Source organism: Rhizobium sp. P38BS-XIX, assembly GCF_012641435.1.
GTDB lineage: Bacteria > Pseudomonadota > Alphaproteobacteria > Rhizobiales > Rhizobiaceae > Rhizobium.
In genome coordinates this window covers 279,767-336,087 of sequence record NZ_JABAIJ010000005.1, presented here as the reverse complement: position 1 = coordinate 336,087, position 56,321 = coordinate 279,767, and the positions used below count along the sequence as shown (strand labels likewise).

Annotated in this window: 56 protein-coding genes (2 of these 56 running past the window's edge); 16 read left to right on the top strand and 40 right to left on the bottom strand. The window is 60.6% G+C overall.

Annotated elements, in window-relative coordinates; translation table 11 throughout:
- Positions 1–1,376 carry the 3' portion of a membrane protein insertase YidC gene (yidC, locus tag HGP17_RS18460; RefSeq protein WP_168811619.1) on the top strand. The gene continues 436 nt to the left of window position 1, outside the view, so only the last 1,376 of its 1,812 coding nucleotides appear in the window; the start codon falls outside the window, past its left edge; its stop codon occupies positions 1,374–1,376.
- Between the two features lie 71 nt (positions 1,377–1,447).
- Here yidC and HGP17_RS18455 read toward each other — a convergent pair whose 3' ends face one another.
- The gene (locus tag HGP17_RS18455) at positions 1,448–2,422 is read right to left on the bottom strand and encodes an alpha/beta fold hydrolase (protein ID WP_168811617.1); all 975 of its coding nucleotides are present in this window, start codon (positions 2,420–2,422) and stop codon (positions 1,448–1,450) included.
- 100 nt (positions 2,423–2,522) lie between these two features.
- Complete coding sequence (locus tag HGP17_RS18450) at positions 2,523–3,350, bottom strand: GyrI-like domain-containing protein (protein ID WP_168811615.1); 828 nt, start codon at positions 3,348–3,350, stop codon at positions 2,523–2,525.
- Between the two features lie 221 nt (positions 3,351–3,571).
- Between HGP17_RS18450 and yihA the strand changes: the two genes are divergently transcribed.
- The gene (yihA, locus tag HGP17_RS18445; RefSeq protein ID WP_168811613.1) at positions 3,572–4,231 is read left to right on the top strand and encodes a ribosome biogenesis GTP-binding protein YihA/YsxC; all 660 of its coding nucleotides are present in this window, start codon (positions 3,572–3,574) and stop codon (positions 4,229–4,231) included.
- A gap of 180 nt (positions 4,232–4,411) precedes the next feature.
- On the opposite strand, the gene HGP17_RS18440 is transcribed toward yihA, so the two are convergent.
- The 3 genes from HGP17_RS18440 to HGP17_RS18430 all read right to left on the bottom strand — a co-directional run bounded on the left by HGP17_RS18440 (position 4,412) and on the right by HGP17_RS18430 (position 6,317).
- The gene (locus HGP17_RS18440; protein WP_168811611.1) at positions 4,412–4,969 is read right to left on the bottom strand and encodes a fasciclin domain-containing protein; all 558 of its coding nucleotides are present in this window, start codon (positions 4,967–4,969) and stop codon (positions 4,412–4,414) included.
- A 98-nt stretch (positions 4,970–5,067) separates the two neighbouring features.
- A complete protein-coding gene (locus tag HGP17_RS18435) occupies positions 5,068–5,781 on the bottom strand; it encodes an anti-sigma factor (protein WP_168811609.1) in 714 nt (237 codons plus the stop codon).
- Positions 5,778–6,317: a sigma-70 family RNA polymerase sigma factor gene (locus HGP17_RS18430; RefSeq protein ID WP_168811607.1), complete on the bottom strand. Its 540-nt coding sequence runs from the start codon at positions 6,315–6,317 to the stop codon at positions 5,778–5,780. Before HGP17_RS18430 ends, HGP17_RS18435 begins: the two co-directional genes overlap by 4 nt.
- A gap of 180 nt (positions 6,318–6,497) precedes the next feature.
- Here HGP17_RS18430 and argB point away from each other — a divergent pair, with 180 nt between their 5' ends.
- A complete protein-coding gene (gene argB / locus HGP17_RS18425; protein WP_069611182.1) occupies positions 6,498–7,385 on the top strand; it encodes an acetylglutamate kinase in 888 nt (295 codons plus the stop codon).
- Positions 7,386–7,411: 26 nt separating this feature from the next.
- Here the strand turns inward: argB and HGP17_RS18420 are convergent, their stop codons facing one another.
- The gene (locus HGP17_RS18420; RefSeq protein WP_168811605.1) at positions 7,412–8,194 is read right to left on the bottom strand and encodes an isocitrate lyase/phosphoenolpyruvate mutase family protein; all 783 of its coding nucleotides are present in this window, start codon (positions 8,192–8,194) and stop codon (positions 7,412–7,414) included.
- 208 nt (positions 8,195–8,402) lie between these two features.
- Between HGP17_RS18420 and HGP17_RS18415 the strand changes: the two genes are divergently transcribed.
- The gene (locus HGP17_RS18415) at positions 8,403–9,107 is read left to right on the top strand and encodes a pyrimidine 5'-nucleotidase (RefSeq protein WP_168811603.1); all 705 of its coding nucleotides are present in this window, start codon (positions 8,403–8,405) and stop codon (positions 9,105–9,107) included.
- Between the two features lie 113 nt (positions 9,108–9,220).
- Positions 9,221–9,868, top strand: coding sequence for an EF-hand domain-containing protein (locus HGP17_RS18410; protein WP_168811601.1), 648 nt, complete (start codon positions 9,221–9,223; stop codon positions 9,866–9,868).
- 62 nt (positions 9,869–9,930) lie between these two features.
- On the opposite strand, the gene HGP17_RS18405 is transcribed toward HGP17_RS18410, so the two are convergent.
- Entirely contained in the window at positions 9,931–10,818 is an 888-nt protein-coding gene (locus tag HGP17_RS18405) for an LOG family protein (RefSeq protein ID WP_168811599.1), read from the bottom strand.
- Between the two features lie 213 nt (positions 10,819–11,031).
- Here HGP17_RS18405 and dapD point away from each other — a divergent pair, with 213 nt between their 5' ends.
- The 3 genes from dapD (at position 11,032) to HGP17_RS18390 (ending at position 13,828) form a co-directional block, all read left to right on the top strand.
- Positions 11,032–11,889: a 2,3,4,5-tetrahydropyridine-2,6-dicarboxylate N-succinyltransferase gene (dapD, locus tag HGP17_RS18400; RefSeq protein ID WP_168811597.1), complete on the top strand. Its 858-nt coding sequence runs from the start codon at positions 11,032–11,034 to the stop codon at positions 11,887–11,889.
- 159 nt (positions 11,890–12,048) lie between these two features.
- A complete protein-coding gene (gene dapE / locus HGP17_RS18395) occupies positions 12,049–13,242 on the top strand; it encodes a succinyl-diaminopimelate desuccinylase (protein ID WP_168811595.1) in 1,194 nt (397 codons plus the stop codon).
- Positions 13,229–13,828, top strand: coding sequence for a hypothetical protein (locus HGP17_RS18390; RefSeq protein WP_168811593.1), 600 nt, complete (start codon positions 13,229–13,231; stop codon positions 13,826–13,828). The genes dapE and HGP17_RS18390 overlap by 14 nt, the downstream gene beginning before the upstream one ends.
- Before the next feature lie 66 nt (positions 13,829–13,894).
- Here HGP17_RS18390 and arsC read toward each other — a convergent pair whose 3' ends face one another.
- The 4 genes from arsC to def all read right to left on the bottom strand — a co-directional run bounded on the left by arsC (position 13,895) and on the right by def (position 16,723).
- Positions 13,895–14,296 (bottom strand): arsenate reductase (glutaredoxin), encoded by a 402-nt coding sequence (gene arsC / locus HGP17_RS18385; protein ID WP_168811591.1) that lies wholly within the window; start codon positions 14,294–14,296, stop codon positions 13,895–13,897.
- Positions 14,274–15,080 carry a tRNA pseudouridine(38-40) synthase TruA gene (gene truA, locus HGP17_RS18380; RefSeq protein WP_168811589.1) on the bottom strand — a complete coding sequence of 269 codons (807 nt, stop codon included), beginning with the start codon at positions 15,078–15,080 and terminating at the stop codon, positions 14,274–14,276. The genes arsC and truA overlap by 23 nt, the downstream gene beginning before the upstream one ends.
- Positions 15,080–16,027 carry a methionyl-tRNA formyltransferase gene (fmt, locus tag HGP17_RS18375; protein ID WP_168811587.1) on the bottom strand — a complete coding sequence of 316 codons (948 nt, stop codon included), beginning with the start codon at positions 16,025–16,027 and terminating at the stop codon, positions 15,080–15,082. The genes truA and fmt overlap by 1 nt, the downstream gene beginning before the upstream one ends.
- Positions 16,028–16,207: 180 nt before the next feature.
- Positions 16,208–16,723 carry a peptide deformylase gene (gene def / locus HGP17_RS18370; RefSeq protein WP_168811585.1) on the bottom strand — a complete coding sequence of 172 codons (516 nt, stop codon included), beginning with the start codon at positions 16,721–16,723 and terminating at the stop codon, positions 16,208–16,210.
- A 185-nt stretch (positions 16,724–16,908) separates the two neighbouring features.
- Between def and HGP17_RS18365 the strand changes: the two genes are divergently transcribed.
- The 3 genes from HGP17_RS18365 to HGP17_RS18355 all read left to right on the top strand — a co-directional run bounded on the left by HGP17_RS18365 (position 16,909) and on the right by HGP17_RS18355 (position 21,629).
- Complete coding sequence (locus HGP17_RS18365) at positions 16,909–18,087, top strand: DNA recombination protein RmuC (protein ID WP_168811583.1); 1,179 nt, start codon at positions 16,909–16,911, stop codon at positions 18,085–18,087.
- Positions 18,088–18,188: 101 nt separating this feature from the next.
- Positions 18,189–19,088: a ribokinase gene (locus HGP17_RS18360; RefSeq protein ID WP_168811581.1), complete on the top strand. Its 900-nt coding sequence runs from the start codon at positions 18,189–18,191 to the stop codon at positions 19,086–19,088.
- Positions 19,089–19,283: 195 nt separating this feature from the next.
- The gene (locus HGP17_RS18355; protein ID WP_168811579.1) at positions 19,284–21,629 is read left to right on the top strand and encodes a methyl-accepting chemotaxis protein; all 2,346 of its coding nucleotides are present in this window, start codon (positions 19,284–19,286) and stop codon (positions 21,627–21,629) included.
- A 68-nt stretch (positions 21,630–21,697) separates the two neighbouring features.
- On the opposite strand, the gene HGP17_RS18350 is transcribed toward HGP17_RS18355, so the two are convergent.
- On the bottom strand, positions 21,698–22,642 hold the full coding sequence (locus HGP17_RS18350; protein WP_168811577.1) for a nucleoside hydrolase: 945 nt from the start codon (positions 22,640–22,642) through the stop codon (positions 21,698–21,700).
- Positions 22,643–22,871: 229 nt separating this feature from the next.
- Here HGP17_RS18350 and HGP17_RS18345 point away from each other — a divergent pair, with 229 nt between their 5' ends.
- Positions 22,872–23,303 (top strand): Hsp20 family protein, encoded by a 432-nt coding sequence (locus HGP17_RS18345; RefSeq protein WP_168811574.1) that lies wholly within the window; start codon positions 22,872–22,874, stop codon positions 23,301–23,303.
- 45 nt (positions 23,304–23,348) lie between these two features.
- On the top strand, positions 23,349–23,606 hold the full coding sequence (locus tag HGP17_RS18340; RefSeq protein ID WP_168811572.1) for a DUF1150 family protein: 258 nt from the start codon (positions 23,349–23,351) through the stop codon (positions 23,604–23,606).
- A 159-nt stretch (positions 23,607–23,765) separates the two neighbouring features.
- Here the strand turns inward: HGP17_RS18340 and HGP17_RS18335 are convergent, their stop codons facing one another.
- The 20 genes from HGP17_RS18335 to mutS form a co-directional block, all read right to left on the bottom strand.
- Positions 23,766–24,467 carry a tRNA (guanosine(46)-N(7))-methyltransferase TrmB gene (locus tag HGP17_RS18335; protein WP_168811570.1) on the bottom strand — a complete coding sequence of 234 codons (702 nt, stop codon included), beginning with the start codon at positions 24,465–24,467 and terminating at the stop codon, positions 23,766–23,768.
- Positions 24,464–25,717 (bottom strand): methionine adenosyltransferase, encoded by a 1,254-nt coding sequence (gene metK, locus HGP17_RS18330; protein ID WP_168811568.1) that lies wholly within the window; start codon positions 25,715–25,717, stop codon positions 24,464–24,466. Before metK ends, HGP17_RS18335 begins: the two co-directional genes overlap by 4 nt.
- 189 nt (positions 25,718–25,906) lie before the next feature.
- Positions 25,907–26,326 (bottom strand): helix-turn-helix domain-containing protein, encoded by a 420-nt coding sequence (locus HGP17_RS18325; protein ID WP_004120823.1) that lies wholly within the window; start codon positions 26,324–26,326, stop codon positions 25,907–25,909.
- 150 nt (positions 26,327–26,476) lie between these two features.
- On the bottom strand, positions 26,477–28,078 hold the full coding sequence (gene lnt, locus HGP17_RS18320; protein ID WP_168811566.1) for an apolipoprotein N-acyltransferase: 1,602 nt from the start codon (positions 28,076–28,078) through the stop codon (positions 26,477–26,479).
- Between the two features lie 78 nt (positions 28,079–28,156).
- Positions 28,157–29,332 carry a hemolysin family protein gene (locus HGP17_RS18315; RefSeq protein ID WP_168811564.1) on the bottom strand — a complete coding sequence of 392 codons (1,176 nt, stop codon included), beginning with the start codon at positions 29,330–29,332 and terminating at the stop codon, positions 28,157–28,159.
- A gap of 25 nt (positions 29,333–29,357) precedes the next feature.
- Positions 29,358–29,864 carry an rRNA maturation RNase YbeY gene (gene ybeY, locus HGP17_RS18310; RefSeq protein ID WP_168811562.1) on the bottom strand — a complete coding sequence of 169 codons (507 nt, stop codon included), beginning with the start codon at positions 29,862–29,864 and terminating at the stop codon, positions 29,358–29,360.
- Between the two features lie 18 nt (positions 29,865–29,882).
- On the bottom strand, positions 29,883–30,935 hold the full coding sequence (locus tag HGP17_RS18305) for a PhoH family protein (protein ID WP_168811553.1): 1,053 nt from the start codon (positions 30,933–30,935) through the stop codon (positions 29,883–29,885).
- A gap of 30 nt (positions 30,936–30,965) precedes the next feature.
- Positions 30,966–32,378 carry a tRNA (N6-isopentenyl adenosine(37)-C2)-methylthiotransferase MiaB gene (gene miaB / locus HGP17_RS18300; protein ID WP_168811551.1) on the bottom strand — a complete coding sequence of 471 codons (1,413 nt, stop codon included), beginning with the start codon at positions 32,376–32,378 and terminating at the stop codon, positions 30,966–30,968.
- A 60-nt stretch (positions 32,379–32,438) separates the two neighbouring features.
- Positions 32,439–33,236 (bottom strand): lysophospholipid acyltransferase family protein, encoded by a 798-nt coding sequence (locus HGP17_RS18295; protein ID WP_168811550.1) that lies wholly within the window; start codon positions 33,234–33,236, stop codon positions 32,439–32,441.
- A 30-nt stretch (positions 33,237–33,266) separates the two neighbouring features.
- Positions 33,267–33,695, bottom strand: coding sequence for a Fur family transcriptional regulator (locus HGP17_RS18290; protein WP_168811548.1), 429 nt, complete (start codon positions 33,693–33,695; stop codon positions 33,267–33,269).
- A 115-nt stretch (positions 33,696–33,810) separates the two neighbouring features.
- Positions 33,811–34,305 (bottom strand): N-acetyltransferase, encoded by a 495-nt coding sequence (locus tag HGP17_RS18285; protein WP_168811546.1) that lies wholly within the window; start codon positions 34,303–34,305, stop codon positions 33,811–33,813.
- A 2-nt stretch (positions 34,306–34,307) separates the two neighbouring features.
- On the bottom strand, positions 34,308–34,964 hold the full coding sequence (gene tsaB, locus HGP17_RS18280) for a tRNA (adenosine(37)-N6)-threonylcarbamoyltransferase complex dimerization subunit type 1 TsaB (RefSeq protein ID WP_168811544.1): 657 nt from the start codon (positions 34,962–34,964) through the stop codon (positions 34,308–34,310).
- 123 nt (positions 34,965–35,087) lie between these two features.
- Positions 35,088–35,654 carry a NifU family protein gene (locus tag HGP17_RS18275; RefSeq protein WP_168811542.1) on the bottom strand — a complete coding sequence of 189 codons (567 nt, stop codon included), beginning with the start codon at positions 35,652–35,654 and terminating at the stop codon, positions 35,088–35,090.
- 116 nt (positions 35,655–35,770) lie between these two features.
- On the bottom strand, positions 35,771–36,262 hold the full coding sequence (locus HGP17_RS18270) for a universal stress protein (RefSeq protein ID WP_168811540.1): 492 nt from the start codon (positions 36,260–36,262) through the stop codon (positions 35,771–35,773).
- A gap of 75 nt (positions 36,263–36,337) precedes the next feature.
- The gene (gene trpS, locus HGP17_RS18265) at positions 36,338–37,402 is read right to left on the bottom strand and encodes a tryptophan--tRNA ligase (protein WP_168811537.1); all 1,065 of its coding nucleotides are present in this window, start codon (positions 37,400–37,402) and stop codon (positions 36,338–36,340) included.
- Between the two features lie 111 nt (positions 37,403–37,513).
- Positions 37,514–37,906, bottom strand: coding sequence for a VOC family protein (locus tag HGP17_RS18260; RefSeq protein WP_168811535.1), 393 nt, complete (start codon positions 37,904–37,906; stop codon positions 37,514–37,516).
- 156 nt (positions 37,907–38,062) lie between these two features.
- Entirely contained in the window at positions 38,063–39,664 is a 1,602-nt protein-coding gene (murJ, locus tag HGP17_RS18255; protein ID WP_168811533.1) for a murein biosynthesis integral membrane protein MurJ, read from the bottom strand.
- Positions 39,661–42,576, bottom strand: a complete 2,916-nt coding sequence (locus HGP17_RS18250) for a [protein-PII] uridylyltransferase (RefSeq protein ID WP_168811530.1) — start codon at positions 42,574–42,576, stop codon at positions 39,661–39,663. The genes murJ and HGP17_RS18250 overlap by 4 nt, the downstream gene beginning before the upstream one ends.
- 150 nt (positions 42,577–42,726) lie before the next feature.
- Complete coding sequence (locus tag HGP17_RS18245) at positions 42,727–43,023, bottom strand: hypothetical protein (protein ID WP_246704140.1); 297 nt, start codon at positions 43,021–43,023, stop codon at positions 42,727–42,729.
- A gap of 24 nt (positions 43,024–43,047) precedes the next feature.
- The gene (mutS, locus tag HGP17_RS18240) at positions 43,048–45,789 is read right to left on the bottom strand and encodes a DNA mismatch repair protein MutS (protein WP_168811526.1); all 2,742 of its coding nucleotides are present in this window, start codon (positions 45,787–45,789) and stop codon (positions 43,048–43,050) included.
- Positions 45,790–45,901: 112 nt separating this feature from the next.
- On the opposite strand from mutS, the gene HGP17_RS18235 reads away from it, so the two are divergent.
- On the top strand, positions 45,902–48,190 hold the full coding sequence (locus tag HGP17_RS18235) for an NADP-dependent malic enzyme (RefSeq protein ID WP_168811524.1): 2,289 nt from the start codon (positions 45,902–45,904) through the stop codon (positions 48,188–48,190).
- A gap of 108 nt (positions 48,191–48,298) precedes the next feature.
- Here the strand turns inward: HGP17_RS18235 and HGP17_RS18230 are convergent, their stop codons facing one another.
- The 5 genes from HGP17_RS18230 to HGP17_RS18210 form a co-directional block, all read right to left on the bottom strand.
- The gene (locus HGP17_RS18230) at positions 48,299–49,177 is read right to left on the bottom strand and encodes a GNAT family N-acetyltransferase (RefSeq protein WP_168811522.1); all 879 of its coding nucleotides are present in this window, start codon (positions 49,175–49,177) and stop codon (positions 48,299–48,301) included.
- A 217-nt stretch (positions 49,178–49,394) separates the two neighbouring features.
- Positions 49,395–51,683 carry an ATP-binding protein gene (locus HGP17_RS18225; RefSeq protein WP_168811520.1) on the bottom strand — a complete coding sequence of 763 codons (2,289 nt, stop codon included), beginning with the start codon at positions 51,681–51,683 and terminating at the stop codon, positions 49,395–49,397.
- A gap of 55 nt (positions 51,684–51,738) precedes the next feature.
- Positions 51,739–52,257 (bottom strand): signal peptidase II, encoded by a 519-nt coding sequence (gene lspA, locus HGP17_RS18220; protein ID WP_168811518.1) that lies wholly within the window; start codon positions 52,255–52,257, stop codon positions 51,739–51,741.
- Positions 52,254–53,114, bottom strand: a complete 861-nt coding sequence (locus HGP17_RS18215; RefSeq protein WP_168811516.1) for an RNA methyltransferase — start codon at positions 53,112–53,114, stop codon at positions 52,254–52,256. Before HGP17_RS18215 ends, lspA begins: the two co-directional genes overlap by 4 nt.
- Complete coding sequence (locus tag HGP17_RS18210) at positions 53,111–54,241, bottom strand: class I SAM-dependent methyltransferase (RefSeq protein WP_168811514.1); 1,131 nt, start codon at positions 54,239–54,241, stop codon at positions 53,111–53,113. The genes HGP17_RS18215 and HGP17_RS18210 overlap by 4 nt, the downstream gene beginning before the upstream one ends.
- Positions 54,242–54,353: 112 nt before the next feature.
- On the opposite strand from HGP17_RS18210, the gene HGP17_RS18205 reads away from it, so the two are divergent.
- Both HGP17_RS18205 and HGP17_RS18200 read left to right on the top strand, forming a co-directional pair.
- Positions 54,354–54,806: a carbon monoxide dehydrogenase subunit G gene (locus HGP17_RS18205; RefSeq protein ID WP_168811512.1), complete on the top strand. Its 453-nt coding sequence runs from the start codon at positions 54,354–54,356 to the stop codon at positions 54,804–54,806.
- A 35-nt stretch (positions 54,807–54,841) separates the two neighbouring features.
- The gene (locus tag HGP17_RS18200) at positions 54,842–55,300 is read left to right on the top strand and encodes a GNAT family N-acetyltransferase (RefSeq protein ID WP_168811510.1); all 459 of its coding nucleotides are present in this window, start codon (positions 54,842–54,844) and stop codon (positions 55,298–55,300) included.
- On the opposite strand, the gene HGP17_RS18195 is transcribed toward HGP17_RS18200, so the two are convergent.
- From HGP17_RS18195 to sppA, 3 genes are all read right to left on the bottom strand, one after another.
- Complete coding sequence (locus HGP17_RS18195) at positions 55,292–55,636, bottom strand: LapA family protein (protein WP_168811508.1); 345 nt, start codon at positions 55,634–55,636, stop codon at positions 55,292–55,294. The two genes, HGP17_RS18200 and HGP17_RS18195, sit on opposite strands and share 9 nt — an antisense overlap.
- A gap of 155 nt (positions 55,637–55,791) precedes the next feature.
- A complete protein-coding gene (locus tag HGP17_RS18190) occupies positions 55,792–56,100 on the bottom strand; it encodes an integration host factor subunit beta (protein ID WP_168811506.1) in 309 nt (102 codons plus the stop codon).
- Positions 56,101–56,126: 26 nt separating this feature from the next.
- A protein-coding gene (gene sppA, locus HGP17_RS18185) for a signal peptide peptidase SppA (protein WP_168811504.1) crosses the window boundary here: on the bottom strand, positions 56,127–56,321 show its 3' portion. The gene runs 762 nt beyond the window's last position; 195 of the gene's 957 nt are visible here — the last part of the coding sequence; the start codon falls outside the window, past its right edge; it ends in the stop codon at positions 56,127–56,129.

Genomic DNA, 56,321 nt, shown 5'->3' with positions numbered 1-56,321 from the left:
GCTATGTCGGCAGCGACGCAACCGGTACGGTTCCCAATCCCTCGACCCTGTGGACGCTGGCAAGCGGCGACAAGCTGACCGACAAAACGCCGGTGACGCTGTCCTACACCAATGACAAGGGCATCACTTTCTCGCGCACCATTTCCGTCGACGATCGCTACATGTTCACGATCACCGACAAGATTGCCAACGGCAGCCAGGCCCCGGTCGCGCTGTCCAGCTATGGCCGCGTTACTCGCTATAACAAGCCGGTCACGCCCTCTGCCTACGTTCTCCATGAAGGCTTCATCGGCGTCATCGGCGAGGATGGCCTGATCGAAACCAAGTACACGGCAGCGGAAAAGGAAGCCGTCAACCCGGCAAAGGCGACCGGCGGCTGGCTCGGCATCACCGACAAATACTGGGCCGCAACGATCGTTCCGCCGCAGGCGACGGCCTACGACGCCCATTTCTCGCACTTCACCGATGGCGCTCAGCCGCGCTATCAGGCCGATTACAAGCAGGACGCTATCACGGTTGCTCCCGGCCAGTCGGCGGAGCTGAAGAACCTCGTCTTCGCGGGCGCCAAGGAAGTTCCGGTCATCGATCGTTATGAAACCAGCTACTCGATCCCGCGCTTCGACCGCCTGATCGATTGGGGCTGGTTCTATTTCATCACCAAGCCGATGTTCAAGCTGATGGACTTCTTCTTCCGCTTCTTTGGCAATTTCGGCGTCGCTATCCTCTGCACGACGATCGTCGTCAAGGCGCTCTTCTTCCCGCTCGCGAGCCGGCAGTATGCCTCGATGGCGAACATGAAGCGCATGCAGCCGAAAATGGAAGAGCTGAAGGCCAAGTTCGGCGACGATCGCATGGGCCTGCAGCAGGCGACCATGCAACTCTACAAGGAAGAGAAGATCAATCCGATCGCGGGTTGCTGGCCCGTGCTCCTGCAGATCCCGATCTTCTTCTCGCTCTACAAGGTGATCTACATCACCATCGAGATGCGCCATGCGCCGTTCTTCGGCTGGATCCAGGACCTTTCCGCTCCCGATCCGACGTCCATCGTCAATCTCTTCGGCCTGCTTCCGTTCGCAGCGCCGACCATCCTGCACCTTGGCGTCTGGCCGCTGATCATGGGCATCACCATGTTCTTCCAGATGCGCATGAACCCGACACCGCCCGATCCGACGCAGGCCATGATCTTCAACTGGATGCCGCTGGTATTCATGTTCATGCTGGCAAGCTTCCCGGCCGGCCTCGTGATCTACTGGGCCTGGAACAACACGCTCTCGGTCATCCAGCAGTCGATCATCATGAAGCGGCATGGGGTGAAGGTGGAGCTCTTCAACAATCTGAAGGGCCTGTTCAAGCGAAAACCAGAACCATCGAAATGACGAAAAAGCCCCGCTCAAGCGGGGCTTTTTTTATGGCTGGGTCGCAGACGCGAAAAGACCTTGCGAAGCGTTCAGCGGAGCGCGCTCGCGCCGAGATGCTGACGAAAGAAGGCGAGAACCGCAGCATCGAAGGAGCGATGAAAGGCAGATCTGTCGAACCCTGACTGATCCTTGCAGATCTCCGGCTGCGAGGCGATCAAGCCGGGCGGGCATGGCGCCAGAAAAGCAAAATGAGCCGCGGCGGGCACGAGATGAAAATCCGGTCTACGCGGCAAGTTGGCAGCGAGCGTCGCAACGCTCTGTGGCAGCACGCCATCACCGCCATGTTCCGAACCCCAGAGTTGGATGGGAGCGCCGACGGATTTCAAGTTTTCCTTGCTCGAAAAGAAACTCAGCGGGTCGGCAAGGACGAGTGCCTTGAGACGAGGGTCGCGCGCAAGCGGCTTGGACGGTATATCGTTTCGGCGAATTTCGCCGCAGATCGGTGCAGGCTCGGGACATGGGATACTGGGATCACGAAAATCCGGCTCGGCACCGGCAAGCACCAGGCCGGTATATCCACCGCGCGAAAAGCCGAAGAAGCCGATGCGATCCGGGTCGACCTTGGCGGCTCCCTGCCAATCGCCGAGAACAAAGTCAATCAGGCGATGGATATCGGATGGCCGCTGGAACATGATGGAGATGTCGCCTGCCCTGCTGAGATCCGAGAAATTGTCGCCGGGATGGTTGAGTGCAACGACGAGAAAGCCGGCGTCTGCCAACGTTTCCGCCGTATCGTGATGATTGAGCGAGCCGCCGCCATGCCCGTGCGAGATGACGACCAGAGGCAGTCTGTCGCCCGCAATCGGACAACCGCGCACGGCCGGCAGCGTAATCGGGCCAAGCTGGATTTCACCCGGCGGCGTTGCACAGGGTGACCAGACGAAAGCGCTGAGCGCGGGCTCGCTGGCGGTCGCAGGCACCTCGATCGATGCCAGACCGGCAGCCTGAGCTGAGGCCGCCGCCAAAGCGAAGGCAATGAAAAATCCAATCCGTTTGAACGACATTTTGTTTTCCAGACAGGGTTGAGGGATGAAGACAAAGGATATCTGCCCGCGCCGGCTGTTGCCGTCGGCGCGTCAGGGTCGAAACTCGATTTTGGAACGATCAGACTGCGCCGTGGCGCAGGGGAATCAGCAGGTCCGTGGCTATTTCGTGCTCCATCACCTTGGCCGGATGGTTGAGATAGACTTCGATCACCGGACGATCGTCGGGCTCGAAGCCGCTCTGCGGCAGCCAGCCGGCAAACAGCGTCTGAAACGTCGGTGAGATCAGCGCATAAGGTCCCATCAGGCGATAGCGGGCATAGAGACCACCTGCGAGATCATACGTATCGAGCTCTTCGGCCGCATCGCAGCCATCTGTAAGCACCACACCGGCAAAATACCGGAATGCCTCTCCCTCCTCGGGATCGCCGGAGCCGACACCGATGCGAGAGAGATCGTGCCAGACCAGCCCGCGATCCGTCAGACACTGCGAGAGCCGACGAAAGCTGTGCGGGATCGTCTGGGCTGGCCCTTCATGCTGCAACCCGAATATCCTGACCGGTGGCCGTTCAATGATGGCCACGGACGGCAGATCTGCGGTGATGGCCTGCTGCTTCATTTGGAATGCCGTTGGAGTCATACCCGTCAGGCCTCGAAAGGCCCGTGCAAAACTCTGTGAGCTGTCGTAGCCGGCCTCCAGCGCCGCTTCCGTCACCGATGTCGGGCCGGCGGCCAACTGGTTGGCGGCCTGGGCAAGCCGCATCCGCCGGATGGTGGCGGCGACGCTCTCTCCCGTCATCGCCCGGTACAGCCTGTGAAAATGATAGGGCGAGAAATGCGCGATGGCCGCCAGGCTGTCGACGGAATGCGGAGCCGACGGGTCGACCATGATCGCCTCGATGACCCTTGCGATGCGGCGGCGATAGTCTTGTTCCGTGGCGCTCTTCATGGACGAGACATCTAGCATGGCTGTGGTGGATTCGCGGTGCAGCAATTGCGGTTTTTACGGATGCGTCAGCTCGCGAGACATCCGCAGCGGCTACCATTTGGACGGCGCGGCGTTGCGGGCGCAACGGCCGCGCCACGCCACCAATTGCCGAACAAACTTGACTTTCGCGGGCAAAACCCCGAAGCCAATTCGATAAATCGAACCGGAAGACGTTCAGCAGCATGGCAGACCAGACGACAAAAGACGAAAAGCCGCTTTTCGGGCGCCCGTGGATTTTCATTCGCGGTGTGCCGGCGATGAAGTTTCTGCCACCGGAAGGGCCAGCGGAAGTCGCCTTCGCGGGACGCTCGAATGTCGGCAAATCGTCGCTGATCAATGCGCTCGTCGGCCACAAGGGCCTCGCACGAACCTCGAACACGCCAGGGCGTACGCAGGAGCTCAACTATTTCGTTCCCGATGGCTTTTCCGGCGAGGACGGCGATCTACCGCCTATGGCTCTGGTGGACATGCCAGGTTATGGCTACGCGCAAGCCCCGAAGGAACAGGTCGACGCCTGGACAAAGCTGGTGTTCGACTATCTGAGAGGACGCACCACGCTGAAGCGCGTCTATGTGCTCATCGATAGCCGCCACGGCATCAAGAAGAATGACGAAGAGGTGCTCAGCCTGCTCGACAAGGCTGCCGTGTCCTATCAGATCGTGCTGACCAAGACGGACAAGATCAAGGAAGCGGGTCTGCCGAAACTTTTGGCCGATACCGCCGAAAAGACGCGCAAGCGCGCGGCCGCCTATCCCGGCATTCTCTCCACCTCTTCGGAAAAAGGCGAAGGCCTCGAGGAGCTGCGGCAGGCAATCAGGGACACGGTCGGCATCGCCCTCTGATAACTGTTCACCTTCAAGGATGACCGCCGCTCCCTATGCCGCATGACAGAGAGCGACGGTTCAATCGCCTAGAGCGGTTCAGCTTTTCACGGAATCACCGAACCGCTCTATCTCTTTGTTTTCGCGCAATTCCGGACGGAAAACCGCTGCGCACTTTTCCTGGAATTGCCCTAAGGATTATTACATCTTCGGCAACAGCACCTTGTCGACGACATGGATCACGCCGTTCGACTGCTTGACGTCCGCGATGGTGATATGAGCAGTGCCGCCGGCTTCGTCCGTCAACGTCAGCTTGCCGCCCTTGTTCATGGCCTTGATCGTGCAGCCGCCGACGGTCTTCAGATCGTATTCGCCGCCATGGGTCTTTGCCCAGTTCTTGATGGCCGCAGCCATGTCATCACCGGAAACGACATGGCAGGTGAGGATCTTCGTCAGCTTTTCCTTGTTCTCAGGCTTCAGCAAGGTGTCAACCGTACCGGCCGGCAGCTGGGCGAAGGCTTCGTTGGTCGGAGCGAAGACCGTGAAAGGACCCTTGCCTTGAAGCGTGTCAACGAGGCCGGCGGCCTTCACAGCCGCGACCAAGGTCGTGTGATCCTTCGAATTCACGGCATTCTGGATGATATTCTTCGTCGCATACATCGCGGCACCGCCGACCATCGGGTCCTTGGCGTAGGCGATGCTCGAAAGAGCCGAAACCATTGCGGCTGCGGCGGCGATGCGAATCACAGACTTGATCATGACTTTTCCTCTTCCTCTTTTTCGCCCCGATCGGGCGGGGTCAGAAGAAGATACGGGAGGTGCGGAAAAGAGTTTCAGCCGCGATTGAGAAGAATTATTCAGGGCAAATGGATCGTGCCGGATGCGACGACATCGCCAGTGGGCTTTCCGGTCGGAGAGCCGCCAAAGGGCTCGACGCTGACGGCGATGATGGCGCCTTCCGTCAATTTCGTGTGAAGCTCGCTCGGCAATGTGATTTCGCCGTCGCCGGTCTGCGGCAGGATGCCGAGCGCCTCGGCCGGATCGCTGCCGCGAATCAGCCAGAGCTCCAGGGATTTCTCTTCCGGCTTCCCGGCAGCGACCGGCGTCACCTTCAATCGCCCGCTCGAAGCATCATAATTGGCGAGCAGGCTGATGGCGCTGTTCTGCCCGGCCAGCGAGGCGCTGAGCAGCTTTCCGGCTGGCGCGCGCAACGCGGTCTCGTTGGTGATGGTAAAGACAAGCACACCGGCTGCCAGGAACAGCGAGCCGAAGGCCACGGAACGCCACACCGTGAGCGAATTCCAAAGGCTGGCGCCGAGGACAGGACTGCCGAAAATCCGCTTCTCGATCTTCGGATAGACCGAAGCGGCAGGCTTTACCGCTTCATATTCCTCATTGAATTCCGAGAGATTCTGCTCCCAGCGACTGACGATCGCCGCAAACTGGCGATCGCTGCGCATGCGGCGCTCGACCTTTTGCCGATCCTCCAAGGAAAGTACGCCAAGCACGTATTCTCCGGCCAGGACTTCATCACGGGAGCGGCCTCCCTTGCTTTGATCGGGCATACTCATCGGTCCATGCACTCTCTTAGTCTGATCAGGCTCCGGCGCAGCCAGGTGCGCATGGTGTTCAAAGGCACCGAATGGTGATCGGCGAGTTCCTGGTAGCTCAGGCCTTCAACATAGGCGCTGCGAACGGCCCGCGCACGATCAGCTTCCAACTCTTCCATGCACCTGTCAATCCGCCTACCCTCACCCTTCACGATTGCTTGTTCTTCAGGGTCGAGGTCGGCATCGGCAATATCGTAGGCGCTGTCCAGTTCGTCGGCGATGGGCTTGCGGGCACGAATGAAATCGATCGACCGGTTACGGGCAATCGCCGTCAACCACGGCATCGCAGGCCCTTCCGAGGCTGCAAACTGTTCTGCCCGTTGCCATATCTTGACGTACACTTCCTGCAAGACCTCGTCCGCATCCGTTCTATTGCCTGTGATACGTAGGCAAACACCATAGAGTTTCGGGTTGGTGCGCTTATAAAGCGCAGCAAAGGCCTTTTGATCGCGCATGGCGACACGGCCGATAAGCGCTTCGATCTCCTCGCCTGCCATCCAACACCCCATTACGACGCCTGCGCCGACTTTAAAAGAAAAGCGCTCGCTGGCAAGCTTGGGAAAGCGATCAATTTCGACGACGCGAATGTGACATCCCGTCAACTTATGCCGACATCATTATTCCATCTGTCAAAAACTTGAGATAAAAGGCCCGCGAACAATTCCGAAGGGTGCACCATGTCCGAAGCCCAAAGCGAACTCCAAGCCAACCTGCTCGCCCAAGCGCTGCCTTACATGCAACGCTATGAAAACAAGACCATCGTGGTGAAATACGGTGGCCATGCCATGGGCAATGTCGAACTCGGCAAAGCCTTTGCAGCCGATATCGCGTTGTTGAAGCAGTCGGGCGTCAACCCGATCGTCGTCCACGGCGGCGGCCCACAGATCGGCGCCATGTTGACGAAGATGGGCATCGAGTCGAAATTCGAAGGCGGCCTGCGCGTCACCGACCAGAAGACGGTCGAGATCGTCGAAATGGTGCTCGCCGGTTCGATCAACAAGGAAATCGTCGCGCTGATCAACCAGACCGGCGAATGGGCGATCGGCCTTTGCGGTAAGGACGGCAACATGGTCTTCGCCGAAAAGGCGCACAAGACCATCAAGGACCCGGACTCGAACATCGAGCGCGTGCTCGATCTCGGCTTCGTCGGCGAAGTGGTCGAAGTCGACCGCACGCTGCTCGACCTGCTCGCCAAGTCCGAGATGATCCCGGTCATCGCGCCGGTTGCTCCCGGCCGCGACGGCGCGACATATAACATCAATGCCGATACGTTTGCCGGCGCGATTGCCGGTGCGCTCTCCGCCACGCGCCTTCTGTTCCTGACGGATGTCCCTGGTGTCCTCGACAAGCAGGGTCAACTGATCAAGGAGCTTTCGGTGGCACAAGCCCATGCGCTGATCGCCGACGGCACGATTTCCGGCGGTATGATCCCGAAGGTGGAGACCTGCATCGACGCCATCAAGGCCGGTGTTCAGGGCGTCGTCATCCTCAACGGCAAGACGGCGCATTCTGTCCTGCTCGAAATCTTCACCGAGCGCGGAGCCGGCACGCTGATCGTTCCCTGAGGCGGCAAACCGCCTCAGGTGTCAGCTCACTCCGCTAGAGACGATGGCCGATAAATGGTTTCGGCCTCGCTCTTCAGCATTCCCATGACCGAGCGATAGGGCGCCGGGCCGTAGCTGATGCGGCTCACGCCAAGGCCGGCCATGGTTATGTTGTCGGGCGTCGTCGGGCGCACCATGATGTTGACCGGCAAGGAGCAGCGCTCGCAAAGCGCGGCAATCAGCTCCGGCTCGACAAGGCCCGGCGCAAAGAAGCCGCTAGCGCCTGCTTCGGCGAAAGCGTCGGCGCGGCGATACGCGTCATCCAGCAGGATCTGATGGTGGGCGGTATCGCTTTCCTGAAGAAACAGATCGGTTCGGGCATTGATGAAGAACGGCATCTCGTGCCGGTCAGCCATCTCCCGGATGGCGCGAATGCGCTCGGCCTGCAGCTCGATCGGGTGAACGCCATGTCCACCCACGACCTGATCCTCGAAATTGATCCCGATGGCGCCGTGATCCATGATCTTCTCGACATTGGCGGCGACGGCTTCGGGCTCGACGGCATAGCCGCCCTCGAAATCGACGGATAACGGCAAGGGGCTGGTGACCGAAATCAGCTTGGCGGTGACTGCCAGCAATGAAATCGGTATCGCCTCGCCATCGGCAAAGCCATTGGCCGCGGCAACGGACCAGCTACCGGTTGCCAGCGCTTTGGCGCCCGCTTCAGTGACGGCCTTGGCCGACCCGGCATCCCAAATATTGAAGAGTACCAGCGGCTCACCCTTCTTGTGCAGCCGCGCGAATTCCTGCGCCTTTTCCACCTGACTCATCGCATCCCCTCCGAAAAGCCCGGCCGGGCGAGTTTCCATCCGCAAAGAGCGTAAGCTCTCCCTCACGTTGCAGATAGAGCAAAACCCTGGAAATCAATGGTAAATCATTGTCGGCATTGCAATGATCGGCAATCTTGGTCACGGAGTCCAAGTGCCGCAGCATGATTATTTCCTTTTCCTTGCAGGAAACGGCATGTCATAAGGCGCTATGAGCAAGACAAAGACACTTTCCGAGCCTTCAGACTTCTCCAATATCCGCGATTGGGTGTTCGATCTCGACAACACACTCTATCCGCATCACGTCGATCTCTTTGCGCAGATCGACAAGAACATGACGGCCTATGTCTCGACCCTGCTGCAGATGGAGCGCGACGAGGCGCGCAAGCTCCAGAAGCAATATTACCACGATCACGGCACGACGCTGCAGGGATTGATGATCCATCACAAGATCGATCCCAACGACTTCCTGGAAAAGGCGCATGCGATCGACTATTCGGCACTGACGCCGCAGCCGGAACTGGCGGCCGCGATCAAGGCGCTGCCGGGTCGGAAGTTCATTTTCACCAACGGCAGCGTCAAGCATGCTCAGGCGGCAGCAGGCGCGCTCGGCATTCTCGACAATTTCGACGATATTTTCGATATCGTTGCGGCCGATTACGTGCCGAAGCCCGCCGGCAGCACCTATGACAAATTCATGAGCCTCAACCGGGTGGACACCAAGAACGCCGCCATGTTCGAGGACCTGCCGCGCAACCTCACCGTGCCCAAGGCGCTCGGCATGAAAACGGTGCTTCTGGTGCCGCAAAACCTCGAGACCACCGTCATCGAATGGTGGGAACGGACAACGGGCGACGACGATCACATCGACTACGTAACCGACGACCTGACGGCTTTCCTCAAGGCGCTGGCTTAACCCTTTTTTAGGAAGGCGTTACGAAAGTTTCATGCGCCTTACGGATGTTTAATTGGCCGTTTTGGGCCTCCCGCCCTATCGTTTAATCATTCCTCGACACGAAAGGAAAAACGATGAACGGGAAAAAAATTCTTCTTGCAGGACTTTCCGCAGCCCTCCTGGCGGGCGGTGCCGCCCAGGTCAGCTTTGCGGCTCAAGGCGACGGAGCAAGGGGCGGTCATCATCACGCCAGACATTGGCATGGACCTCGCTTTTCACCCGAAATCGTCTATGTGCGCATGCTGAAGCAGTTCGGCCAGCCGGGCGACACCAAGGTCACGCGCGATGAAGTCAAGGCCGGCGTCGACAAGATCTTCGATCAGATCGACACGAACCACGACGGTGAAATCACGCCCGGCGAACTGCGCGCCTATCGCCAGGAGCGCTTCAAGGAATGGAAGGCCGAGCGCGCCAAGGCGGACGGCAAGGATCAGGCCACGGCAGATCAGGCCAAGCCGGACCAGGCAAACGGCGATCAGGCCGATGCCGACAACAAGGGCAAGGATGGCGGACGCCACCATCACAGGCCGCATGGCCGCTTCATGCACGAAGCAGGCATGATGCGCGGTCTGATGATGTTCCACCGCATCGACAAGGATGAGAACGGTCAGATCAGCAAGCAGGAAGCCGAAGACGCGGCCAACAAGCTGTTCGACCGTATGGATCGCAACCATGACGGCGTGATCTCGCTGGACGACATGCCGAACCGGCCGCTGCTCTAAACGGATCCATTACACGCGAATAGAAAGCCCGCCCTCGCCATGCGAAGGCGGGCTTTTCATTTTCAATGACCGCTTTCGTGATGACCGTTGTCGTGTTCATAGAAGTCGCGAACGATCTTCCAGGCCTCATCGGCGGTATCCACGAAGCTGATGAGGTTGACGTCATCGGGCGCAATCGTACCGAACTCGGCCAACGCATCGAAATTGACGATGCTGCGCCAGAATTTTTCGCCGAAGAGAATGAGCGGCAGGCGCTCCATGCGGCCGGTCTGGATCAGCGTCAGGCACTCGAACAGTTCGTCGAGCGTGCCGAAGCCGCCGGGGAACACGGCGATCGCCTTGGCGCGCACCATGAAGTGCATCTTGCGGATCGCGAAATAATGGAAATTGAAGCTGAGTTCCGGCGTCACATAGGCGTTCGGCGCCTGCTCGTGCGGCAGCACGATGTTGAGGCCGATCGACGGTGCGCCTTCCTCGGTCGCGCCGCGATTGCCCGCTTCCATCACGCCAGGGCCGCCGCCGGTGACGACGACATATTCGTGGTAATCGAAGCCGGCGGAATAGCGTGAGCAGAGCCGGGCGAACTTGCGGGCTTCCTCATAGTAGACCGACGCGGCCTCAAGATTGGCGCGCTGCACGTCGTTGCGGGCCGCCCATGCGTTGGTGCCCGGCGCCGGAATGCGCGCACCGCCGAACATGACAACGGTCGACTTGATGCCGCGCTCGGTGAGCGACATCTCCGTCTTCAGCAGTTCCAGCTGCAGGCGGATCGGCCGCAGCTCCTCACGGCAGAGGAAATCCTCGTCCGCATAGGCAAGCCGGTAGGAGGGCGACATGGACTGCGGCGTACGTGGCACCGACTCGGCTCGCTGCTTGTCCGCCGAACTCGTCTTCAACGGATCCCAAACCCCATCCTTGCGCCTCAGCCTGCCGTTCTTCGCCTTGCTCATCTATTCATGCCTTTCGAACCGATCATGACGGGCATTCGCACCCGCGGATGCGAATGCCCAAGCTATTTCATATGCCCCTACAATGCCTTGAATCCAAGCTCAATCGGCGCGGAAAAGACATTCCAATTTCGACATCCATGCTATAGGACCAATCGACCGCTTCCGGACCCTTTCCGGAAATCACGCTAGGCACTGACGTTTTAAGGAATTTCCATGAGCGCTAACGATCTCGCCTCCCTCGAAAAGTCCATCGAGGCCGCCTTCGACAATCGCGACAATGTGAACACGTCGACGCGCGGCGAAGTCCGCGACGCCGTCGAAACGGCGCTCAGCCTTCTCGACAGCGGCAAGGTTCGCGTGGCCGAACGTGGTGCCGATGGCAACTGGACCGTCAATCAGTGGCTCAAGAAAGCGGTGCTGCTCTCGTTCCGCCTGAACGACATGAAAATCGTCGAAGGCGGCCCAGGGGCATCCACATGGTGGGACAAGGTTCCCTCCAAGTTCGAAGGCTGGGGTGAGAACCGCTTCCGTGAAGCCGGCTTCCGCGCCGTGCCGAACGCCGTCGTGCGCCATTCCGCCTATATCGCGCCGAACGCCATCCTGATGCCGTCCTTCGTCAATCTCGGCGCCTATGTCGGCGAAGGCACCATGGTCGACACCTGGGCGACCGTCGGCTCCTGCGCGCAGATCGGCAAGCATGTTCACCTCTCCGGCGGCGTCGGCATCGGCGGCGTGCTGGAGCCGATGCAGGCCGGCCCGACGATCATCGAAGACAATTGCTTCATCGGCGCCCGTTCCGAAGTCGTTGAAGGCTGCATCATCCGTGAAGGCTCCGTGCTCGGCATGGGCGTCTTCATCGGCAAGTCCACGAAGATCGTCGATCGCGCCACCGGCGAGATCACCTACGGCGAAGTTCCGCCTTACTCGGTCGTCGTTGCAGGCGCTCTGCCCAGCGGCAATACCATGGCAAACGGTCAGCCCGCTCCGAGCCTCTATTGCGCCGTCATCGTCAAGCGCGTCGACGAAAAGACCCGCTCGAAGACCGGCATCAACGAGCTGCTGCGCGACTGATCCCGGAATTTTTCGGACGCGCGGTTGCCATATCGCGCTTCCCTCATGCTTGCCCGGTGAGCATGCCTGTGCGATTGCTGGAATCGCGGCAAAGATTTTCGACTCATCGCCGATCCTTTGCCATCGCTTTGCCATTTCCCGCCGGATAAGTTGCCTCCGATGACAGTTACCAATCCCATCACGAATCTCCAGACCCTGATCCGCTGCGCCTCCGTCACACCTGCCGAGGGCGGTGCGCTGACCGCGCTTGCCGACATGTTGCAGCCCCTCGGCTTCAAGGTAGAGCGCATGACGGCCACGGAGCCGGGAACGCCCGACATCGAAAACCTTTATGCGCGGCTCGGCACGGATGGGCCGCATCTGATGTTTGCCGGGCATACGGACGTCGTCCCCGTCGGTGACGCGGCCTCGTGGAGCCATCCGCCCTTTGCCGCCGAAATCGCCGATGGCGAGCTCTTCGGCCGCGGCGCCGTGGATATGAAGGGTGGCATTGCCTGCTTCGCCGCGGCGGTTGCTCGCCATATCGAGAAATACGGCAAGCCCGCCGGTTCGATCTCTTTCCTAATCACCGGCGATGAAGAAGGCCCGGCGATCAACGGCACGGTAAAGCTGCTGCAATGGGCCGCGGAACGCGGCGAAACGTGGGACGCCTCGCTCGTTGGCGAACCGACCAATCCCGACCGGCTCGGCGACATGATCAAGATCGGCCGCCGCGGCTCGATCTCCGGCTTCATGACCGTTCATGGCGTTCAGGGCCACGCCGCCTATCCGCACCTTGCCGACAATCCGGTGCGCAGCATCGTCAAGCTGACGGAAGCGCTGCTCGACCCGCCTTTCGATGCCGGCACGGACAGTTTTCAGCCATCCAATCTCGAAGTGACGTCCATCGACGTGGGCAACACGGCGACCAACGTCATTGCCGCCAAGGCGACTGCTGCCTTCAACATCCGCTTCAACGACACCTGGACCGCCGAGACTCTGAAGGCTGAAATTCTCGCCCGCCTCGATGCTGCGGCGGCTGATCAGACGCTGCGTCCCGGCCGCGAGCCGACCAAATACGAGATCACCTGGTCGGAACGTCCGAGCCATGTCTTTCTGACGCGCAACAATGCGCTGATCGCATCTCTCTCCTCCGCCGTGGAGAACGTCACGGGCCAAAGGCCGGCGCTCTCGACCACTGGGGGCACGTCGGATGCCCGTTATATCAAGGATTATTGCCCCGTCGTGGAGTTCGGCCTTGTCGGCCAGACCATGCACATGGTGGACGAACGCGTGGCCGTCGCGGATCTCGAAACGCTGACTGAGATCTACCAGACCTTCATCAAGCGCTGGTTCGAGAATGCCGACCTTTAAGGAAGTTCAATATTATCTATCCGGCCTCTGGCTGCTGATACGCATGGATGCGCGCGGCTTCCAGTATCTGGACACGACGGATCGCGGCATGCTGCGCTCCTTCTGGGCCATTTTCTGGAGCCTGCCGCCGATCGGTATTTCCTGGCTGTGGCTGCAGCAGGCCTATCTCCTGGCCATGCCGCCGGAAACGTCGACGGGGCTTGCATTCTTCCTGCGTCTTGCCCTGGTCGAGGCGTCCGGCTGGCTGCTGCCGCCGATCCTTGCCGGCGTGCTGCTTCTGGCCTTCCGCTTCGGCGATAAATTTCCGCCTATCGTGGCGACCATGAACTGGTTCTTCGTGCCGGCAAACTATCTGAATGCGCTGCTGTTCGCGTTCACCATCTTTGTTCCCGGCGCCAAGGTTCTCGCCGGGTTCCTATCGCTTGCACTGACGATGGCCATCATCTTTTCATTGGCGCGTATTCTGAGGATGATCTGCGGCACCCATCCGCTTTTCATCGGCGCGCTGACACTGATGCTGCTCATTCCGAACATGCTGCTGACGGACTTCCTGCAGCACTTCCTTGGCGTCTATCCGCCGGGCTGAGCTCAATCGTTCCCAGGAAATACGCAGAGATTGAGCGTCTGCGCGATCCGAAGAAAAGCGCAGGCGCTAGCGGCTGACGATCTCGCCGTCTTCCTTGATAAAGGTGCCGATATCCGAATTCGGCAGGATATCGAGCACAGCTTCGGACGGACGGCAAAGGCGCACGCCTTTGTCGGTGACCACGATCGGACGATTGATCAGGATCGGATGCTGCATGATTTGGTCCAGAAGCTGATCGTCGGTCAAATCGGGATTGCTAAGGCCGAGCTCGTTATAGGGCGTGCCCTTCTGTCGAAGGATGTCGCGAACGCTCAGACCCATGGCGGCGGCGAGTTTGAGCAACTCTTCGCGGCTGGGCGGCGTCTTCAGATATTCGATAACGACAGGCTCTTCACCGGACTGGCGGATCATCGCCAGCGTGTTGCGCGATGTACCGCAGGCGGGGTTATGATAGATCGTCACCGTCATCGACATTCTCTCCCTCGCCGCCGGGCAGACCGGCGCCGTCACGATAATCCACCCGCATGAAATAGAGGCCATCGGGCGGTGCGACCGGACCGCAGGCCTTGCGATCTCGCGCCTCAAGCGCTGCGCGCACGTCGTCGGGCGTCCACTTGCCCTCGCCCGCGAGCTTCAATGTGCCGGCGAAAGAGCGGATCTGGTTGTGCAGGAAGCTCTGCGCCGTGGCGCGGATTTCGATCAACTCGCCGGTGCGCGTCACGTCCAGCCGGTCGAGCGTGCGCACGGGGCTATTTGCCTGACAATGCGCCGAGCGGAAGGTGGTGAAATCATGCAAGCCGGTCAGCGTCTGCGCCGCTGCGTGCATGACTTCATGATCCATGTCTTTCGGCACCCACCAGGCGCGCCCGGCTTCCAGCGCCAGCGGTGCGCGGCGGGTGATGATGCGATAGAGATAGTGCCGGCGGATGGCCGAGAAGCGCGCATCGAAGCTTTGATCGACCTCGAGGATATCGAGGATGGCGACACGGTCTCCGGCCATCCTCAGATGAGCATTGAGCGCGTTGCGGAGCGTATAGACCTTCCACTCCTTGGAAAGGTCGGCATGCATGACCTGCCCCATGGCATGGACGCCGGAATCGGTGCGCCCTGCCCCGCGGATGGAAACCGTCTCACCCGTTAGCGACAGTATGGCGCTTTCGATCGCCCCCTGCACGGAAGGCCCGTTTTCCTGACGCTGCCAGCCGACATAGGGAATGCCGTCATATTCGACAGTCATTCTGTAGCGCGGCATCAACCTTGCTCCGAGGGAAACACGGTGCCTGGCGCAATGGGCGTGCCGCGCAGGAAATCGGCTGCGGCCAACGGCTTGCCGCCGGCCTTCTGCAGCTTCGTGAGCCTGATCGCACCGGAGGCGCAGGCAACGACCAGATCATCCGTCAGCACCTGGCCAGCGGTGCCGCTGCCCTCGGCCAGCTCGGAACCGAGCACTTTGATACGCTCTGGCCGGCCGGCAATCTCAGCCTCGAACCAGGCGCCCGGAAATGGCGACAACCCGCGAATGTGATTGTGAACATCGGCCGCAGGCTTGGCGAAGTCGATGCGGGTCTCTCCCTTGTCGATCTTTGCGGCATAGAGAACGCCTTCGGATGGCTGCGCGGTGAGCGGCAGCTCGTCGTGCTCCAGCTTGTTCATGGCCTCGGCCATGGCTTTTGCGCCGGCAAGCATCAGCCTGTCATGCAGCTCGCCTGCCGTCATGGTATTGCCGATCTCGACTTCACGCGTGAGCGCGACCGGGCCGGTATCCAGCCCCTTGTCCATCTTCATCACCATCATGCCGGTCTTGGCATCGCCCGCCATGATCGCCCGCTGAATTGGAGCGGCACCACGCCAGCGCGGCAGCAGGGAGGCGTGGCCGTTGTAGCAGCCAAGGCGCGTGCCTGTCAGAATTGCTTCGGACAGCAGCAAGCCGTAAGCAACGACGACGGCGACATCGGCATCGAGATCACGAAAGCGCTGGCGATCGTCCGGGTCCTTGAAATTGACGGGCGTGAAAACCGGCAGTCCCAACAACTCCGCCGCCTGATGCACGGGCGACTTCTGCAGATCGAGCCCCCGTCGACCGCCGGGACGCGGCGGCTGCGTATAAACCGCCCGCACCTTATGCCCCGCATCGATCAAGGACCGCAGCGTCGGTACGGAAAATTCGGGCGTTCCCATGAATATGATGTTGAGCGACATGCGATCCAATCCGGCTGAGATTATCAAGTTTCGAGTGACCATAGCGGCAAAAGCGCCATCGGAGGTCAAACGTTCACCGTCTTCAAACACGACGCCGGCAGCGATCGACGACCCAGATTTGCGCATCGTAGCGAACAGAAGCCGCGAGACCAGATGAAGCAACTTTTGTCAGGAAGTTGCTCAGAGTGCCTTGGACTTGGCGGCCTTGGTGAACTTCTTGATCACCATCTCGCGCTTCAGGCGCGAGATATAGTCGATGAAGAGCACGCCGTTCAGATGGTCGATCTCGTGCTGCACGCAGGTTGCGAGCAGACCATCGGCCTCGGTGAGCTGCTCCTTGCCTTCGCGGTCCAGGTGCTTGACGGTGACACGCGCCGGGCGTTCGACTTCGGCGTAATAATCCGGAATGGACAGGCAACCCTCTTCATAGACCGAGCGCTCGTCCGAGGACGCGACGATCTCCGGATTGATGAAAACCAGCGGCTTCTTATCTTCGCCTTCGCGCGCGATATCGATGACCAGCATCCGGCGTGGAACACCGATCTGGATCGCAGCAAGGCCGATGCCAGGCGCGTCGTACATGGTTTCCAGCATGTCGTCGGCAAGGCGCTGAATTTCGGTATTGATCTGCTCGATGGGCTTGGAAGCCTGGCGGAGCAGCGGGTCGGGCAAAATGATGAGTGGCTTGATCGTCATGACGTTTCCCATAACGCATCTTGTTGCGCGATGGAATCGCCAAGATGGCCGCAAGTGGGTGTTTTTTCATCATACGCCTGCAAAGTCTGCCTAAATGGAGCTGAAATTTTGTTCACGGTTTGATCTGGCTATTCGCCGCAGTTTTGCTATGCTGGCAAGAGAACGTCATCAGCACGCCGGGTTTCATGTCCTCCATCCTCTTTGGCCAAGCCATTTCCACGGTCCAGGTTCTGACCGGCATCGTTATTCTGCTTACGATCGCGGTGATCGTTCTTTTCGTGCGCAGCAAGGCGCGCGCGGAGGATAATGCGCTCGATGCCGAGCATACGATGGCGGCACTCCTGCGCTCGCAGGCGGAGATGCAGGGGCGGCTCGCCACCATGGCTGAAGTGTTTGGCTCGCGACAGGCCGAACTCAATCAGGCCATCGGCCAGCGCCTGGACGGCATGTCGCAACGGGTCACGGCAACGATCGGCGAGCAAACACGCTCGACGCATGAAAACCTCCGGCGCCTGCAGGAACGTTTGGCTGTGATCGATGCCGCGCAGACCAATATCCAGACGCTGGCAAAGGATGTCGTCGGGCTTCAGGCGATATTGTCGAACAAGCAGACGCGGGGCGCCTTCGGCCAGGCGCGCATGGAAACCATTATCGCCGATGGGCTTCCCATGGGCGCCTATGCATTCCAGGCGACGCTATCGAACGGCTCCCGGCCTGACTGCACGGTGCGCATGCCGAACGGCTCGCCGCCGCTGGTCATCGATGCAAAATTCCCGTTGGAAGCCTGGAACGCCATTCGCGCCGCTGCCAGCCCCGAACATGGCAAGATTGCCGCGCAGCAGTTTCGCCGAGATCTCGAGCTGCATATCCGCGACATCTCGGAGAAATATCTGATCCCCAGCGAGACGCAGGACACGGCCTTCCTCTTCGTCCCGTCCGAGTCGATCTTCGCGGAGATCCACGAGAATTTCGAGGCGATCGTGCAGAAGGCCCAGCGCGCGCGCATCGTCATCGTTTCGCCGTCGCTGCTGATGCTGTCGATCCAGGTTATCCAGGCGGTGCTGAAGGACCAGCGCATGCGCGAGCAGGCGCATGTGATCCAGAGCGAGGTGGCGCACCTGATGGACGATCTCTCGCGTCTCGATGAGCGCGTGCGCAAACTTCAGGGTCATTTCGCCATGGCTCAGAAGGATGTCGACATGATCGTCACCTCTGCCGACAAGCTGGCAAGACGTGGCGAGCGAATAGAGGCGCTGGAATTCGAGGCGGCCAAAGAGCCTGCAAAGACACGTCCGGAGGAAAGACCCAAGCCGGCCGACAATCGCACAAGCCAACTCAAGCTCAGGGTGGTTGACGAAGACTGATCGCTTCGGCAGTGTCGCGCCCAATCGATGCATGATCCGAAAAGACAAAGGCAGCCTTCGGGCAGGATCGTGCAGGCGCAACACCCAGGGCAGGATATCGCATGATCACTATCTTCGGCTCCATCAACATGGACCTCATCGCCACCACGGATCGCTTGCCGAAGCCGGGCGAAACCGTCGCCGGCAACGGCTTTTCCACTGCCGCCGGCGGCAAGGGCGCCAATCAGGCTTTGGCAGCGCGCCGTGCGGGTGCAGCAGTGCGCATGAGCGGCGCTGTCGGCAATGATGGTTTTGCGGAACCGGCGGTCGACCTGCTGCAGACGGCGGGCACCGATCTCTCCACCGTCCGCCGCGTTTCCGAGCCGACGGGCACGGCCCTGATCCTCGTCGGCGGCGACGGCGAGAACATGATTGCGGTCGTTCCAGGCGCCAACGGCACGAATACGACGGAGCATGCGGAAACGGCCGTTGCGGCGCTGAATGCCGGCGACACGCTGATGCTGCAGTTCGAAATCCCTGTCGATGCCGTAGAGACCGCGCTGAATGCGGCAAAGGCTAAGGGCGTCCGCACGGTGCTCAACCTCGCACCGCTGATCCCGGAAGCCGCACGTCTCGGCCGCCTCGCCGATATCGTCATCGCCAATGAGACCGAATTCGAAAGGCTCGCGGGCCAGGACAACATGTCGTCATCCGAACGCGAGGCAGCGCTCGTGCGTCTGCACGGCGAGACCGGTCAGACGCTGATCGTCACGCTCGGCGGCGACGGCGTTATCGCCATTCGCGATGGTGAGCTTTCCCGCGCCAAAGGCCTCGTCATCGAGCCGGTCGATACGGTCGGCGCCGGCGACACCTTCTGTGGCTACTTCGCCGCCAGCCTCGATCAGGGTCTGGATTTCCACGCCAGTTTGCGCCGCGCGGCGGTTGCCGGTTCTCTTGCATGCCTGAAGCAGGGTGCACAGCCCTCGATTCCCGTCGCCAGCGAAGTCGCCGAACGCCTTTAAGGGTAACAAATCGTAAGCATCCGGGGGCGCAATTAATTAAATTTTTGCGCTTCCGTATCATTCTCCTCTTGACCTGGCGCGCATAGCGTTCCGCCCGCGGCAGGAACTCACACGGCGGCCCCATGATGGGGCCATCCTGCGCCGACTTTGCATCTGGATAATGTGTATCCGACGCATCGCTTTTTCGAGGAAATGATGTTCATCTTTCGTATGAAGTCGCTTGCGGCCAAGTTGATCTTGGTGACCGGGCTGGCGATTGCACTCGTCTTGCTGGTTTCCAACTTTTTATTGATTTCCCAAACCCGCGATCGCGTCGAAACCCTTACAATGGATCAGGCCAATACCGAGGCCAAATCCATTTCCAATGAGATTGCCGCCAATGTCGGCGAAATGGCGAGCGCATCCCGTTCGATGGCCGCCGTCATCGGCCGTGCTCACGAAGGCCATACCTTCGACCGCAAAGGCATCGTCAACATTCTCAAGGCGAACGTGGAACAGAATGCCTTTGCTTTCGGCAGCTGGTTCTGCGAACAGCTTGGCGCGCTGGATGGCAAGACCATGGAGCTTGCCAACAACAAGGAACAGGCCGTCAACGAAAAGGGCGCCTTCACCCCATATTGGTCCAAGACCAAGGACGGCGGCATCCAGTTCTCGACCTTTGACAATGATTACACTGCCCCTTGGTGGAAGCTGGCGGCCGAAAGCGGCAAGGGCGCGATTACCCCGCCTTATCTCGCACAGGGCACTGACGTTCCGACGACAATGAGCTCGATCGCGTATCCCGTGATGTCGGGTGGCAAGCTGATCGGCGTCGCCGGCGTCGATATCTCGCTCAACTCGCTTTCCAGCAAGCTGCAGAAGATGCAGCCCTTCGGCTCCGGCCGCGTGTTGCTGGTGTCGCAGGACAACAAGTGGCTGGTTGCCCCGACGCCGGATCAGCTGATGAAGGATTACAAGGCAGCAGGCGCCGACGTCATCAAGGCGGCACTCACCTCTTCTTCGCCGAGCGTTCTCAAGAACCTCTCTGAAGACGGTGGCGAAGCCTTTGATCGTGTCGTCTATCCCTTCGCGGTTCCCGGCCTGAACGCAACCTGGGTCGTCCTTATCGACGTACCGCATAGCGCGGTCGCCGCACCCGTGCAGGATCAGACCTATACGATGATCATTGCCGGCATCCTCGTGCTCGCCGCCGTGATGCTTGCGCTTTACGCTGCGGTGCGTGGCTTCGTGCAGACGCCGCTTGCCGGCCTCGTTGCCAGCGTCAACCGCCTGAGTGCGGGAAATTATGCCGAGCCGGTCGCCGGTCAGGCCCGCGCCGACGAAGTGGGTTCCGTCGCCAAGGCCCTTGAGGGCTTCCGCTTTGCACTTGCCGATACCAAGCGTCTGGAAGGCGAAGCCAATGACCAGCGTCTGGCCGCGGAAGGCGAACGCCGCCGCTCGGAGAGCGAGCGCAACGAAGGTGTCGCGCTGCAGCGCCACATCGTCAGCATCCTCGGCCAGAGCCTTGCCGAACTTTCGAAGGGCAACCTGAGCCAGCGGATCACGGACGATTTCCCCGGCGAATACGCTCAGCTGAAGCAGGATTTCAATGCCGCGCTCGCCAGCCTGGAAGAGACGGTTTACACCGTCAACGCCAGCGTCAGCAACATCGGCAGCGGCACCGGCGAAATCAGCAACAGCGCCTCGGATCTGGCCCGCCGCACCGAGCAGCAGGCGGCAAGCCTCGAAGAAACCGCAGCCGCCCTCAATGAGCTGACGGCACAGGTCAACTCCAGCGCCGACAACGCCCGCACGGCGGCAAGCAGCGTCAATGCGGCTTCCGAGGATGCCGAACATTCGGGCGAAATCGTCCAGCGGGCCATCGCTTCCATGCATGGCATCGAGCAGTCGTCTCAGGAAGTGTCGCGCATCATCGGGGTGATCGACGAGATCGCCTTCCAGACCAACCTTCTGGCGTTGAACGCCGGCGTGGAAGCGGCTCGTGCCGGCGAAGCAGGCAAAGGCTTTGCCGTCGTCGCCCAGGAAGTCCGCGAACTGGCGCAGCGCTCGGCCAACGCCGCCAAAGAAATCAAGACGCTGATCAACGCCTCGGCAGGTCAGGTCAAGGAAGGTGTGGATCTGGTCGGCCGCGCCGGCGATGCCCTGCACAAGATCGCCCAGCAGGTCATGGAGATCAACGGCCTCATCCGCCAGATTTCCGCCTCGGCAAGCGAGCAGGCCATCGGCCTGAAAGAAATCAACTCGGCCATGAACCAGATGGATCAGGTCACGCAACAGAATGCGGCCATGGTCGAAGAGACGACGGCCTCGAGCGTGACGCTTGCCGAGGAAGCGCAGACGCTGAAGACGCTGGTTGCTCGCTTCCGCACCTCGCGTGGCGCTCAGGACAACGCGGGCGCCTTGCGGGCAACCGCCCAGCAGATGCGGGCTCCAGCCGCGCCGCGCCGCGTCACGGCTCCTGTCGCGGCACCTGCGCGCAAGACTGTGCCCCAGACCCACGGCGCCAATGCCCTGGCACAGGACGACTGGGAAGAATTCTGAGCCGGCTTAGCTTAACAATAGAAAGGCCGCCGGAGCAATCCGGCGGCCTTTTCGTTTATGCCTGGCGCTCAGATGCGAGCGAAACGTTCCGTCAGCAGCGCGAAAAAGCCATCGGCATCGACATCACGGATGACCTTGGCATTGTGCTTGCGCTCGGTAACGTGCCACCAGTCGACCACGGTCATGCCGACGGTCAGTTCCGACGTCACTTCGATCTCGACATTGCAATCGCGGCCCCTGAAGAGCTCCGGCTTGAGGAGATAGGCGATAACCGTCGGGTCGTGCAGCGGACCGCCGTCCGAACCGTATTTTTCGATATCGAAACGCTCGAAGAACTGCAGCATCTCGACCATGGCCTTGGCCGGCGGCGTGCCGACGGCGGCAATGCGTTCGACGCGATCCTTGCGCGTCAGCAGCTTGTGCGTGACGTCGAGCGGCATCATGACGATGGGCACGCCCGAGCGGAAGACGACATCGGCCGCTTCCGGGTCGACATAGACGTTGAACTCGGCTGCCGGCGTGATGTTGCCGCCCTCGAAGAAGCCGCCGCCCATCATGACCAGCTCGCGAACGCGCGAGACAATCTCGGGCGCCTTCTGGAAGGCCAGAGCGATGTTGGTCAATGGGCCGAGCGTGCAGAGCGTCACGGTGCCTTCCGGCTCGTTGCGCAACGTGTCGACGATGAAGTCGACGGCATGACCGGGCTGCAGCTCCATGGTCGGCTCAGCGAGATCCGGGCCGTCGAGGCCGGTCTTGCCATGCACATGTTCGGCCGTGACCAGCTTGCGCTTCAGCGGTGCATCGGCGCCGGCGAATACCTTCACGTCGCGGCGATTGCAGAGTTCGCAGATGATGCGGGCATTGCGGCTCGTCAGCCGCAGCGGCACGTTGCCAGCGACTGTGGTGATACCGAGCACATCGATCTCCTCGCGGCTGCCGAAAGCGAGAAAGATCGCTGCGGCGTCGTCCTGACCAGGGTCGGTATCGATAATGATTTTTCTGGGTTCGGTCATGTTTCTGATTTTCCTCCGGTACAGATCGAGAGGCTTTGTCGCTACTCCGGTCCGGCTTTGTCAAGCGCTGCCTTGCTCTGTCACAAACGATTCATCCGGACCGCCTCGATCTCGCAAATGCGAAGAGATCACGCCTTGCGCTGATCGGCGCGTACTCCCATATTAGGAGCAACCGGGTGCTGAAGATCAGGTCCGGAACAGTCGCTTGACACCCAAGGACTTTGTAACGATGAGCCGGACGACTCCTTTTGCCAGCCCGCTGCTTCTGGGCTTTGACACTATGGAAAAGACGCTTGAGCGTATTTCCAAAGCCAGTGACGGTTACCCGCCTTACAATATCGAACGCATGCGTGCCGACCGCCTTTCAGGCGAGCCGGAGCGGCTGCGCATCACGCTTGCAGTCGCCGGATTTTCAGAAGACGAGCTCGACGTCACGACGGAAGAAAACCAGCTTCTGATCCGAGGACGCCAGATCGAGCAGAGCGAACGCGACTATCTTTATCGCGGCATCGCAGCCCGGCAGTTCCAGCGCGTCTTCGTTTTGGCTGATGGCATGCAGGTGCTCGGTGCGGCTTTGAAGAACGGATTGCTCTCCGTCGATCTCATTCGGCCCGAACCCGACCGCATAGTAAAGAAAATTAACATTTCGGTCTCACAGTAGGACAACGGCGTATTGCCGTTGGTCCCTCATACTGGAGGTACGAGCATGTTGTTGAAAGAAGCCACCGCCCGCCTGACCCAATCCGAGCTTGCCGATATCGGCGCCGGTGAAGTCGCCTATATCAGAAAAATGGAATGGACCGAGGTCTCTCGCTGCTTTCCGGAAGCGCCTGACATCGATCCGGAAGTCGACCTGTGGGCGCTCTTCGGCGCAGACGGCACGCCAATTCTGCTGACGGACAATCGCTCCAGCACATTCTATCGTGCTGCCGAAGACGAACTGAAAACGGTCAGCCTGCACTGACCTCCAGCGTCGCATGACGGCGGAGCGCGCCGTTTGCAAGGACCGCGGAACCGGCCCCTGCCCAGCCCATGCGTCTGCGCCATGTCCAGCACCGCGCAGCATGGTCTTAAAGGCCGATGCGACAGCAGCAACCTCTTGCTGCGGCCACAAAACAAGCGATCAGATTTTCCTGAATGTCAGATAAGCGGATGAGCGTCCCTCGCGCCGGGCCTTGGCTTCGTAGCGCGTGCTCGGCCATCCCTCGTAAGGCGTCAGCCAGTCGGCCGCATTGAGCGCGGTCCATTCAAAGCCGCCGTGAGCGGCGCAGTGCTGCAGCGTCCAGTTGACATAGGTATCGATGTCGGACGCAAAGCAGAAGAGCGCACCGGGCTTCAGCACACGATGAAACCGCGTGAGATTGACCTGGGAGACGAAACGGCGCTTCCAGTGCTTTTTCTTCGGCCAGGGATCGGGATAAAGCAGATCGATCTGGTCCAGGCATGCATCCGGCAGCCAATCGAGCAGCTGGGTGGCATCGTCGTTGTAAACGCGAATATTGCGCGCGCCGGTTTCGCCGACACGCGCAAGCAGTTTCTGCATCGAATTGACGAAGGGCTCGACACCGATGAAACCGGTGGACGGCTGTTCCAACGCCCTGTGGATCAGATGCTCGCCACCACCGAAGCCGATCTCCAGGCGCAGACGTTCCGTCGGCACCGGAAAAAGATCGTTCAGCGGCTGCGGCGCCGGAGCGGAAAGATCGACGATGAATTGCGGCAGCAATGATTCCAGCGTTTCCGCCTGCTGGCCGCGCAAGGCTTTCCCCTTGCGGCGGCCATAGAATGCTTCCGTCGCCCGCGACCGGCGCTCGGTATCGATCATGCCGCTTCCTGAACCTTCACGGCTTCCTTGAGAGCCTTCACCAGGTCGGTGCGCTCCCAAGAGAAGGAACCGTCACGGCCAGCCTTGCGGCCGAAATGGCCATAGGCAGAGGTCTTGGCGTAGATCGGCTTGTTCAGGTCGAGGTGACGACGGATGCCGGTCGGTGAGAGGTCCATGTTCTTGCGGATTGCCGCTTCGACCTGGTCCTCGGTGACGCCCTTGCCCGTGCCATGCAGGTCGACATAGATCGACAGCGGCTGGGCGACGCCGATGGCGTAGGAGAGCTGGATCGTGCAACGATCGGACAGACCGGCTGCAACGACGTTCTTGGCGAGGTAGCGAGCAGCGTAAGCGGCCGAACGGTCGACCTTGGTCGTGTCCTTGCCGGAGAACGCGCCACCGCCGTGCGGAGCCGCACCGCCGTAGGTGTCGACGATGATCTTGCGGCCGGTGAGGCCAGCATCGCCGTCCGGACCGCCGATAACGAACTTGCCCGTGGGGTTGATGTACCACTTGCAATCGGAAGCGATCTTCAGGTCACCGAGTGCTTCGATGATATAGGGCTCAACGACGGAGCGAACCTTCTTGGAATCCCAGGTATCGTCGAGATGCTGCGTGGACAGCACGATCGAGGTCACTTCGGCCGGCTTGCCGTCGACGTAGCGAACAGTCACCTGGCTCTTGGCGTCCGGGCCGAGCTTGGCGACTTCGCCGTCGCCCTTCTTGCGAGCGGTTGCGAGCAGCTGCAGGATCTTGTGCGAATAGTAGATCGGCGCCGGCATGAGATCCGGCGTTTCCTTGCAGGCGTAGCCGAACATGATGCCCTGGTCGCCGGCACCTTCGTCGCCCTGCTGGTCGGCTGCGCTATCAACGCCTTGAGCGATGTCGGCAGACTGCGAATGCAGGAGCACGTCGATGCGCGCCTTCTTCCAGTGGAAGCCGTCCTGCTCGTAACCGATGTCCTTGATGGCGCGGCGCGCTGCTGCCTTGAACTTCGAGGGATTGATGACGTCGTTGCCGTCCTTGTCCTTCTTCATCAGGCTCGGCGGAAGGCGAACTTCACCGGCGATGACGACGCGGTTCGTGGTGGCAAGGGTTTCGCAGGCAATGCGCACGCCCCAGGGGTTTACGCCGGTCTTTGCAGCCTCGCGGTAAACCAGATCGACGATTTCATCGGAAATGCGGTCACAAACTTTATCCGGGTGACCTTCGGCAACTGACTCACTCGTAAACAGATAATTCGCGCGCATGCGGGATTCCCCTCAAAGAACAAATCTCTGCTTTTGATATTCGTCTCCAGCTCGAAAAACAAGACGAACAAGGACATAAATATATCTTTATATGCCAGCCGAAGAGATAAATTTTCGCCATAAACATGGAAAAGGCGGCCAAAATGACCGCCTCTCGACTTCACCGGTTTTAAAGTGCCTCGCAAGGCCTTATTCGGCGTCTGCCTCGGCGGCGAGCGCCTTGACCAGCTCGACGACCTTGCGCCTGACCTTGCCATCGGAAATTTTCACGAAGGCGCGGTTGAGCTGAAGCCCCTCGGAAGAGGAGAGGAAGTCAACGACGTAGTTGGAGCTGGAAGCTTCGGCCATGCCCCCCGCGGTGGCCGTGTGCTCGCCCGGCGCGTCTTCGAAGAAGAATGAAACCGGGACATTGAGAATGCTGGAGATGTTCTGAAGGCGGCTGGCGCCAACGCGGTTGGTACCTTTTTCGTACTTCTGGATTTGCTGAAACGTAATTCCGAGGCTTTCGCCGAGCTTTTCCTGGCTCATGCCAAGCATCGTGCGGCGGAGGCGTATGCGGCTACCGACATGAATGTCGATGGGGTTCGGCTTCTTTTTATTCTCAATCATCATATTACCCTAACATAGGTTGAATTCAGGACCTGCCACCCGGTACCCTCACCACCCCTATAACGCCACGTTGCAGCCGACGCCCCCAAGGCCTCCAGTCTACGTTCGAAAGGCGGATGCCAAGCACTATGCAATTTTAGGGTTTTTTGGTCAATTCACCCTGGAAATAAAACCCATGCGCGAAACGGCGGCAACAATGCCGACCGCACAAATGATCAACCAAAAGTATGTTTTACGGGCTTTATCGTCGATGCGCGATACAGTTGCACCACCCAAGGTCGTATCAATAAAGCCCTGCTGATTATAATCTATGCCGGAAAGAACGCGGCCGTGCGCATCCACTGCCGCAGAAATGCCTGTATTGGCGCTGCGAATCAGCGGCAGACCCTGCTCTACCGCCCTTACTCTGGCCTGCAGAAAATGCTGATAAGGCCCGGGCGTATCCCCGAACCAACCGTCATTCGTAACGTTCAGAATGGCGTCTGCCTGCCGGATTTCGGGGGTCATCTCGTTCGGGAAAATGATCTCGTAGCAGATCAGGGGATAGAACTTGATACCGTCGGGCATGGTCAGCAACTGGCGCTTTGTCGCTGCGGAAAAACCACCCGGCAGTTCCACCACGTTCTCGATACCGAGATAGGTCAGAATATGCTCGAACGGCACATATTCGCCGAAGGGCACGAGATGGGTTTTGTCGGAGGCGCCGATGATCTGGCCGCGCCCATCGATGACATAGATCGAGTTGTAATAACGCGGCTCGACCCCTGGTCCCATGTCCTCGACGCGCACGGCGCCAGTGATGAGGATCTGATCATCCTCAAGCTGGTCCGCGATGCGGGTCAAGGCGTCGCGGTTGTCGGTCAGAATGAATGGCACCGCCGTCTCGGGCCAGACGATGATATCGGGGCGCTTGCCGCCGTTTGCCGCCGGTTGCACGGAGAGCGCCAGATGCTTGTCGAATATGGCCGCACGATCGGCAGCCGTGTCCATCTTCGTTTCCTGGTCGATGGAGGGCTGGACGATGCGCACCACGGGCGCTGTCTTGCCGCCGGCCGGCGGGCCGTCAGGAAGGCTCAGCGCATAATAGCCGTAGCCGAAATGGGCCGCGGCGATGAGCACCGCAAGCCCAATACCGGGTACTCGTCCCTGCCGCGTGCCGAGCAACGCCGGCGCAGCAAAGACGAAGACGGCAAGCACCGTGACCCCGAGCACGCCGATCACATGCGCCGACTGCATCATCAGCGGAATGGGCATGGCCCCGTAGCCGATGGCATTCCAGGGGAAACCGGTAAACAGGAAGCTGCGCAACCATTCCAGCAAACCGAAGCTGAAAGCGAGCGCCGCGATCCGGCCCATGCCATCGGACCAGAGAATCCGCGCAAGGACCGTCGCTACACCGTAAAAGATTGCCAGAAAGGCCGGCAGACCAAGGATCGCCAGCGGCAGCGCCCAGGCGAATTCGTCGGCATCGATCAACAATGCGTGACCGAGCCACCAGAGGCCGGCCACGAAGTAGCCGAAACCGAAAAGCCAGCCTGTGAAAAAGGCCGGCCACAGCCGCCCGAGAAAGCCGCTATCGGGACCGGCCGCAACCCCGTCCAGCAACCAGACCAGCAGCGTGAACGAGATGAACATCGCCGCGAAGAAGCCGAAGGGCGGCAGCGCCAATACGCCGATCGCACCTGCCAAAATCGCAAGCACTGCGCGCTTGAAACCCCAGACGAGGATCACCCTCCCCGACAGCCATTCCATGCGCCAGCTCCGTCCAACCGCGAATCAACTGCCGGCAGTCTTTCAAAAAAGCGGCGATTTGTCCTGCTGAAGTGGCACTTAATGCGTCGAGGTGCTGGACCCCGCAGAACTTTCCTCAGCAATTGCTTCCGGTGCCGGCAAATCGCGCTCCGACGATCCTGCCTCCCCTTCCAGCTTGACGGTCGGCCGGCGACGGACGGCATGGCGCTTGCGCGTGATGCGAACCCGCTTGATGCGGCGCGGATCGGCGTCGAGAATATGGAACTCGAAGCCGGGAAGCGCCTGTACCACCTCGCCACGCACCGGAATGCGGCCAAGCGCCGAGAAGATCAGACCGCCGAGCGTATCCACCTCGTCCACCTGTTCGGCAATATCGAAATCCGGGCCAATCGCCGCCGCGATCTCTTCCAGCTCGACGCGGGCATCGGCGACAAAGACGTCTTCCGAAACGCGCTTGAACATCACCTCGTCGTCATCGTGCTCATCGTCGATATCGCCGACAACCATTTCGACGATGTCCTCGTGCGAGGCGAGGCCGTCGGTGCCGCCATATTCGTCGATGACAAGCGCCATCTGCGTACGGTTGACCTGCATGCGGCGCAGAAGATCCGAAGCCAGCATGGAGGGCGGCACGAAGAGGATCTTGCGGATGATGCCGGCATCAGCCAGGGTCTTCTGCAGATCGACGCGCGAGAGATCGAAATTCGGCTTGGCCGAGCGCGGCGCCTTTTCCGTGGCAGTCGCACCCGTTGCCGCAGCCGCAGCCGTCTTCGCGCCGCTGCCGCGGCGCTTGTTGCGCGCCTGCTTGGCGACATAGGAAAGAAGGTCGCGGATGTGCACCATGCCACGCGGATCGTCCAGGGTGTCGGCATAGACTGGCATGCGCGAACGGCCGCTTTCCTCGAAGAGGATCATCAGCTCACCGATGGTGATGTTCTGGTCGACGGCCTCGATATCGGCGCGGGGCACCATGACATCCTCGACGCGCACCTCACGGAAGCGCAGGATGTTGTGCAGCATCGCCCGCTCATCGGGGGAAAAGGCATCGTCACCGGCCGCGTTGGTCATCAACGCGTCGGTAAGGTCCTCGCGCAGCCGGGCGGAGTCTTGTGCCGGGCGCAGAATGCGCGCGGCGCGTGCCCAAAATGAAGAATGTGATCGCTTGCCGTTGCTACTACTGCCTACCTCATCGGAGGAGGCCACATCGGCTCCGTCTTTGGCCTCAGGGGCCGTTCTTGTCGTAAAGTCGCTCATTGTTCCTGGTCAGACAGGGTTCAAATCAAATGGGGTCTTGTCCCGCATAGGGATCAGATAGGCCAAGACTGGCCAAAATGCGAGTCTCCAGCCCCTCCATTCTTTCGGCTTCGCTATTATTCATATGGTCGTAGCCGAAGAGATGCAAGAAACCATGCACCATCAAATGCGTCAGGTGGTCGTCAAAACTCTTTTCCAGATCGACCGCCTCACGCTCCACCGTCTCTCTGGCGATGATGATATCACCGAGCATCGGGCCGGGCTTGCCGCCGGGCTCGAGCGGAAACGCCGGAAAGGAAAGGACGTTGGTCGCCTTGTCCTGCGAGCGCCATTCCGCATTGATCTCGCGAATGGAGGCGTCGTCCGTGAACACCAGAGATAGTTCCGGCGCGACCTTCGGAAACGGCTGCTTTTCCTGCTTCTTCAAGTAGGACGCAGCCTCACCCAGCACACGCTCGGCCAAGGCTTGCAATTGCTCTTCGGAGGGCCAATCGCCCTCCTCCACGCTGATCTGTATGTCGAGTTCGGTCATGAGCCTTCGCTGCGCAGATCAGATCTGCGTATCGCTTTCCTCGGCCTTTGCGGCGTAGGTGGAATCGTAGGCACGAACGATACGCGCCACCAGCGGGTGGCGGACGACGTCCGTATCCTTGAAGCGGACGATGGTGATGCCTTCGACACCATTCAGCAGCTCGAGCGCCTCCACCAGGCCGGATCTGACGCCGCGCGGCAAGTCGATCTGGCTCGGATCGCCGGTCACGATCATCCGCGAATTTTCGCCGAGACGGGTGAGGAACATCTTCATCTGCATGGATGTGGTGTTCTGCGCCTCGTCGAGGATGACGGCGGCATTCGCGAGCGTGCGACCACGCATGAAGGCCAGCGGCGCAATCTCGATGACGCCTGCGGTAATCGCGCGCTCCACCTTGTCGCCGGGCATCATGTCGTAAAGCGCGTCATAGAGCGGACGCAGGTAGGGATCGACCTTTTCCTTCATGTCGCCGGGCAGGAAGCCCAGACGCTCGCCGGCCTCGACGGCCGGGCGCGACAGGATGATCTTCTCCACGGCACCGCGCTCCAGAAGCTGAGCGGCCTGCGCCACGGCCAGATAGGTCTTGCCGGTACCGGCGGGGCCGACACCGAGGACAAGCTCCGAACGCTCCAACGCCCGCATATAGGCATCCTGGGTCGGCGTACGAGCAATAATCGTCTTCTTGCGCGTCGAAATCTGCGCCATCGTCAACTTGGCTTTTCTCTCCATGGTCGGCAGTGTCAATTGGTCGTCGGCGGCAACCGCCATGCGGATTGCCCCTTCCACGTCGGAACGCTCTACATTGCCGCCTTTTTGCAGCTTGTCATAGAGGTAATCGAGCGTGCGTCGGGCCTGATTGGTCGCAAGCACGTCGCCCGTGATCACGACCGAATTGCCGCGAGCTCGGGCATCGATGCCGAGACGCTCTTCGAGCAGCTTCAAATTCTGGTCGAATTGCCCGAAAAGTTCGCTGGCGAACCGATTGTTTTCGAACGTCAGGGTGAAGTGATTGGCGTCGCTCGCGGTGCGTTGCTGGCGCGATGAAGAAGAAACCAATTCCTGTCCGTTCAAGCGGTGCGGCTCCTTTGGCCCGTCCGGAACCTAGAGCAATTCAGCAAAAAGGCTGTTAGTGCTGGTTCCGGTGATTCGTACGTTAATAATGTCACCGATTTGCGATGCTTTTGCATCAACATTCACAGATTGCAGCCAAGGGGAGCGTCCAATCAACTGGCCCGGCATCCGACCCGGCTTTTCCAGAAGGATATCCACTGTTTTACCGACGCAAGCCTCGGCAAAAGCGTGCTGCTGCCTCAACAGCAATGCCTGCAAGCGCTCCAGCCGTTCAGTCTTGACCTCTTCGGGCACCTGATCCTTCAACTCCGCACCGGGCGTGCCCGGTCGCGTGGAATATTTGAACGAGAAGGCCTGTGCATAATTCACCTGCTCGATCAGCCTGAGTGTATCCTCAAAATCCTGATCTGTCTCCCCCGGGAAGCCGACGATGAAATCGCCCGAGAGAGCGATGTCGGGGCGTGCGGTGCGGATCTTCTCGATCAGAGTGAGATATTCGGCCGCCGTATGCCGCCGGTTCATCGCTTTCAGGATACGGTCCGAGCCGGCCTGAACGGGCAGATGCAGATAAGGCATCAGCGTGCGCAGGTCACGATGCGCGCCGATCAGGCGATCGTCCATGTCGCGGGGATGGCTGGTCGTATAGCGCAAGCGGGCAAGACCCGGGATTTCCGCCAGGCGATACAGAAGATCGCCAAGGCTCCAGGCCTCGCCCGTCGGGCCGATGCCGTGCCAGGCGTTGACGTTCTGGCCGAGCAGCGTGATCTCGCGCACGCCGCCATCGACGAGCTTTTCCGCCTCCTCGACGATCTGGGAGACCGGACGGGAGACTTCGGAGCCGCGCGTGTAGGGGACGACGCAGAAGGTGCAGAACTTGTCACAGCCTTCCTGCACCGTCAGAAAGGCGGTGACGCCACGGGCGCGGATCTTCGTCTTCTCGGCGATCGGCAGATGCTCGAACTTGTCCTCGATCGCATATTCGGTGTCGACGACGCGCTGGCCTTCCTTGGCGCGGCGAAGCGCATCCGGCAGGCGGTGATAGGTCTGCGGGCCGATGACGACATCGACGGCCGGCGCGCGACGGAGTATCTCTTCACCCTCGGCCTGCGCGACGCAGCCAGTAACCCCGATCATCATCTCGCGACCGTCGGCAGCCTTGCGCTTCTTCATCTCCCGCAGACGTCCGAGCGCGGAATAGACCTTTTCGGCCGCCTTCTCGCGGATATGACAGGTGTTCAGAAGGACGAGATCGGCCTCTTCCATGTCTTCGGTCGGCTCATAGCCGTCGCGGGAGAGCGCATCGCTCATCCGCGTTGAATCATACACGTTCATCTGACAGCCGTAGGTCTTGATGAAGACCTTGCGGCTGTTGGAGCCGTCGCGGGGGCCGAGCTGCAGGGCGTCGGTCGCCGGGGCGTCGAGGGTCAGGCTGTCTTTGGTCATGGCCGCTATGTAGTGGCTTTTGCTTTCGGAGAAAATGGAAAAGTTGGAAACACCTGGAAATCAGGCGATCTCGCGTCCAAGCAGGCGGCCGGCGAGCATATTGCGGATGCGCCGCGCGACCGTTGCGCTGACTTCCTTGCGGTTGGTGCCTGCGCGATAATCGACCGCTTCGCCGAAACAGACGTCGACATCGATGGCCCCGCACTGGAAGATACCCTTCAGGTGCGGCACAAGCTCGATATCGCCGGGCCATGCCGTCAGCGGACGGTAATAACGTCCCATCGGCGTGCCGTGGACACGGGTGTAGGCAACCGCCACCGGCTGGACGTGCACGACGCCGTCCGGCGCCTTCGGCAGGGCCGCAGCGGCGGCGCCAAACAGCGAGGATTTGACTTCGAGCAGCCGATTCCCGTCCGAGGTCGTTCCCTCGGGAAAGAGCACCATGATCTCGCCGGCTGCCATGCGGTCTGCGATCTCGTTCACCTGCTCGCCGGTCTTTCGCTTCTGTTCGCGCTCGACAAAGACGCTTTTCTGCCATTGCGCGAAAAGTCCGAAGATCGGCCAGTTCTTGACTTCAGACTTGGCGATGAACGAGACATCGGCAGCGGCCGAGAGAACGAGAATATCGAGCCAGGACGAATGGTTGGAGGCGAGCATAAGAGGCCGGCTCGTTTCGAGCTTGCCGACAATGTGGATGCGCACGCCAAGGCAATAGCAGACGATGCGGTGCCAATAGCGCGGAAGGTAGCGTCTGAGCTTCCAGTCGAAACGCAGGCAAAGAATCTGCAGCGGCAGCATCACCACGCTAACGACGCAGATGACCACGAGAGCACAGCCGATGCGCAGCCTCGTTATCAAATCATTCGCTCCTGCATGAAAGCCTTCACGTCAACCTTCGTCCTTCTTCAGCGGGATGCCGTAAAGCTCCAGCCGGTGGTCGACGAGTTTAAAGCCGTGTTCGCGGGCGATGCGCTCCTGCAACGCCTCGATCTCCGGCGAATGGAATTCGATCACCACACCACTTTTCAGATCGATCAGATGGTCGTGGTGCTCTTCCGGCACGGTCTCGTAGCGCGAGCGGCCATCACGAAAATCGTGGCGGGCGAGAAGGCCGGCATCTTCGAACAGTTTCACAGTGCGATAGACCGTGGAAATCGAGATTTTCGCATCGATCTGCACGGAGCGACGATAGAGTTCCTCGACATCCGGGTGATCTTCGGAGCTCTCTATGATGCGCGCAATGACCCGGCGCTGGTCGGTCATTCGCATGCCGCGCTCGGCGCAAAGCTCCTCCAGGGATTTTACGGCATCATCCATCAACTGCTGTCTTCGGTCTGTTTTGACTGTGACAAGGTCCAGAGCGCCGAATTGCCGCTCTATGTGTTTTTTGCCGCATTGATGCGGTGCCAGGTAGGCCCGGCTAAAAAATGCTCTAGCGAAGAACGCGACGCATGACAAGCGCCGTCGACTTGGTGCCGTTGTCGCTGACATAATAGGCCTTACGCTCGCCGACGGTTTCGAAACCGAGCTTGCGATAAAGGCCGAGTGCCGGCTGATTGCTGCCGTCCACCTCGAGAAACATGCTCTCGCCGCCGCGATTGCGGGTCTCGCGAAGGGCTGCCTGCATCAATCGCCAGCCCAGTCCTGAGCGCCCGAGCTTGGCATTGACGGCAATCGTCAGGATTTCGCCCTCGCCTGCCATATGCCGTGCCAGCACGAAGCCAGGAAGCGCCTTTTTCAGGATAGCGTTGGTCTGGCGGGCAACGAAGCCGAAGGTGGTTCCCTGCGTGAGGAGACTTTGAAATTCGGTCTCGTCCCACATGCGCGCAAACCGCTCCGAATGCAGGAGCGACACCTCAACGCAATCCTTCAATTCCATCGGGATGATTTCGTATTCAGCTTTCAAGGTCAGGTAGGATTCGAGCATATCTATTGCCTGGCGACTGCGTACCCGGCCTGCGGCTTGGCGTCGGGTCCGCGAAGATAAAGCGGCTTCGGCTTTTCGCCGGCAAGCTTGCCGGCGCCCAACCGGGCGACGATGGCAATCGGAAATGCGTCTGGCCGCTCCGCTGGCGGCGCGTCGCTCAACCGGGCGACGGCCGTTCCGGTGACGGAGCCGTCGAAGGCGCTAGCAATTGCCCGCGCTTCGTCGATCGTCACGGCCCGAGCCTCGTCCAGCGGGTTGCCATCGGCATCGAAGCTCTGGAGATAAATCTCCTCGCGCTTCGCATCGATGGCAGCCAGAACCGACTTGCCCGGATTCTGCGCCCGCGCGGTGGCGGCCATGACCTCAAGGGTCGTGACGCCGACTGCCGGAACATTGAGGGAAAGTGCAAAACCGCGTGCGGCTGCAACGCCGATGCGGATGCCGGTGAAGGAGCCGGGGCCGACGGTCACGACGACACGCTCGATCGCCGAGAGCGTTGTACCGGCTTTCGCCAACGTCTCGTCGACAACGTGCATCAGATGCTCGGCATGCCCCCGCCCGATCGTTTCCGTGACCTCCCCCATCACAGAATCACTGCCGCTATCATACACCGCGGCAGCGCAATCCACACCTGCCGTGTCGAGCGCCAGAACGATCATCTCAAATTTTCCGAAAAGCCGCGCTAGAGGCGCAGTTGACTGGTCTTCGAACATTCCCGTGCGCGAGCGCTTTGCCTTGCGTAAGCTTCTTCAAAAACCGCCGCACACGTTTTGGGATCATGCTCAGACGGCTTCGACTTCCTGAACTTCGGGCACGAAATGGCGCAGCAGGTTCTGCACACCATGCTTCAGCGTTGCCGTGGAAGACGGGCAACCGGCGCAGGATCCCTTCATGTTGAGGTAGACCTTGCCATCGCGGAAGCCACGGAAGGTGATGTCGCCGCCGTCCTGGGCAACAGCAGGGCGAACGCGGGTATCGAGCAGCTCCTTGATGGTCAATACGATCGACTCATCGCCCTCATCGAAGAACTCGCCGCCGGCATCCTGTACCTCGGAGAGAACCGATGCCGTACCCATGACCGGCTTGCCGGACATGAAATGCTCCATGATCGAGCCGAGAATAGCGGGCTTCAGATGCTGCCACTCCTGCTGTTCCTTGGAAACCGAGATGAAGTCGTAGCCGAAATAAACGCCGGTCACGCCCGGGACCTCGAAGAGGCGAGCGGCGAGCGGCGAAGCCTCGGCTTCCTCGGCGCTGCGGAACTCGGCAGTGCCGTTTTCCATCACCACCTTGCCCGGCAGGAACTTCAGGGTCGCGGGGTTCGGCGTCGCTTCGGTCTGAATGAACATCTTGATCTCCATGCGGCGGGCGCGCGCCCGGTCCCGACTTTAGAATACTTCAAAAGAAAATAGGCCTTTTGGCCGGCCTATTCAAGAGAATGTTTCTCAAGAATAGCATATCGCAATCAGCTGAGGGCGTCGATTTCCTCGTTGCTCAGCGTGTCCGGCAGTACCGTCACCGGGATCGGAAAAGCGGCGGCGCGTCCAGCGATCGACGAGACCAGCGGCCCTGGGCCTTCCTTGGCCGAACCGGCGGCAAGCACGAGAAGCGCGATATCACGGTCTTCTTCGATCACCGCATTGATCTGCTCGGCGGCCGATCCCTCCCGGATGACGATTTCCGGGTCGATGCCGACATTCTCCCGCACGCTTTGTGCGGCCTTGGCGGTTGCGGCCTCCGCTTCTTCGCGCGCCTCCGCCCGCATGATCTCCTCGACTCCAAGCCATTGCTGGAAATCGCCTTCAGGGATCACATAGAGCAGGACGAGACCGCCATTGGAATTCTTGGCGCGCCGGCCGGCATAATGGACGGCGCGCTGGCATTCTGGTGTACCGTCGATCACCGCCATGAACTTGCGGCGATGACCTTCGAGCCGTGAGAGACGTGTTGAAACCATACGGCGACTCTGACACCCGAAAACGACGTTTTGCAAGCCCCCGTTTTCAACCGGGGAGCTCGCATGACGACATCCTCAATAGAGAAAGCCGATAATGTCGCGGACCTGCTTCATGGTGACGTCGGCCCGAGCACGGGCGCGGGCACTGCCATCGCGCAGAACGGCGTCGATATGGCCGGGATCGGCCATCAGACGACGCATTTCCGTGGTGATCGGCGACAGCGTGTGTACGGCAAGATCGACCAGCGCCGGCTTGAAGACGGAGAACTGCTGGCCGCCGAATTCGGAGAGAACGTCGGCCTTCGACTTGTCGGCAAGGGCTGCGTAGATGCCGACCAGATTGTCGGCTTCCGGGCGGCCGGCGAGACCGGCGATTTCGCTCGGCAAGCCATCCGGATCGGTCTTGGCCTTGCGGATCTTCTTCGAGATGTTTTCCTCATCGTCGAGCAGATTGATGCGCGAGAGGTCGGAGGCGTCTGATTTCGACATCTTCTTGGTGCCGTCGCGCAGCGACATGACGCGCGGTGCCGGGCCATCGATCAACGGCTCGACCATCGGGAAATAGGCATGCACCGGCTCGTCGCCGACGGTGATGTCGATGCCGTAGCCCGTGCGGCGAATATGCTCCATGTAGTCCAGATTGAACTTCATGGCGATGTCGCGGGTGAGCTCCAGATGCTGCTTCTGGTCGTCTCCGACAGGAACATGCGTGGCGCGGTAGAGCAGAATGTCGGCCGCCATCAGGCTCGGATAGGCGTAAAGGCCGAGCGAAGCCTGCTCGCGGTCCTTTCCGGCCTTATCCTTGAACTGCGTCATGCGGTTCATCCAACCGATGCGGGCGACACAGTTGAAGATCCAGGCGAGTTCGGCATGCCCCGGCACGGCCGACTGATTGAAGACGATATGCTTTTCCGGATCGATGCCGGCGGCAAGGAAGGCCGCAGTGATCGAGCGCGTCTGGTTCGGCATGTCCTCATGCACGAGCTGCGCCGTCAATGCATGCATGTCGACGACGCAATAGATGCAGTCGTTGTTGGCCTGCAGGGCGACGAACTTGCGGATCGCGCCGAGATAGTTACCAAGGTGAAGGTTGCCGGTCGGCTGAACGCCGGAGAATACGAGCGGCTTGAATTCGGTCATGTCGTCCTCAAAAGGCTTGTGGAGGGCCCGGGCGAGCGGCGCTCGACCCTTGGTTTCGAGCGGCTTATGCACGCGGGATTGGCGGGGATCAAGAGGCTATGTGCCAGAGTCTCACGAAGAATGCTGGATCAGGTCCCAGGTATTGCCGTAAGGGTCGGCAAACACAGCGACCGTCCCATAGACCTCATGGCGCGGCTCTTCCCGGAACCTGACGCCTTTGGCCAGCATCGCTTTGTGATCGCGGGCAAAATTATCCGTCTTCAGGAAGAAGCCGACGCGGCCGCCGGTCTGGTTGCCGATCGCGGCGCGCTGGCCGTCGCTGACGGCCTGGGCCAGCAGAAGCGCGGCACCCTCCCCGCCTTTCGGCCTGATGACGACCCAGCGTTTACCCTGCGGCTGCACTTCGTCCTGCAGACAATCGAAGCCGAGGGTATCGCAATAAAAGGCTTTTGCGCGATCGTAGTCATCGACGACAAGCGCAACGAGGAAGAGGGATTGGGGCATGGCACCTGTTCATATCTGATCATGAACGTACTTATAGGGGGCGAGCCTACCGATTTACGAAGAGCGTGGCAAACTCCCGCCTTGTGCGGGAGATGTCGCGGCAACGACCGACGGGGATTGCGCAACCTTGGGTCGCTCGACGGCGGCCTTGGCTATCTACTCCCCGTTCGTGACCTTGGCATCTGGCGCAGTCGTACCCCGCTTGCGCTTCAAGTTTCGGCGCACCATGCCCAAATCCACGCCGCCGATCAGGAAGGCAACGATGAAATACACCGCCATCGCAATCAATATGAGCAAGCCCAGGATGCCGGTCTTGGTGAGCATGCCCGAGCCGGACCCCAGAAGCGGCTCCCACCGATGAGACAGATATAGGATGACGCCACCCATTACGGCGGAGGACACGAGCAGCATGGCGGTGCGGCGTACCAGTGACCAATCCCAGACGAGATGCCCGCGGCGATAGAGCGTCACGAAGAGCTGCACAGCGTTCAGCCACCCGGCAACCGCCTCGGCGAGTGCGATGCCGCGTTCGGCCAGCACCGGAAAAAGCAGGATCGAGAGCGCCGAATTGACGAAGACGGCGACCGCCGTGTAGCGCATCGGCGATTTCGTATCCTCGCGGGCATAGAAGCCGGGCTGCAGGGCCTTGATCAGCACGAAAGCCGGCAGGCCCAGGCCGAAGATGGCGAGGATGGAGCCGACCAGTGCCGTGTTGTTCGGATTGAAGGCGCCGCGCTCGTAAAGCACGCGGATGATATCGTCGGAGAGCAGCCACAGGGCGACAGCGGCCGGCAGGGTCAGAAACAGCACGAATTCGATCGAGCGGTTCTGGATATTGGCCGCTTCCTTGATATGGCCCGACTTCAACGAACGCGCCAATTCCGGCAGAAGCACAATTCCGACCGCGACGCCGACGACGCCGAGCGGCAGCTGGTAGATACGGTCTGCATATTGCAGGGCAGCGATCGCACCTTCCTTGCCAGAGGCAATCGCCTGGCCGATCACCAGATTGATCTGAGTGACGCCGCCGGTGATGGCTGCCGGGATCGCAAGAAGCAGGAGCCGCTTCACATTAGGCGTGAAGCGCGGAAAGCGCAGACCGATATTGATGCCGGCATGACGGACGCCGATATAGACGACGGCCAGCTGCAGCACGCCTGCCACCAGGACCGACCAGGACAGGTACCAGGCGGTGCTCAGCGGATCGGCGCCGTAGTAGATCGCGTAGAACAGCGCGCTGATCATCACCAGGTTCAGGAAGATCGGAGCCACGGCGGCGGCGAAGAAATGATGCAGTGAATTCAGCATGCCGCTCATCATCGCCGTCAGCGACATCGACATGAGATAGGGGAACATCACGGCCGCCAACCGGACCGTCAGGTCGAATTTGTCGGCATCGTCGGCGAAACCAGGCGCGATGACCCAACGCACCAGGAGCGGCATGGCCAGTTCCATGACGATGGTGATCAGCAGCAGGACGGAGAAGAGAACGCCGAAGACTTCCTCGGAAAAGCGCTTGGCGCCCTCGATGCCGTGTGCCTCGATCTCCTTGGCAAAGAGCGGCACGAAGGCCGCGTTAAACGCGCCTTCGGCAAACAGGCGACGGAAGAGGTTCGGAAAGCGGAAAGCAGCATAGAAAACGTCGGCCATCGGCCCGGTGCCGAGGGCGGCGGCCATCAGCGTTTCGCGGGCAAAGCCGAAGATGCGGCTGCCAAGCGTCGCGCCACCGACCGTGATGAATTTCTTGACTAGGCTCATGCGGCGGAACCGGCTTTCTTTTCAGTGTCTGATTTTTCGACGACGACGCCACGCGTGGCGGCAGGCGCGATGATACCGGACGGCATACGCTCTCGCATTTCATCCTCTTCGCCCGCCATGACGGCTTTCAGACGTGCGGTGATGTAGGCTCGCCTGTTCTCATTGGAGATCTTCTGGCCCACCAGATCGGCGACGTAGAAGGTGTCGATGACCTTTTCGCCGAATGTGGTGATGCGCGCCGACTGGATGTCGAGCGACAGATCGGAGAGAACGGCGGTAATTTCCGACAACAGGCCCGGCCGGTCGAGGCATTCGACTTCGATGACCGTGAACTTGTTGGAGAGGCTGTTGGTGATGATCACCGACGGCGGAATGACGAAGGCCTTGTTCTTGCGGCGGTTCTTGGTGCGCGTCGCAATGACCTCCGGTAGGCGCTTGCGGCCGGCCAGCACATCCTCGATCATCTTGCCGATGGTGCCCGCCCGGCGCAGTTCGTCGGCGTCGTCGGCAAATTCGCGGCTGACGTGGATCGTATCGAGCGCGCGTCCATCCGACGTCGTGAAGATCTGCGCATCGGCGATATTGGCGCCGGCGGCCGCGCACGCACCGGCAATCACGGTCAATAGGCGCGGATGGTCGGGCGAGAGAACGGTGATCTCGGTGATGGCGTGGAAGCTGTCGGTGCGCACCATGGTGGCGAGCACCTTGCCCGCCTTGTCAGACTGGCGCATGAACTGCGTGTGCCGGATCTGGTCTTCCAGTGGAACGGACAGCAGATAGGGCTGATAATGCAGCTTGACGTAGGCTTTGCGATCCTTCTGGCTCCAGTCGGAAAGCGCCTGCTCGAGCGCCTGCGCCGCCGCCTCCGCGCGTTCCTTGCGCGAGACTTCCGAGAAACCGCCGGACAACAGCAGCTCGGTTTCGTAGTAGAGCGTGCGCAGCAGCTGGCCCTTCCAGCCGTTCCACACACCGGGGCCGACGGCGCGAATGTCGCAGACCGTCAGGATCAGCAGCATCTTCAAGCGGTCGAGCGACTGCACCCGGTCGGCGAAATCGATAATCGTCTTGCGATCGGTCAGGTCACGCGTCTGGGCGACCATCGACATGGTCAGATGCTCGGCGATCAGCCAGACCACCAGCTCCGTCTGCTTCGGCGAAAGACCGAAGCGCGGGCAAAGCTTGCGCGCAACCTTGGCGCCGGCTTCCGAATGGTCCTCTTCACGGCCCTTGGCGATGTCGTGCAGGAGCACGGCAACATAGAGCGCGTCGCGATCCTCGATCCCAGGCATCAGCTTGTTCGTGAGCGGATGAATGTCCTCGGCCTTGCCCTTGTCGATCTCCGACAGCACTTCGACGGCGCGGAGCAGATGCTCGTCCACCGTATAGTGGTGATACATGTTGAACTGCATCATCGAGACGATCTTGCCGAATTCCGGGATGAAGCGGCCGAGGACCCCGGCTTCGTTCATGCGGCGCAGGATCAGCGCGGGATCGCGCTTGGACGTGAGGATTGCCAGGAACAGGCGGTTTGCCTCTTCATTCTCCCGCAGGTCGTTGTCGATCAGGTTCAGCGAACGCGTGACGCGCTTCAGCGCATCCGGATGGAATTCCAGTCCGTTGATATCGGCGACGAAGAACAGCCGGATGAGACTGACCGGATCGCGCTTGAACACGTCGGGATTGGCCAGCGCAATGCGGCCGCGATCCTCAACGAATTCGACGGTGCCGGCGATCTTGCGCGAACGATGGGCAAAACGGCTGATGACGCCGGTGAGCCCCGGCGTTGCCTTCGCCTGCTGATCCTCAAGCGCAGCACAGAGGATGCGAGTCAAATCGCCGACATCCTTGGCGACGAGGAAGTAGTGCTTCATGAAGCGCTCGACGGCCGAAAGGCCGGGGCGGGCGTTATAGCCGAGGGCTGCGGCGATATCGCGCTGGATATCGAAGGACAGCCGCTCCTCCGCCTTGCCGGTCAGGAAATGCATGTGGCAGCGCACTGCCCAGAGGAAGTCTTCGGCCTTCTGGAAGAGGCGATATTCCTGCTTCGACAGCACGCCGAGCTTCACCAGTTCGGCAGGGTCGCGGACGTGATAGTAATATTTCGAGATCCAGAAAAGCGTATGCAGGTCGCGCAGGCCGCCCTTGCCTTCCTTGACGTTCGGCTCGACCAGATAGCGGGTGTCGCCGGCCTTGCGGTGGCGCTCGTCGCGCTCGGCGAGCTTGGCGGCGATGAATTCCGGGCCGGTATTCGTGACGATTTCCTTGTCGAAGCGTGCCTGGAGTTCGCGCTCCAGCGGGACATTGCCGCAGATATAGCGCGTCTCGAGGATGGCGGTACGCACCGTCATGTCGGACTTGGCCTGGCGGATACATTCCTCGACCGTGCGCGTGGCATGGCCGACTTTGAAGCCCATGTCCCAGAGCATGTAGAGAATGAACTCGACGGCCTTGTGCGTCTCGCTATCGGGCTTCGGCTGGAACAGAAACAGCAGATCGATATCGGAGCCCGGCGCGAGCGTATCGCGGCCATAGCCGCCGACCGCGGTGACCGAGAAGACCCCAGCCTGCTTCGGATAGACGTGATGAACCGTCAGATCGTAGAGAAGAGCAATGATCTGATCCTGTAGCCAGGAAATGCGGTAGGCGCAATTCAGCCCGCTACCATCGATGGCCAGAGACTTCCTGGCTTCTTCCCGCCCTTCCTGACTTGCCTTTTTCAGCAGCGCCAGCAGCGCGGAACGCTCCTCGCTCTTGTCCAGACCGCGTTTGGCAAGAGCCTCACATTCCGCCCTTAGCGCGGAGACATCAAGAATGGTCGAAAAATCGATATGATGCGTTTCCATGCTCTGCCGATCGGCTCTCTGTTCGCTGACAGCGGCCTGTTGCCGGCCGGCCCGTCTTCTCGTCTGCATGCGCTATAGCCTCTTTGGCCGGCGATTGACACAGGCATTCTACGCCGGGCCTCTTTCGAGGGTAGCGCATGTGGAATCGACGATCCCCATGATTTCTACCGGGTCAAAGTTGACGAAGCGTGACGGCAATCGACTCATAAGCCGGCAGTTTTAGGGCCTTGCCGGCTCGATAGCCCGCCGAAGCTCGTTCAGGCTATATAAGATGTTCCGCGACTGGGCGCCGATCTGCGTCACCATCTCGCGCTCGCACTCCCAATAGCCAGCCTTGGCGATCTTCGAACAGATATCCGAGATACGGCTGCAGGATAGCGTGATGTCGAGCAGGCCCCGATCGGATTCGCAATCCGGCGGCTCGCCCTCGCCACAAATCTTGCCGCGCGCGGCAATCGGCGAGAAACGCTCGCCCAGAATGCGGACTTCGGCGAGAAGAACTTCGAGATACATCATGTTGTCCTTGATATCGCCTGAGTCTCAACCGGCCTTGGCCAGGTTTTTCTTCAATTCGTAAAGCACGTCAAGAGCGGCACGCGGTGTCAGGTCGTCGAGATCAAGCGTTTTCAGCCGCTCCTCGACCTTCGACGGCTCTCGCCGGCCGATGGCCTCCTCGCGGCGAACAGCCACCTGGAAGAGGGGCAGATCATCGATGAGCTGGCTTGCCGGATTCTTGCGGTCGGCGTCTTCAAGCCGCGTCAGAACGTCGCGGGCGCGCGCCACTACCGAGGCCGGCAGTCCGGCGAGACGTGCGACCTGGATACCGTAGGAACGATCGGCGGCACCCGGCCCAACCTCATGCAGGAAGATGACGTCGCCATCCCATTCCTTGACGCGCATGGTGGCGTTGGAGAGCCGGCCGAGCTTTTCAGAAAGAACGGTCAGCTCATGGAAATGCGTGGCGAAGAGGCCACGGCAGCGATTGGCTTCGTGCAGGTGCTCGACGGCAGCCCAGGCGATGGACAAGCCGTCGAAGGTCGCGGTGCCACGGCCGATCTCGTCAAGGATGACAAGCGACCGCTCACTCGCCTGATTGAGGATCGCCGCCGTCTCGACCATCTCGACCATGAAGGTCGAACGCCCTCGCGCCAGATCGTCTGAAGCGCCGACGCGCGAGAAGAGCCGGTCCACAATGCCGATATGGGCCGACGCGGCAGGCACGAAGGAGCCCATCTGCGCGAGAATGGCGATCAGCGCATTCTGACGCAGGAAGGTCGATTTACCGCCCATGTTCGGGCCGGTCAGAAGCCAGATGGCTCCATCCTTGCCATTGGACTTCGGCGAAAGATCGCAATTGTTGGCAACGAAGGGACCACCAGCCTGACGGCGCAACGCCTGCTCGACCACCGGATGGCGGCCGCCTTCGATGGCGAACATGCGGCTGTCGTCAACGACAGGCCGGCAATAGGCCTGCTCCTCGGCCAGCAGCGCCAGACCGGCCGCGACGTCGATCACCGACAGTGCGCGGGCGCCGGCCTTGATCGCCTCGGCAGCAGCCACAACGGCTGCGACCATGCGGTCGAAGGCTTCGAGTTCGATCGCCAGCGCCTTGTCGGCGGCATTGGCGATACGGCTTTCGAGATCGGCAAGCTCGGTCGTGGTGAAGCGCATGGCATTCGCCATGGTCTGGCGATGGATGAAGCGCGCCTTGGCTTCGCTCGTATCCGTCATCGGGCCAGCATTGCCGGCAGTGACCTCGATGAAATAGCCGAGCACGTTGTTGTGCTTGATCTTCAGCGACTTGATGCCGGTTTCATCGGCATATTGCAGCTGCAGGCCAGCGATGACACGGCGAGACTGGTCGCGGAGAGCTCGCACCTCGTCCAGCTCGGCATTCGCGCCTTCCCTCAAGAAACCGCCGTCGCGCTTCAGCAGAGGCAATTCGTCGGCAAGGGTTGCCGCAAGCATCGCTTCGAGATCGGCAGGCAAAGCGCTGAGCCCGGCCAGTGCTGCCTTCAACTCCTCCGGCAGAAGTGCCGCTGCGAGCATGCGGGCGATATCCGTCGCCGCCGCCAATCCCTGGCGGATCGCCCAGAGATCACGCGGACCACCGCGATCGAGCGCGAGGCGCGACAGGGCGCGCGGCATATCAGGCACATGCTTCAGCGCCGAACGCAGGTCGCTCGAGAGCGACGGCTCCTCCGTCAGAAACCCGATCGAATCCAGACGCTCGTTGATGCGCTGGGGATCGGTGAGCGGCGACATCAGCCGTTCGGCGAGAAGTCGGGCGCCGCCACCGGTGACGGTGCGATCGATCGCCTTCAACAGCGAACCGTTGCGATCGCCCGAAAGTGTGCGGACGAGTTCAAGATTGGCGCGCGTTGCGGGATCGATAAAGAGCGTCGAGGCGCCGCTTTCGCGCTCCGGAAGCCCGAGCGGCGGACGCTCGGCAAGCTGGGTCTTTTCGACATAGGCAATCGCCGCTGCGGCGGCGGCGAGTTCGGCGCGGCTGAACGTGCCGAAACCATCGAGCGTCGACACGCCGAAATAGCGGGTGATACGCCCCTCGGCGCTCGCGCTATCAAACAGCACGGCCGGCTGCGGAACGGCGGTGCGGCCGAGTATATCGAAAACAAGCTTCAATTCCGGATCGTGGAACATCGTATCCGGGAGGATCAGCTCTCTCGGATCGATGCGCAGTATATCGGCGAGCAATCGCGAGGCTTCCGTCTCGGCAAGACGGAAGACGCCCGTCGAGATATCGATCCAGGCGAGCGCCAGCTGCGGCTCTGCACCGCCGCGAATGCGCGTCAGCGTCATCAGATAGTTCGACTCGGACGGCGAAAGCAGCTTTTCTTCGGTGATCGTTCCAGGCGTCACCAGACGCACGACATCGCGGCGCACGACCGATTTGCCGCCGCGCTTCTTGGCCTCGGCCGGATCTTCCACCTGCTCGCAGACAGCAACACGGAAACCCAGCGAAATGAGCTTCTGCAGATAATCGTCGGCGGCATGAACCGGCACGCCGCACATCGGGATATCCTGCCCCATGTGCTGGCCACGCTTGGTCAGCGTGATCCCGAGCGCGCGCGATGCATCGACAGCGTCTTCAAAGAACAGCTCGTAGAAGTCGCCCATACGATAGAACAGGAGCGAACCGGGGTTGTTCGCCTTGATCTCGATATACTGCTCCATCATCGGAGTGGCCGAGGCGCGGCTCTCCTCCGAGGCAAGCTCGGCGGCCGAGAAAGCATCGATGCTGGTGGCTATACGTTCGTTCACGGAGGTTCAGTTTTTCCAAAAAATGAGGTGTCACCCTATCCGCGCGCCGCTATAGAAGACAACAGCTATCGGGCAAGAGGGACCGGTCGCCCACAAGAGGTTTGGAGGAACCATGGCTGACAACAAGAGCAAGTCGCGTCCAGGAACGGGGATTACCGACCAGGAAGCGCTCGACTTTCACAAGCAGGGCCGTCCAGGCAAGCTTGAGATCAATCCCACCAAGCCGATGGCGACGCAGCGCGATCTTTCCCTTGCCTATTCTCCCGGCGTCGCCGTTCCCGTGAAGGCCATCGCCGCCGATCCGGCCACCGCCTACGACTATACCTCGCGCGGCAACATGGTCGCGGTCATCTCGAACGGCACGGCCATTCTCGGCCTTGGCAATCTCGGCGCACTCGCCTCCAAGCCGGTCATGGAAGGCAAGTCGGTGCTCTTCAAACGCTTTGCCGACGTCGATTCCATCGATCTCGAAATCGACACCGAGAATGTCGACGAGTTCATCAATTGCGTACGCTATCTCGGCCCCTCTTTCGGCGGCATCAATCTCGAGGATATCAAGGCTCCGGACTGCTTTATCATCGAGCAGCGGCTGCGCGAGCTCATGGATATTCCGGTATTTCATGACGACCAGCACGGCACCGCCATCATCGCCGCCGCCGGCCTCATCAACGCGCTGGAACTGACCGGACGCGACCTCAAGACCACCAAGCTGGTCTGCAATGGCGCGGGGGCTGCCGCCATCGCCTGCATCGAGCTGATCAAGGCAATGGGCTTCAGCCCGGAAAACATCATTCTCTGCGACACAAAGGGCGTAATTTACCAGGGCCGCAGCGAAGGCATGAACCAGTGGAAGTCGGCGCACGCGGTCAAGACCGACAAGCGCACCCTGGCCGAAGCGATGAAGGGCGCCGATGTCGTGTTCGGCCTGTCGCAGAAAGATGCATTCTCGGAAGACATGATCCGCTCCATGGCCGATAAGCCGATCATCTTCGCCATGGCCAATCCCGACCCGGAAATCACGCCGGAGGAAGTCGCTCGCATCCGTGACGATGCCATCATGGCGACGGGCCGCTCGGATTATCCGAACCAGGTCAACAACGTCCTCGGCTTTCCCTATATCTTCCGCGGCGCGCTCGACGTGCGCGCCACCACCATCAACGACGAGATGAAGATCGCCGCCGTCAATGCGCTGGCGAGCCTTGCCCGCGAAGACGTGCCTGACGATGTCGTAGCCGCCTATCAGGGAGCGCGCCCACGCTTCGGGCCGCAATACATCATCCCGGTGCCGTTCGACCCGCGCCTGATCTCGGCCATTCCGGTCGCGGTCGCTCAGGCCGCGATCGAAAGCGGCGTCGCACGCCGCGAGATGCCGGATATGGCTGCCTATGCGCGCGAGCTGTCTGCCCGGCGTGACCCGATCGCATCGACGCTGGCCCAGCTCTACGAGCGCGTGCGCCGGTATCAGAAGCGGATCGTCTTTGCCGAGGCCGAGGAAGAGCAGGTCATGCGCGCCGCACTCTCCTACGCAAACCAGGGGCTCGGCACCGCCATACTGCTCGGCCGTGAAGATCTGATTCACTCCACCGCCGAGCGCGCGGGCATCGACCTCAACCGTCCCGGCCTCGAAATCGTCAACGCCCGCATTTCCACGCGCGTCGATGCCTATATCGACTATCTCTATGCCCGCCTGCAGCGTCAGGGCTATCTGCACCGCGACGTAACGCGCCTGATCCACAACGACCGCAATCACTTTGCCGCCTGCATGGTGGCGCTCGGCGATGCCGATGGCATGGTCACCGGCGTAACCCGCAATTACTCGACCGCGCTCGGCGATGTACGCCGCTGCATCGATGCCAAGCCCGGACACCGCATCATCGGCATATCGATCGTGCTGGCGCGCGGCCGCACCGTCTTCGTTGCCGATACGGCCGTGCACGACATGCCGACGGCTGAGGAGCTGGCGGAGATCGCCGAAGAAGCTGCGGGCTTTGCCCGGCGCATGGGCTATGAACCGCGTGTCGCCATGCTGGCCTACTCCACCTTCGGTCACCCCTCCGGCGAACGCTCCGAGCGGGTGCGCGAGGCGGTCAACATCCTCGACAAGCGCCATGTGAACTTCGAATTCGATGGCGAAATGGCCGCCGACGTCGCGTTGAACCGCAAGATCATGGAGAGCCTCTATCCGTTCTCGCGGCTTTCAGGACCGGCAAACGTGCTCGTCATGCCGGCTTTCCATTCGGCTGCGATCTCCACCAAGATGCTGCAGGAGCTCGGCGGCTCCACCGTCATCGGTCCGCTGCTCGTCGGCCTCGACAAGCCGGTGCAGATCACTTCGATGGGCGCGAAAGATTCCGACATCGTCAACATGGCGGCAATTGCCGCCTATGGCGCAGGTGCTTGAGCCTAACCGCGTTGCACTCTTTGAGAATGCAAAAGGCCGGATCGAAGTCAGCGATCCGGCCTTTTCAATATTGGCAGCCTGTCCAGCTAGACCGGCGTCCGCGGCCGATCAGCTTGCGAAGCGACCGGCGTCCGCGCCGTAGTAATTGACATAGCGGTCCGAAATGCTGGCGATCGGCAGAACGATCAGCACGTCGGTCGTGTTGAAAGCCTTGTCGACGACGGCGGTCGAGCCGACCATGGCGCCGAGACGAAGATAACCCTTGATGAGCGGCGGCAGCGCCATCAGCGCCTTCTTCGCATTGACGGCTTCCGCAGGCATCAGATCCATGTTGCGCGCAAGCGACGGCAGAGCACCGACGTTCCACTCATCCTTGGCGACGACATTATGATAGAGGAAGGACAAGGCGAGCGCGTGCTGTTCTGGAAGAACGCCGGGGAACGAGGCGCAGCCGATCATCGCACCCATGCCATGCTTCAAGGCATAGGCCCAGTTGCCCTGCCAAAGCAGTTCGACCGTGCGCTTGTTGCGATATGCCGGCAACACACAGGAACGGCCGAGTTCCATGAAGCGCTTGTCCGGATGGCGAGCGAGCAGCGAGTCGATGTCGAATTCCGAAGAGGAATAGAAGCCGCCGTTTGCCATCGCCACTTCCTGGCGCAGCAGGCGGTAGGTGCCGACGATCTGATCTTCCGAATCGCCTTCAAGCGAGCGGTCCAAAACCAGAAGATGGTCGCAAATGGCATCCCAGCTGTCGACGTCGCGCTGCCGACGCATCGCATCGGCCGGCAATTGCGCATTCATCTCTTCGACGAAAACGCGATAGCGAACAGCCTGAGCGGCATCGATTTCGCGCGCCGTGCGAGCAAGGCGCGTTTCTAGATTTCCGATGCGTCCGAGCACATCGCTGGCAACCGGCTCAACCGTTGCCTTTGAAGACTGAACCATTTCGCCCTGAGCTTCGCGATTCAAAATTTCGATGGACATGGCGATTCTCCCCCTACGGGCCGATATAGCGCCATAAACCAAATTCTTGCGACAGGAAAGTGACATGCAGCCAGGCTAAAAGCAAGAAGCGTGCCCGTTGCAATTTCCGAATGGAAGCTCCGTCCCCAGTTTAGCGATAGCAATATCCTCTGGTTGAGGCCATTTAACGCTTGCTATCTTTGGTGGGCGAGACTTGAGGAAATCATTCCCAAAAGCGCTAGACACGCTCAAAATTCAGCTTCGAAAGGCTTTGTACGGTCTTCATCAGCCGGTCGGGATCGACGGGTTTGAGGATGACGGCATCGGCCCCGGCAAGCAACGCCTGCCGACGGATCGAATCGCGACTGTCCGCAGTCAGCACGATGATGGGCAGCGCGGGCAATCCCTGCCGGCGTTCCTGCGCGCGCAGTTGCGCAAGCACGGCCGCGCCGGTGCCTCCCGGCATGTTGAAATCGGTCACGATCACATCCGGACGGGCGTCACCATTTTCCGCACGGCTGCGCAGGCCATCGAAATCCTCGACAAGACGAACCCTGTGGCCGGCTTTGGCCAGCATGGCGCGCACCAGCATCGCGTTGACGGGATCATCCTCGCCGAGCAGGATTTCCAGCGATGGATCTTCCGCCTCGGGCGTCGTTATGCCGATCTCCGACACACCTTCAAAGATGTTGCCGCGCTTCTCCATGCCGCGCATGCGGCCGCTCAAGACATCGATCAGAGATTGTTCACGCAACGGCCGGATGAGCCAGGCATCGAACAGATCAAGGGGATGCGTGTTGCGTTCCTCGGGATTGACAAGGAAAATCTTGCGCAGCGTCGGCAGCGCCTGCTCGTTTCCTTCGCGGAAATAGAGAGGCGCCATGCGATGATCGACGATCAGATCGGTCCAGGGGTAGCGGTCGCCTGTCGGCGGAGAGCGTCGAAGCGCGTCGATATCGGCGGCACCGATCAGACGGCATTGACCGCCGAGCGTGCGGATGGTCTGCGCGATGGCGGTGCTCGCCGCGCCCTCGGGCGCCAGGAGCAGAACATGCGCGCCCTTGAGCACGATGTCGTGGCGACGCTCGTCTTCGTCCTCGGCCACGAGGCCGACGGGGAAATTGATCGTGAATTCGCTTCCTCTGCCGCGTTCGCTTGCAACGCTCAGCCTGCCGCCGAGTTCGCGCAGAATACGAGCGGAAATCGCAAGACCCAGTCCGGTGCCTGCGCTTTTTTCCACGATGCCCCCGGCTTGCTCGAACTCACCGAAGACGCGTGCCTGCTCCTCTTCCGTCATGCCCGGGCCGCTATCCTGCACCGAGATGACAAGGTTGCGGCCCTGGAGCGCGGCGCGGATGAGAACGCCGCCGGTCTGAGTGAACTTCACGGCATTGCCGAGAACGTTGAACAAGACCTGGCGTAGTCGGGCGGGGTCGAACTCCAGCGCCTCGGGAACGTCGGCTGCCACGCTTGCGGCAATCTCGATGCCCTTTTCGTGAGCGCGATGGGCAAGCATCTCGACGACGCCTTCCAGCAGCGGTCGGAACGTTTCCTGGCGCGGATGCAACTGGAAGCGGCCAACCTCGATGGTGGAAAAATCAAGAAGATCTTCGACGAGCTGCACGAGGGCATGACCCGACTGACGAATGCCTGTGAGATAATTCGCCTGCTCCAGGGTCAGCGGCGTCTGCGCCAGCAGGTGGTTCATGCCGAGAATGCCCGAGAGCGGCGTGCGGATTTCATGACTGACGGTTGCCAGCAACCGCGATTTCGCAGCGCTGTTATATTCAGCCTTCAGCCTTGCGTCTTCGCGAAGCCGAGCCGTCTGGCGTTCTTCCGTCACATCACGCGCGACGCTTTGAATGCACAATTGCCCCGTCGCCGGATCGCGGAAAATGACATCGTGCCAGGCGAAAATGCGGTGGCCCTCAGGCGTTACGATTTCGGCATCCTGGTGCTTGGCGTCCGTCACCGCCCGAAACATCAGGCCGGTATCCTCGAGCGTCAGGCCTTCAGGGTTGGATTTGCCGGTCAGCTTTCGGAAAGTGGCGTTGGCGTCCAGGATGCGGCGATCAATGCTGCGGGTAACCGTGATGTCGCCAAGGGCATCGTGGATGGTGGCGAGCAGGCTATTGCTTTCCTTACGCTCCCAAAGGCGATCATGATCGCTTTCAGTGAGATCCGGAGCGATGGGCGCCGGTCTTCCGGCATCCTTCCAGATATTCAGAATGCCGAAGATTATGAGGGATATCGCCACGAGACCGGCGACGCCGGCGAGAAACATCGAACCACCGGCAAAGCCGACTGCAAGAAGAACGATACCGCCAATCAGGCCGCCGCCATTCAGCCAGTGGCGTTGCAGCCACTGAGCCGACGCGTATGAAACCGGGCGCTGCTCGGGGCCGGGCGCGGCCTCGGTCGGTTCCCCGAGCGGCTGCCCGGTCTCGGACTGGCCCTCGATCGGACCCGTTTGGCCGCGATTGATCTCAGCGGCAAGTTTTTCCTGCAAATTTGCCAGAGTGCTCATGCCATCTGGCTATCACAGGCAATCTTCCCGATGCCTTCAGGGATTCGATAGAATTTTAGGCTTTTGCCTTTTTCGGCATCAGAAGCTCATCGAGGATGACGCAACCGGCGCCGATCGTGATGAAACTGTCGGCAAGATTGAACACCGCAAAGGACCAGGTCTGGGTGTGAAACAGGACGTAATCGATCACGTGACCGTAGAGAAAGCGGTCGATCAGATTGCCGAGCGCACCTGCAATGATCAGCGCGAAGCCGAGATGAGCAAGCCAGCGATGATCGGGCGTGCGCCGCCAGAGCCACAACACGAAGGCGACGATGACAAGACGCATGCCGACGATGAACCAGCCATCCATGCCCGAAAGCATCGAGAAGGCAACGCCGAGATTGTAGGTGCGATAGAGCGCCAGCATCGGAATGACGGGCACCATCTCCTGCAGCGGCAACCAGTGATCGACCATGATCTTGATGATCTGGTCGAGAATGACCGCAACCACGATGAAGATCAGGATCGGCAGGGGCCGTGAAAACAGGGCCGGCTTTGCAGTCGGCTGCTCATGGGTCTCGCTATCGGTCATCGGGTCTCGCTAAGGGTGAGAATATGACGGCGGGCTTCGAACAGCATGACTGCCGTGGCAACCGCCAGATTGAGGCTATCGGCGCGGCCAGCCTGCGGGATGCGGGCAAGCGCATCGGCCTCTTTCGCCAGAACATCCGGCAGGCCGGATTGCTCATTGCCCATCAAAATGACGACGGGCTTCTTCTTGTAATCGATGGTGCGGTAGTCGACTGCGCCGGCCAGATGCGTGGCGACGACGGCGACATCGGCATTTTTCTTCCAGGCGAGAAACTCTTCCGGCGTCGCCTTGACGACGGGAACGGCGAAGACCGAGCCCATGGTGGCGCGCACGGTTTCCAGTGAAAACGGATCGGTGGTTTCCCCGACGAGTATGACGCCGGAAGCGCCGGCCGCATCGGCGGTGCGGATGATCGTGCCGAGGTTGCCGGGATCGCGCACGCGGTCGAGTGCCACCCAAGTCTCGCTCGCCTTCGGCTTGACATCCCGAAGCGGCAGCCAGCGCTGTTCGAAAACACCGACCACCATCTGCGGATTGTCGCGACGGGTGATCGAACCGATGACCTTTTCGCTGACCTCGAGCACGAGACCGCCGGCGGCGACCGTCTTTGCGGCAACCTGCTCGACCAGCGGCTTGCCCTTGGCGGCCTTGGCATAAACCAGCGTACGGATCGTCCAGCCGAGTTCGAGCGCATCGATGACGAGCTTCAGGCCTTCGGCGAGAAAAGCGCCACTTTCCTCGCGGGACTTCTTGACCGTGAGCGCCTTGATGTCCTTGACGATCGGATTTGCAAGCGAGGTGACCTCCTTGACCTGTCCGACCTTGCGCGGGCCGTCACTACGGAAATCCTGGTTCATTTCGGCACCCAGCGGCTAAAGAGAGAAGTGGAAAGCGCCCTGCCCGGCGTGCGGCCGTCAACGCCGGCTTCGCGGATGACCAGTTCGCCGGATTCGACGACGCCGCCGGCTCCGCGCATGGTCTCGCGCATTAGCTCATGAATCGAGTAGAAGCTGGCACGGATGGAATAGGCCGTCAGCACCAGGCCGAGCGCTTTCGGCGACAGGATCTCGCGGCAGATATCGAGCATCAGCGGCAGGTGCTCAAACAGATGCCAGACCTCGCCATTCGGGCCGCGGCCAAACTTCGGCGGATCCGTGAGGATGATGTCGTATTTGCTGCCGCGCCGCTCCTCGCGCAGGATGAACTTCATCGCATCCTCGCAGATCCAGCGGATCGGCAGCTTTTCCATGCGGCCCAGCGCCTGGTTTTCGCGCGCCCAGCCGATTGCTTTCTTCGAGGCATCGACATGGGTCACTTCCGCGCCGGCAGCCGCAGCGACCAGCGAGGCAACACCGGTATAGCCAAAAAGATTGAGAACCTTCAGCGGCCGTTTTGCCGCCTCGATCTGTTCCTTCATCCAGGCCCAGTGGACGATCTGCTCCGGGAAGACGCCGACGTGGCGAAACGCGGTGAAGCGACCGAGGAAATCGACGCCAAGCAATTGCAGCGGCCATGTCTCGCCGAGCGCCTCGCGCGGGAAGCGCCAGCGGCCCATGCCATCCTCATCCGTATCGCCGGTGAAGACGGCGTCGGCGTTGTCCCAGACATGCGCAGCCAGCGACGGCGGCCAGAGCGCCTGTGCCTCGGGCCGGACGATGCGGTAGGGTCCGTACTGCTCGAGCTTCAGCCCGTTGCCGCTATCGATCAGATGAAAATCGCCGGCGCCGAGAGACTCGAGAATGACGGGTACGCGCTCTGGTGGCCGCTCACCCGTTCGGGCGATCAGCGGGCGTTCGGGCGTGGCAGCCGCAGGTTCTTTTGCACGCGGCTCGGCAGCGCGCTCGCTATGTTCGCGTAAAGGCTTGGCTGGCCGCGAGGCATGCGCAGGCTTTGCCGGCGGCTTGCCGGGCACGTCACGCCGGGGTTTTGCCCCAAGACCGCCCGCATTTTTCTGGCCGGGCCGGCTTTCCCTATGTTTCACCATGCTTGTCTCAAAATTGATATGAGCGTGCAAATAGCATCTGGCCGCCACTTGGCAAAGCGCTTTCCGATCTGCGATGATCCATGCACAAAATGTGACATTGGGAGGATTGCGCATGGACATGACCGGCGAAGAACGGATCGCGGCACCCAGGGACGCAGTGTGGGCCGCGCTGAACAATCCCGAAATCCTCAAGCAGTGCATTCCCGGCTGTCAAAGCCTGGAATGGGTCTCGCCGACGGAACTGACCGCGACCGTGAAGCTGAAGATCGGTCCGGTGTCCGCCTCGTTCAATGGCGACGTCAAGCTTACCAACATCAACGCGCCGGAGAGCTACACCATATCGGGCGAAGGAAAGGGCGGGATTGCCGGCTTTGCCAAGGGCGGCGCCGATGTCGTGCTCAGGGAAGACGGCAACGAAACGATCCTGCAATATGAAGCGAAGGCGCAGGTCGGCGGCAAGATCGCGCAGCTCGGCTCGCGGCTGGTCGATTCCAGCGCCAAGAAACTGGCTCAGCAGTTTTTCTCCGATCTGACCGCAGCCATCAACGGCCAAGCCACCGCCTGATTGCCGCACGTCCAAGCCATCCTATATAGCGAAGCATGACATCGAATTCTGATACCTGGGCCATCCGGCCCGCACGCGAACAAGACCTGGACACTCTTGCAGAGATCTATCTCCACGTCCGTCGCGAGACATTCCTATGGGTCGATCCCAGCCATTTCACGCTCGAGGATTTCGCCGTTCATTCGAACGGCGAGCGTCTGTTCGTCTGCGAAAACGCCAACGGCGCCATCGCCGGGTTTGCGGCGGTCTGGGAGCCGGACGATTTCATCCACATGCTTTATATATCGCCTGATTTCCAGGGGCGCGGTGCCGGCAAGGCACTCCTCACCGGTCTGCCGGAATGGCCCGAGCGTCGGTATCGGCTGAAATGCCTGGTGAAAAACACGCGCGCGATCGCGTTCTATCAAAACCACGGCTTCGACATTATCGGCGACGGCGCATCGCCGGAAGGCGATTATAGAGAGATGCGGCTTCGTAAAGCCAATTCACTTTGAAGGCAGCTGGGAGGGGAGCTGGCCGGCGATCTCTTCCGCACGGGTGCGATGCTTATCGGCTTCGGCCTGCCAGCGAACGGCCTCCCGCGACTGATTGCGCGCACGCTTGCGATGCTTGCCCTGATTGAACCAGGTCACCGCAGCCCCTACGAGCATGCCGAGGATCAACGCGACAAACACCAGAACGAAAAGCGGCGCATTCAGGGACAGCACCTGATCGTCCGGCCGGAAAGGATTGAGGGCGAGCGTCACCGACTGGCGGTTGGCAACGCAGAATACGATCAGAATGATGCCGAGCGGCAGCAATATCAGCAGATTGATGATCTTCTTGGCCATTGCGCAGCTCCTTTATTCGCAGCTCTGCGTGCATCGCACTTAGGCTGCCTTCAGCCGCAGAATAGGAAAGAGGCGGCTGAATTCAAGTGCCACTGCGTCGCGGCACAATCATGTCCGAAGGGAGATCCTGGAAAAAATTGATCCAGATCTATGGATCAATTATCGTCGTCTTCTTCGTCGCCGGCGCCTGGATTCAAGCGCTCGCGCAGCTCCTTGCCGGTCTTGAAAAAGGGAACCCACTTTTCCTCGACGAAGACCGTATCGCCGGTGCGCGGGTTGCGGCCGGAACGCGACGGGCGGTTCTTGACGGAGAAAGCGCCAAAACCGCGAAGTTCGACGCGGTTTCCGGCAGCGAGCGCATCGGTGATCTCATCGAGGACAGCGTTGACGATATTTTCGACGTCGCGGTGATAGAGATGCGGGTTGCGGGCGGCAACTATCTGCACCAATTCCGACTTGATCACGGTTACCCCCTTAAATCATTGATTTATCAGTTGGCCGCACCCTGCCAAACAGAAAGCAGGCCGTCAAGAAACAACTTATCAGTCATAATTTTCTGAAGACCGTCTCCCGCCGTAAAATCAGCATAACCAAGCCGATTTAGCAACCAAGAAGCAGCGCCCGGCCAGAAGAAGGACGAGGTTTTGTCTTCCGGCTTCCAATCGACGACTGGCAGGTCTTTGTT

Coding starts and splice junctions, on each gene's coding strand:
- HGP17_RS18455 (WP_168811617.1), bottom strand. CDS start 2,422: ATGTCGTTCAAACGGATTGGATTTTTCATTGCCTTCGCTTTGGCGGCG.
- HGP17_RS18450 (WP_168811615.1), bottom strand. CDS start 3,350: ATGAAGAGCGCCACGGAACAAGACTATCGCCGCCGCATCGCAAGGGTC.
- yihA (WP_168811613.1), top strand. CDS start 3,572: ATGGCAGACCAGACGACAAAAGACGAAAAGCCGCTTTTCGGGCGCCCG.
- HGP17_RS18440 (WP_168811611.1), bottom strand. CDS start 4,969: ATGATCAAGTCTGTGATTCGCATCGCCGCCGCAGCCGCAATGGTTTCG.
- HGP17_RS18435 (WP_168811609.1), bottom strand. CDS start 5,781: ATGAGTATGCCCGATCAAAGCAAGGGAGGCCGCTCCCGTGATGAAGTC.
- HGP17_RS18430 (WP_168811607.1), bottom strand. CDS start 6,317: ATGGCAGGCGAGGAGATCGAAGCGCTTATCGGCCGTGTCGCCATGCGC.
- argB (WP_069611182.1), top strand. CDS start 6,498: ATGTCCGAAGCCCAAAGCGAACTCCAAGCCAACCTGCTCGCCCAAGCG.
- HGP17_RS18420 (WP_168811605.1), bottom strand. CDS start 8,194: ATGAGTCAGGTGGAAAAGGCGCAGGAATTCGCGCGGCTGCACAAGAAG.
- HGP17_RS18415 (WP_168811603.1), top strand. CDS start 8,403: ATGAGCAAGACAAAGACACTTTCCGAGCCTTCAGACTTCTCCAATATC.
- HGP17_RS18410 (WP_168811601.1), top strand. CDS start 9,221: ATGAACGGGAAAAAAATTCTTCTTGCAGGACTTTCCGCAGCCCTCCTG.
- HGP17_RS18405 (WP_168811599.1), bottom strand. CDS start 10,818: ATGAGCAAGGCGAAGAACGGCAGGCTGAGGCGCAAGGATGGGGTTTGG.
- dapD (WP_168811597.1), top strand. CDS start 11,032: ATGAGCGCTAACGATCTCGCCTCCCTCGAAAAGTCCATCGAGGCCGCC.
- dapE (WP_168811595.1), top strand. CDS start 12,049: ATGACAGTTACCAATCCCATCACGAATCTCCAGACCCTGATCCGCTGC.
- HGP17_RS18390 (WP_168811593.1), top strand. CDS start 13,229: ATGCCGACCTTTAAGGAAGTTCAATATTATCTATCCGGCCTCTGGCTG.
- arsC (WP_168811591.1), bottom strand. CDS start 14,296: ATGACGGTGACGATCTATCATAACCCCGCCTGCGGTACATCGCGCAAC.
- truA (WP_168811589.1), bottom strand. CDS start 15,080: ATGCCGCGCTACAGAATGACTGTCGAATATGACGGCATTCCCTATGTC.
- fmt (WP_168811587.1), bottom strand. CDS start 16,027: ATGTCGCTCAACATCATATTCATGGGAACGCCCGAATTTTCCGTACCG.
- def (WP_168811585.1), bottom strand. CDS start 16,723: ATGACGATCAAGCCACTCATCATTTTGCCCGACCCGCTGCTCCGCCAG.
- HGP17_RS18365 (WP_168811583.1), top strand. CDS start 16,909: ATGTCCTCCATCCTCTTTGGCCAAGCCATTTCCACGGTCCAGGTTCTG.
- HGP17_RS18360 (WP_168811581.1), top strand. CDS start 18,189: ATGATCACTATCTTCGGCTCCATCAACATGGACCTCATCGCCACCACG.
- HGP17_RS18355 (WP_168811579.1), top strand. CDS start 19,284: ATGTTCATCTTTCGTATGAAGTCGCTTGCGGCCAAGTTGATCTTGGTG.
- HGP17_RS18350 (WP_168811577.1), bottom strand. CDS start 22,642: ATGACCGAACCCAGAAAAATCATTATCGATACCGACCCTGGTCAGGAC.
- HGP17_RS18345 (WP_168811574.1), top strand. CDS start 22,872: ATGAGCCGGACGACTCCTTTTGCCAGCCCGCTGCTTCTGGGCTTTGAC.
- HGP17_RS18340 (WP_168811572.1), top strand. CDS start 23,349: ATGTTGTTGAAAGAAGCCACCGCCCGCCTGACCCAATCCGAGCTTGCC.
- HGP17_RS18335 (WP_168811570.1), bottom strand. CDS start 24,467: ATGATCGATACCGAGCGCCGGTCGCGGGCGACGGAAGCATTCTATGGC.
- metK (WP_168811568.1), bottom strand. CDS start 25,717: ATGCGCGCGAATTATCTGTTTACGAGTGAGTCAGTTGCCGAAGGTCAC.
- HGP17_RS18325 (WP_004120823.1), bottom strand. CDS start 26,326: ATGATTGAGAATAAAAAGAAGCCGAACCCCATCGACATTCATGTCGGT.
- lnt (WP_168811566.1), bottom strand. CDS start 28,078: ATGGAATGGCTGTCGGGGAGGGTGATCCTCGTCTGGGGTTTCAAGCGC.
- HGP17_RS18315 (WP_168811564.1), bottom strand. CDS start 29,332: ATGAGCGACTTTACGACAAGAACGGCCCCTGAGGCCAAAGACGGAGCC.
- ybeY (WP_168811562.1), bottom strand. CDS start 29,864: ATGACCGAACTCGACATACAGATCAGCGTGGAGGAGGGCGATTGGCCC.
- miaB (WP_168811551.1), bottom strand. CDS start 32,378: ATGACCAAAGACAGCCTGACCCTCGACGCCCCGGCGACCGACGCCCTG.
- HGP17_RS18290 (WP_168811548.1), bottom strand. CDS start 33,695: ATGGATGATGCCGTAAAATCCCTGGAGGAGCTTTGCGCCGAGCGCGGC.
- HGP17_RS18285 (WP_168811546.1), bottom strand. CDS start 34,305: ATGCTCGAATCCTACCTGACCTTGAAAGCTGAATACGAAATCATCCCG.
- tsaB (WP_168811544.1), bottom strand. CDS start 34,964: ATGATCGTTCTGGCGCTCGACACGGCAGGTGTGGATTGCGCTGCCGCG.
- HGP17_RS18275 (WP_168811542.1), bottom strand. CDS start 35,654: ATGTTCATTCAGACCGAAGCGACGCCGAACCCCGCGACCCTGAAGTTC.
- HGP17_RS18270 (WP_168811540.1), bottom strand. CDS start 36,262: ATGGTTTCAACACGTCTCTCACGGCTCGAAGGTCATCGCCGCAAGTTC.
- trpS (WP_168811537.1), bottom strand. CDS start 37,402: ATGACCGAATTCAAGCCGCTCGTATTCTCCGGCGTTCAGCCGACCGGC.
- HGP17_RS18260 (WP_168811535.1), bottom strand. CDS start 37,906: ATGCCCCAATCCCTCTTCCTCGTTGCGCTTGTCGTCGATGACTACGAT.
- murJ (WP_168811533.1), bottom strand. CDS start 39,664: ATGAGCCTAGTCAAGAAATTCATCACGGTCGGTGGCGCGACGCTTGGC.
- HGP17_RS18250 (WP_168811530.1), bottom strand. CDS start 42,576: ATGCAGACGAGAAGACGGGCCGGCCGGCAACAGGCCGCTGTCAGCGAA.
- HGP17_RS18245 (WP_246704140.1), bottom strand. CDS start 43,023: ATGATGTATCTCGAAGTTCTTCTCGCCGAAGTCCGCATTCTGGGCGAG.
- HGP17_RS18235 (WP_168811524.1), top strand. CDS start 45,902: ATGGCTGACAACAAGAGCAAGTCGCGTCCAGGAACGGGGATTACCGAC.
- HGP17_RS18230 (WP_168811522.1), bottom strand. CDS start 49,177: ATGTCCATCGAAATTTTGAATCGCGAAGCTCAGGGCGAAATGGTTCAG.
- HGP17_RS18225 (WP_168811520.1), bottom strand. CDS start 51,683: ATGAGCACTCTGGCAAATTTGCAGGAAAAACTTGCCGCTGAGATCAAT.
- lspA (WP_168811518.1), bottom strand. CDS start 52,257: ATGACCGATAGCGAGACCCATGAGCAGCCGACTGCAAAGCCGGCCCTG.
- HGP17_RS18215 (WP_168811516.1), bottom strand. CDS start 53,114: ATGAACCAGGATTTCCGTAGTGACGGCCCGCGCAAGGTCGGACAGGTC.
- HGP17_RS18210 (WP_168811514.1), bottom strand. CDS start 54,241: ATGGTGAAACATAGGGAAAGCCGGCCCGGCCAGAAAAATGCGGGCGGT.
- HGP17_RS18205 (WP_168811512.1), top strand. CDS start 54,354: ATGGACATGACCGGCGAAGAACGGATCGCGGCACCCAGGGACGCAGTG.
- HGP17_RS18200 (WP_168811510.1), top strand. CDS start 54,842: ATGACATCGAATTCTGATACCTGGGCCATCCGGCCCGCACGCGAACAA.
- HGP17_RS18195 (WP_168811508.1), bottom strand. CDS start 55,636: ATGGCCAAGAAGATCATCAATCTGCTGATATTGCTGCCGCTCGGCATC.